The organism is Frankia sp. ACN1ag, assembly GCF_001414035.1.
GTDB lineage: Bacteria > Actinomycetota > Actinomycetes > Frankiales > Frankiaceae > Frankia > Frankia torreyi.
In genome coordinates this window covers 57,672-107,449 of sequence record NZ_LJPA01000029.1, presented here as the reverse complement: position 1 = coordinate 107,449, position 49,778 = coordinate 57,672, and the positions used below count along the sequence as shown (strand labels likewise).

The following is a 49,778-nucleotide window of genomic DNA, read 5'->3' as shown; positions in this document are numbered from 1 at the left end:
CAACCACGTCGCGTACCCCGTCGGCGTCCCACGCGTACTCGTTCAACAACCGCTGCATCTTCTGCGGCCCGGACTCACGGCTGAACTCCGCCAGCGTCCACCCGTTCTTCCGCTCGGTCCGAGACAACAACCCCGCCACATACGCCCGCGCCTGCGCCCGGGGCTGATCAGACCGGAAACAGCCTTCCACCCGGCCGAACAGCTCCTCCAGCCCCGCCTCCCACATCGCTACATCCACCTCGGATACACTCTGAGCCGCGGCCACCGCGGTCTCTCNCTTTGTTCTCANAAAACATGGAGAAACACACGGTGGCCGCTCTTCCGTCCACACCACGCCGCACTCGAAGCAAGAGATCACACACCGACCACTGTCGCTGTAGTACTAGCCCCAGCGCTGGTAGTCGCCATTGTTGCAACCCTGGGTGTAGACGCGCCCATCGGCGTTGCTGTCCAGGCATTCACCGGTGGCGGCGTTTCGGAAGGTCACTCCAGCACTGTCGCTGGACATGGTCCAGAGCTGCGCGGCCCCGCCGTCGCAGCCGGCGGCGTACACCGTGCCCTGGTATCTGGTTCCGTCCGGCGCGGGATTCACCCTGCTGCCCACGCAGTTATTGGTCTGGAAATTCCTCAGCCGCACCCCACCATTCCCGGCCGCGTACACCCAATGCTGGTAATTACCCTGATTGCAGCCCATCGTGTAGACCTGCCCCTGCTCATTGCTGTCGAGGCAGCTATGGGTCGCGACGTCGGCGTAGGTCCTGCCGAGGCCGCCCTGCGCGGGCGCGGCGGCGGCGGCCGCGGGCGGCGCCGCGGCGACGGGACCGGCCGCGCGCGGCGGGGGCAGGGCCGTCGGGTTCGCCGCGGGCCTGGCGGCCGCCTGTGCCGGTGCCGCCGCGGACCCCGGCGCCAGCCCGGACGCCGGCGCCAGCCCGGACGCCGGCGCCAGTCCGGACGCCGGTACCGGTGCGGACCCCGGTGCCAGTCCGGAGGCCGGTGCCAGTCCGGAGGCCGGTACCGGTGTCGACGCGGATGCCGGCATCGATGTCGGTGCCGGTGGCCCGGCGCCGTCGGCGCGAGCGGAGGCACCGGGACTCGGGCTGGCCGCGGCGGCGGGCTGCCCCGCCATCGCCTGCTGGTCCCTGGCCCGTGCCTGGGTCAGGAGCCGCTTGGACGGGTCGGACGACGAGCCGGTGGTCGACACGACGGCCGCAGCCGTGGCCGCGATCAGCACGACGATGCCGAGGGCGACGACGAAGAGGCGACGTCGGTGCCGCCCGCTCGGCCCGGCGGTGGCATCCCCAGGTCGGTCGGGGCCGGAGCCGCTCGCATCGGCGTCGCCCGGCGGGGGCGATGCGGATGCCGACGGCGGCACTGGCACCTGCTCGTCCGGCACACCGTTGCCGACCGACGGGGGCGGCGTGATGTCAGGCGACGAGGTGGCGGGCGACTCGGCGGCAGGCGACTCGGCGGCAGGCGACTCGGTGCCAGGCGACTCGGTGCCAGGCGACTCGGTGCCAGGCGACTCGGTGCCAGGCGGCAGAGTGGCCGGCGGCAGGCTACCCGGCGTCAGCGTGGCCAGCGGCGGGGTGGCCAGTGGCGGGCTCGCGGGCAACCCGTGCAGGTCCGGCAGGAGAGCCTGTAACTGATCGGCCCCGGTCCGCGCCGCCGGGTCCTTGGCGAGCATGGCGGCGAGGACGGACCACAGTTCGTCGCTGAGGTTCGGCGGGCGGCCGGGCAGGAGGTCGACGTGCGCCCGCAGGATCGCCAGCGGCGCTCGCCCGGTGAACGGCGTGACCCCGCACAGCAGCTCGTAGAGCATGAGCCCCGCGGCATAGATGTCCGCGGGCGGACCGGCGACGCCTTCCTCGATCATCTCGGGTGCCATGTAGAGCGGAGTACCGAGCAGGCCCTGCCCGATGGTCAGCCGCGTCGACGCGTCCGTCAGCCTGGCGATCCCGAAGTCCGAGATCTTCGGGCGATACCCGCCGTCATGCCGGTCGAGCAGCACGTTCTCGGGTTTGAGATCACGATGAATGATGCCGAGCGCGTGTGCGGCATCGAGCCCTGTCAGAATGTCGACAATCGTCGCCACGGCTTCCGAGGGTGGGACCGTTCGGCGCCGTATCAGTTCACGACGCAGGTCGGAACCCTCGATGAAGTCCATGACGATGGCCAGGTCCCCGCGCTCGGCGACGAGATCCCGGACCCGCACGACAAAGGGTGAGTCGACCCGGAGGAGCACCGAGCGTTCCCGCATGAACCGGGCGACGATCTGCGGGTCCACCATGAGCTCCGGCAGCAGGAGTTTGAAGGCGAGCGGCGCGCCGCTCTCGTCGCGGCCCCGCCACACCTCGCCCATCGCACCCCGACCGATCACCTTGTCCAGGGTGTAGGAACTTCCCAGCCTTCTCGCCAACGCCCGCCGCCCTCCCTGCGTTCAGCATCCCAGCGGCGCGATTCTCGCAGACATACCGGTCATATGGCGCACGCAGGTCCGATCGGACGTTAACCAGCGGAAATGCCAATTCACTCACAGCCGAGACGGACAGGCGCCGGTCAGGCGCCGACGTAGGCCGCGAGGTGCTCGCCGGTGCGGGTGGAGCGGGCGGCGACGAGGTCGGCGGGGGTGCCCTCGAAGACGATCCGGCCGCCGTCGTGGCCGGCGCCGGGGCCGAGGTCGATGATCCAGTCGGCGTGGGCCATGACCGCCTGGTGGTGCTCGACGACGATGACCGACCGGCCGGCGTCGACGAGCCGATCGAGCAGGCCGAGCAGGTGCTCGACGTCGGCGAGGTGCAGGCCGGCGGTCGGCTCGTCGAGGACGTAGACACCGCCCTTGGCGGCCAGGTGGGTGGCCAGCTTGAGCCGCTGCCGCTCGCCGCCGGACAGCGTGGTGAGCGGCTGGCCGAGGCCGAGGTAGCCGAGCCCGACGTCGGCGAGCCGGCCGAGGGCGGCGTGCGCGGCCGGCGTGCGCGCCTCGCCGGCGCCGAAGAACTCCGCGGCCTCGGTCACCGACATCGCGAGCACCTCGCTGATGTCGCGGCCGCCGAGGTGGTGGTCCAGCACCGAGGCCTCGAACCGCTTCCCTTCGCACTGCTCGCAGGTGGTGGCGACGCCGGCCATCATCGCCAGATCGGTGTAGATGACGCCGGCGCCGTTGCAGGTGGGGCAGGCGCCCTCGGAGTTGGCGCTGAACAGCGCCGGCTTCACTCCGTTGGCCTTCGCGAACGCCTTGCGGATCGGGTCGAGCAGTCCGGTGTACGTCGCCGGGTTGCTCCGGCGCGAGCCGCGGATCGCGGTCTGGTCGATCGACACCAGCGCACCGACGACCGCCCCGACGACCGCCTCGCCGTCGCCGCCCCGCGTGGACCCGGCCCCCCCGCCCGCGCCGGCCGACCCGAACAGGGCCGGCAGCGACCCGTGCACGAGCGAGCTCTTGCCGGAGCCGGCGACGCCGGTGACGACGACCAGCACCCCGAGCGGGATGTCGACATCGACGTCGCGCAGGTTGTTCGCCGTCGCGCCGCGGATCGCGAGCCGCCCGGTGGGCGTGCGCACCGTCTCCTTGAGGGCGGCCCGGTAGTCGAGATGGCGGCCGGTGAGGGTGCCGCTGGCCCGCAGCCCGGCGACGGTTCCCTCGAAGCAGACGGTGCCGCCCGCCGTGCCGGCGCCGGGGCCGAGGTCGACGACGTGATCGGCGATCGCGATCGTCTCCGGCTTGTGCTCCACGACGAGCACCGTGTTGCCCTTGTCCCGCAGCCGCAGCAGCAGGTCGTTCATCCGCGCGATGTCGTGCGGGTGCAGGCCGATGGTGGGCTCGTCGAAGACGTAGGTGACGTCGGTGAGCGAGGAGCCGAGGTGGCGGATCATCGTGACACGCTGCGCCTCGCCACCCGACAGCGTGCCCGACGGCCGGTCGAGCGCGAGGTAGCCAAGCCCGATCTCCACGAACGAGTCGAGGGTGTGGTGCAGCGCCGCGAGCAGCGGCGCCACCGACGGCTCGGCCAGCTCGCGCACCCACCCGGCGAGGTCGCTGATCTGCATCGCGCAGGCGTCGGCGATGCTGATCCCGTTGATCTTCGATGATCGAGCGGCTTCGCTGAGCCGGCTGCCGCCGCAGTCGGGGCAGGTCGTGAAGATCACCGCCCGCTCCACGAACGCGCGGACGTGCGGCTGCAGCGCGTCGACGTCCTTCGCCAGGAACGACTTCTGGATCTTCGGGATCAGGCCCTCGTAGGTCAGGTTGACGTTGTCGACCTTGATCTTGGTCGGCTCCTTGTACAGCAGGTCGTGCAGCTCCCGCTTGGTGAACCGGCGGATCGGCTTGTCCGGGTCGAAGAAGCCGCAGCCGCCGAAGATGCGCCCGTACCAGCCGTCGACGCTGTAGCCGGGGACGATGAGCGCACCCTCGTTGATCGACCTGCTGTCGTCGTACAACTGCGTCAGGTCGAAGTCGGTGACCGCGCCCCGGCCCTCACAGCGCGGACACATGCCACCGGTGCGGGTGAAGGTCTTCTTCACCGCCTTGGCGGCACCGCGTTCGACCGTGATCGCACCGCTCGCCCGGACCGAGGGGACGTTGAAGGAGTACGCGCCCGGCGGGCCGATGTGCGGCCGCCCGAGCCGGCTGAACAGGATGCGCAGCAGCACGCCCGCATCGGTGACGGTGCCGACCGTGGAGCGGGCGTCGCCGCCCATCCGCCGCTGGTCGACGATGATCGCGGTCGTCAGCCCCTCGAGCACGTCGACCTCGGGACGCGCCAGCGTCGGCATGAAACCCTGCACGAAGGCGCTGTACGTCTCGTTGATCATCCGCTGCGACTCCGCGGCGATCGTGCCGAACACCAGCGAACTCTTGCCCGAGCCGGAGACGCCGGTGAACACCGTCAGCCGGCGTTTCGGGATCTCGATGCTGACGTCCTTGAGATTGTTCTCCCGCGCACCCTGCACGCGGATCAGCTCGTGGCGATCGGCAACGTGCAGCGCGGGCGACTCCGCGCCCGTCCACGTGCCCGTGCCCGTCCCCGGGGCCATGCTCATCCGCGTCTCCATCCGTCGGGCAGCGGTGCCGGCCTGGGTGGCATTCGCTGGGTAGGGNTTACCGTCGACGCCGCACATCGAGCAGCCCTAACGTCGCACCATGGGTTTTCCGTTTGGGTTGACTGTTCCACCTGGGCCGAAACCGCCCGGCACCCCGGGCGACTGCGATGCTCTTGCNGCGATATGCGAAGCGTATGCCNAGGCACTCGGCGACAAGGTTCACGCGGCGGGCAGAGTGCATGCCGTCGTGGGGTCGGAGCTGTGGACGGGTCGGTCCGCCAACTACATAAACAACGCCGTCAGCCGGTGGCAGGACGTGGTCCTGCCCGTCCGCGACGCGCTGTGGGACCTCGCCACCCTGCTGAGCCGTGCGGCCGACGAACTCGCGAGCGACCAGGCGGCGTGGCAGCGCCGCTCGGACGCCTACGAGGATGCCGTCCGGGACCAGAACCGCCGGGGACGGGCATGAGCGAGTACCTCCGGCTCGAGCCACGATCGATGCGCGGCGTCGCCGACGACCTGGACACCGCCACCGAGGTCTCGCACCGGATGGGCGCGACGATACCCACCCTGGCCGACGGTTTCGACCTGCCGCCGGCCGTGGCCCGACAGGTGCACGCCGCCCTGGACCGGCTCGGCGCGGCCATGGGACGGGCGGGCACCGCGGTCCAGGGACTCGGACGGGACGTGCGCGCCCGAGCCGTGCTCGCCGAGCTGGCGGACGCCGCCGGCAAGCCGGGAGGACTGCCGAGCGGGCTGGCCGTGAAGCTGCGGCAGGTCGTGGAGAACTTCGAGTGCCCGCTCGACGACCCGGTGCAGAACCTGATCCACGAGTCCGCGGCCGCCGCAATGGGCGGCGCGAAGGCGGGGCTGAAGCCGATGGAGGAGGCCCTCACCGACATCCTCGACGGGCAGATCGCGGACCAGGTCAGGCAGACCGCCAACGAGCAACTGGACCAGTGCCAGCCGCCGGTCGAAATGCCCGAGCTACCTCCCCCGCCTCCCCCGCCACCGCCGCCACCGCCGAAACCCGGATTTTTCGGGAGAGCCGTCGACGCGTTCACAGACGCGGCCGACTCGGTCCTGGACGGGGCCGAGGACCTTGTGCAGGATCTGCCGTCACCGGGCGCCTCGCACACCGACGGCCCCGCCCCCTGGCTCCCGCTGCCACCGAGCTTGCCGCTCCTGCCCCTGCCCTGAGCGCTTCGCGTTTGGGTTGCGGAATTTTTGGGTTGCGGAATGCGGAATATCGCCCCGCCGGCCCTCGGGCGGTTGCCGCGGCAGTGCGTGGCAACCACCGCCCGAGGGCTGGTGGCACGTCACGGCCAGACGTATCCCAGCGTGAAGTTGTTCCCGCTGGTGTACCCCCGGCCGGCGTAGATGTCGTGTTCGGACGAGGGATCGACAGCCCAGACCCAGGAACTGTCCCCAGGGCTGAACATGGCGGCAATCGACGAGGCACCCGCCGGCGGCTGCGCATAGGCGTAGAAGGCGACCCCGTCGTTGACCCAGCCCGGATTGAAGCTGGCAACATTGCTCATCGAGAAGTAGTAGGTAGTCCCGGATCCGCAGACATTGTCACAGCGGTAACGGTAGACGGCGGTGGTCCCGCCGCCCGGCGACGAGGCGGGGAAGACGTTGCCGAGGCTGCGCTGGTTGCTGTAACCCGCCACGCTTGCCTCCGTGCTCAACAGGTAGAACGGATCCCCCGCCCGCTTGTGCAGATACAGCGGCACCGGCGCGGCATCCTCGTAGACGTACTGCACCTGCGTACCGGACGCCACCGCCGTTGCGGCGGCCGGACTCTGGGAATGGACCACGTTCGGCTGGTTGGTGACCTCGTCCGGCGAAGGGGCGGGTACGAGGCCCTTGCTGGTAAGCGCCGCCTGGGCGGCCGCGGGGCTCATCCCCGTCAGGTCGGGAACAGTGATCTGCGCGGTCCCGTAGTACTGCACGGTGATCGGGCCGGTCGGTGCCGCTCCCGTGCCGACCGCCGGCGTCTGGTTGACGACGGTCGCCGGGGCCTGGCCGGCCGGTGCAGGGCCGATGTCGGTCCCGCTGCAGTTGACGAAGCCCACCGCCTTCGCCTGGTTGCAGGCGTCATCGGCGGCCAGGCCGGTGAGCTGGGGCACCGCGATCTGGTTGGGAAACGTGACGGAGACCTGTCCACCGGTGTCGACCCGCGCACCGGCCGCTGGCGTCTGGGCAGTGACAATGTTGAGCCCGGCCGCACTCGCGGCGAGCCCTGAGGGCGCCTGGACGCAGGTCAGCCCCAGATCGCTCACGGTCCCGCACGCCGCGGCCACGGTGCTCCCGGTGAGGCCCGGCACCGTAATCCGATCCCGGTAGTGGACGACGACGATGTACCTCTCCTGAACCGAGGTCCTGGCCGGTGGGTCGGTGTCGACGACGGACCCGGTGGCGCCACCGCCCTTGCCGTCGGCTTCGGGGCGACAGTCAAGACGCTTCGAGCGCAGCTGGGCGCATGCCTCGGTCTGNCTCAGACCGATGACGTTGGGCACCGCGACCCTCGGCACCCCGCCAGGTCCAGGTCCACCCGGCCCGACGCTGCTCGGCGCCACCGGCCCGGTGGGTCCTACGGCGGGCGACTGTGCCGCGGGCGGCCCCCCGCCGAGCGGCCCCGAGGCGAGCGGTCCCGAGGCGAGCGGTCCCGAGGCGAGCGGTCCCGGGGCGAGCGGCTGCGTTGGCCGGTCGGCCAACGGTCCGCTGGTCGACGGGGCGGCGGGCGGCGGGGCGGCAGGCGGCGGGGCAGCGGCCGGCGGGGCAGCGGTCTGCCGGGCAGTTGCCGACGGGGCGACGGATTCCGGGGCACGGGTCGGCGGGGTGCTCGGGCGGAACGGGTTCGGCACGGTCCGCGGCACCGGTGGGGAGTCGGGCGTGGGTGGAGTCGAAGGCAGCGCGGGGCCGGGCAGTGACGGGGCGCCCTGACCAGGCAGGCCCGCCGCGCCCGCGCCGAGTCCAGGGCCGTCTCCCTTGTCGATGTTGAAGCTGCTGCCGTCCGGGTTGATCGCGGTGGCGACCCTCGCGTACTGATCATTGATCCACAGCCAGCCGCCGTCGACCTTGAGCTCGACGTTCCCTGAACCGTTCGCTGGCAGCGGGAGCGGGTCCGCTTTCGTGAGGGACGCCGCGTCGAACCTCAGGACCTGGTGGTTCGTGTCGTCGGGCGCATAGACCCGGCCGTGCACCTCCAGCGGGTCGCCGTACCGGGGGTCCGCGCTCGGCCCCAGGTCGACCGGATCACCGACGGTCTCGCTGTCGACGTCGACCCGTATGAGCTGCCGGGTCGGGACGATGATCAGCCATACCGCCGTCGCGGATTCGCTCGGCGCCGAGACCTGGATCGGTACGCCGGTCGGCAGCGTGGCCGAGACGCGGTGCTTCGTGCTGTCGGGCCGCACGACGACGAGCTGGTTTGCGTCCGCGCGTACGACCACCGGCCGGTCGTGCAGGAGGGTCAGCAGGAGCCGGGTGTCCCCGCCGACGTCGATGGGGCTGCCGACCAGGCTGGTGCCCCGCACCTGGACCAGGCTTCCGTCCGCGAGCAGGATCCACAGCGTTCCCGCCGAGTCCGCCACCTGGCCGACGATCTTCTTCTCCAGCCTGATGGGTCTGCCCGTACCGTGGCCGGGCCCGAGCAGGGCGACCGAGCCGGTGGTGCCGGTCTTCGACACGACATAGGCGTTCAGGCCGCCGGCCACGAGGGACCTCTCGCCGCGATCCGACGCCTGGTCGACGACGGTGGTCGCCGTCATCCGGGACGTGTCGACCTGCGACACCACCCCGGTGTCCTTGTTGATCGCGTAGAGCAGGCGGCCGGCCTGTACGACTTCGAGCCGCTGCCGCCCGGTCGCCAACGAGCCCTCGAGCTGCGCGTCAGGTTGCCGGGCGGCCGCGTTGGCGTGGGCGATGCCGTGGCCGGCCGGCAGATACGCGCTCCCGTTCCCGAGCACCGACTTCGACACCCGGTACCCGGTGCCGGTCGAGACGCCGGCCACGACCAGGAGCAGCACCGCCGACAGGGCGAGGCGGCTACGGACCAGGCTTCCGCGCGACGCCACCAGCCGGCGGACGGTTCGCGGGACCCGGCGGGCCGCGGCGGGGGTGGCGGTGCGCGATCCGGGGCTCACAGATCTCCTCTCGGGGCTGGCGGCGATGATACGGACACAGCACGCTGCGGCAGAACGGGAAGGGGTTCCCTCAGATGGCCGGTCAGGTGGAGCTCGACGGTCACTCGTATCCGCTTGTCCCGGGGGAGCGGTTCACCTTCGGTCGCTCCCACGACTGCACGGCACGGCTGGCGATCGGTGACGCGGCGATCTCCCGCGTTGCCGGGTCTCTCTGCGACGAGGGCGNCACCTGGTGGCTGTCGAACGACAGCGGCCGGCGCCTGTTCGCGGTCGTCGACGAGTTCGGTTTCCGCAGTGTGGTCCCGCCCGGTCGTCGAGTCGCCGTCGAGGCGCCGGTGCGGGTCGTCCTGGACGGCGCTGCCGGCACCTACTCGCTGCAGGTGACCGTTCCCCGCAAGGACCAGGTGGTGGTCGCGGCCGTGGTCGGGACCTCGACATCGGCCGGCGAGGGCGTGGTGGTGAACAGCGCGGACAGGCTGGCGATGGTCGCGCTGTTCGCGGGGTACCTCGAGGACCCGCCCCGGCATGACCCGTACCCGAAGAGCTACGGCGCGGCGGCGGCCCGGCTCGACTGGCCTCGGACCACGCTGGTGAAGCGGATCGAGCACCTCCGGACCCGGCTGACCAACGCCGGCGTACCGAACCTGACGGGGTGGAACGCGCTCACCAACCTCGCCGAATACGCCATCGCCACGCGCCTGGTCACCAAGGAGGATCTGCACCTGCTGCGGCGCTAGAAACCATGGGAAGGGTTCCCGATTCCCATCGGCCGCCGCTCTCCCTAGCCTCGGCATCGCGCCACAGACCGTCTGTGGAACACGAGTCCGGAGGTGTCGGATGGCAGTCATCGGTGCCGAGATCGGCGATCTCAACAGCCTGAATGTGAGCCTCAAGCGGCAGAGCGGCGCGGTCGACACGCTCCTGTCGGAGCTGACCACCCAGGTGCACAACGCCAACTGGAAGGGCGGCGCCGCGGACCGGTTCCGCGCCTCCTGGGAATCGGAGTACCGGCCGGCCCTTCGCAGCCTGTCCGCGGCGCTCACCTCCGCCGCCGAGGAGGTCCGCCGCCGCGCCGAGGCGCTGACCGCCGCCGGCGCCTGAAGGCGATCAGGCGACGTCTCCACGCGCACAGCCGCCCACCACCATGGACCTCGACCTCGACCTCGAACTCGTCGATCGCGGCGGAGACCGGCAGGTCGTCTCCGTCGCGATCGGTCCGGACACCCGGGTCGGCGACGTCCGGTCGGCGCTGCGGACGTTCCGCGGCGCCACCCACGAAGTACCGGCCCGCCGCGTCGATGTCCGCCGCGTCGGTGCCGGCGAGGCGCTGTACGCGGGTACGGCGCCGTTGGATGACACGCTGACGCTCACCGACGCGGGGCTGCTCCCGGGCTCGGTCGTGGCACTCGGCCGGCCCGTTCCCGCTTCGCCGCCGAACCGGCAAGAACAGTCGACTGAGCAAGGACAGCCGACCGGGCAAGGACAGCCGACCGGGCAAGGGCAGTGGCAGCTCGCCGTGGTCGGCGGGCTGCACGCCGGGTCCACCGCGGCGCTGCCGCTCTCGGGCGAGGTGCGGGTGGGGCGCGACCCGGGCAACGACATCGTGCTGTCCGATCCCGAGGTGAGCCGGGACCACGCGATCCTGACGATCGACTCCGACCGGGTCGAACTGTCCGACGCGGGTTCCCGCAACGGGGTGTCCTGGCATGGCTACCGACTCGACGACCGGGTGGCGCTGCGTGCCGGCGACGTGTTCCAGCTCGGTGAGACGGTGCTCGAGCTGCGTCGATCAGCGCGGGTCAGCGACGTCCTCACCGCCGACCCGCTCGGTCCCGGGTACGTGGTCAACCGACCACCACGAATTCCGGACCTTCGACCGGAGCCCACGTTCGGCGTTCCCGCGGCCCCGGTGGAGCCGCGGGCGTTCCGGTTCCCGTTGGTGTCGGTGGCGATGCCGTTGCTGGTTGCCGGAGCACTGTTCGCGCTGCTGCCGGGCGCCCGCTACTACCTCGTCTTCATGGTGCTGTCACCCGTGATGCTGGTGGCGAACGTCTGGAGCGACCGACGCTCCGGGCGTGCCGACCACCATCGTCAGGTACGGGACCACGCCGACCGGCTCGCCGCCCTGCGGGCCGAGCTCGCGACGCTCGCCCAGGCCGAGGAGCTCCGCCTGCGAGCGCAGCTCCCCGACCCGGCGACGCTCCTGACGACCGTCGTCGCGCCGACCGGCCGGCTGTGGGAACGGCGCGTCGACAGCGACGACTTCCTCCGGCTCCGGTGCGGGCTGGCGACCAGCGCCCTCGACGTCCGGATCGCCGACCCGGACGGGGCGGTCGACGTGCCGATGTGCCGGCTCGTGCCGGTCACGATCGATCTACCGACCGCCGGCGTCGTCGGCCTGGCCGGATGCCGGCCCGCGGTGCTGGCCGCGGCGCGGGCGCTGGTCGTCCAGGTGACCGTCCTGCACGATCCGGACGCCGTGGGTCTGGTGCTGCTGACCGGCGAACCGGACACCGCGACGGACTGGGAGTGGACGACGTGGCTGCCGCATCTACGGCCGTCGTCGACAGCCGCCGAGGCGCCCTGGCGATCGGTCGGGGTCGATGCGGACCAGGCCGAGGCGAGGCTCGCCGAGCTGCGCCGGCTCATCGAGGAGCGGCGTGTCGGGCAGGCCGCCGGCCCGCCCGATCCGCGTCCCGCCGGCCGCCGTTACGTCCTGCTGCTGGACGGCGCTCGGCGACTGCGCGCGCTGCGTGGCCTCACCGAAGTCCTCCGCGACGGGCCCGCCGTCGGGGTGTACGCCGTGTGCCTCGACGCGAACGAAGCGAGTCTGCCCGACGAGTGCCGGGCCACCGTGACGGCCGACGGCCCGGCGGGCAGTCGGCTGCGGATCAGGCGGCCCACCACCGCAACCGTGGACGGTGTCGTCGCCGACGGGATGCCGCGGGAGCTGGCCGAGCACGTCGCCCGGGCGCTGCGGCCGCTGCGGCTGCTCGGTGGCATGGGGCCGGGCGCCGAACTGCCCGAGTCGCTGCGGTACGTCGAACTCGCCGGTCTCACCGAGTCCTCACCCGCCGCCACGCTGGCGCGCTGGGCGGCCGGGGCCAGGCCCGGGCAGGAGGCTGGGGGCGGGGCTGGGGGCGGGGAGCAGTCGACCGAGATGCTGCTCGGCGTCGGTGTGGACGGTCCGCTGACGGCCGACCTCCGCCGCGACGGACCGCACGCGCTCGTCGCGGGCACCAGCGGATCGGGCAAGTCCGAACTGCTCCAGACGATGGTCGCCTCGCTCGCCCTGGGCAACTCCCCGGAGGCCCTGACGTTTCTGCTCGTGGACTACAAGGGTGGCAGCGCCTTCGCCACCGCCGCGGCGCTCCCCCACTGCGTCGGCCTCGTGACCGACCTGGACGGTCACCATGCCGGCCGGGTGCTGGAGTCGCTGAGCGCCGAACTCCGTCGCCGCGAACGGCTGCTGGCGGCGGCCGGCGCCAAGGACGTGGACGAGCTGTGGGTGTCGGGGGCCGGGCGGCTGCCGCGGCTGGTCATCGTCGTCGACGAGTTCGCGACCCTCGTCGAGGAGGTACCCNACTTCGTGCCGGGACTGGTCGGCATCGGCATGCGGGGCCGCAGCCTGGGCGTGCACCTGATCCTCGCCACCCAGCGACCGGCCGGCGTGGTCACCCCGGAGCTGCGGGCCAACGTCAACCTCCGGATCTGCCTGCGGGTCACCAGCCAGGCCGACAGCACCGACGTCGTCGACGTGCCGGACGCGGCCCACCTCTCCAGCCGCACACCTGGCCGGGCCTACCTGCGCACCGGCCATCGCGAGCTGACGGCCTTCCAGACCGCGCGCGTCGGCTGGCCCAGGCCGGCTGCCGCACTCGCCGCCGGGCCAGCGCGGGTCGTGCCCCGGCGACTCGCCGACGCCGGCGGTGCACCATCGCAGCCGCAGCGGGCTGATCAGACCGGCCGGACCGACCTCGACGTGATCATCGACGACGTCCGGGCGGCCGCCCGGCAGACCGGGGCGGCCGAACCGCGACGGCCCTGGTTGCCCCCGCTGCCCGAGCTGCTGACCAGAACCGACCTTGCGGCGGTGCCACGTGGCGACTCGCCGGTTGCCGTGGCGCTGGGGCTCGCGGACCGGCCGGCGGACCAGGTTCAGGACCTCTTTGTCGTCGATCTGGAACGGACCGGCGCGCTGGCTGTCGCCGGGACCGTCCGCAGCGGCAGGTCGACCGTGTTGCGCACGCTGGCCGCGGGCCTCGCCGAGACCGGCAGCCCGGCGGACGTGCACCTCTACGCGATCGACTGCGGGAACGGTGCCATGCGGGGCCTGGCCGCCCTGCCGCACACCGGCGCGGTCGTCGATGGCACCGACCTGGCCCGCCTCGACCGACTCTTCGCCTTCCTCGACCGCGAGATCACCCGCCGGCAGCGCCAGCTCGCCGCCGCCGGGCAGGGATCGCTGGCCGAGCAACGCGCCTGTGCACCTCCGGCCGATCAGCTTCCGTACCTGGTGGTCCTGCTGGACCAGCTCGAGGGGTTTCACGCTCGGTACGCCGACACCGACGGCGGTCGCCTCGTCGACGCCGTCGAGCGGCTGCTGCGTCATGGCCCGTCCGCCGGGGTGTTCGTCGTCCTCAGCACGGACCGCTCCGGGTTCAGCTACCGCATCAGCGGCATGGTCGAGTCCCGGCTGGTGCTGCGCCAGGCCGACCACGAGGACTTCGCCGTCTACGGCCTGGACCGCCGGCGCGTGCCCCGGGGGATGCCCGCCGGCCGCGCGGTGTGGGCGGCCACCGGTGAGCAGGTGCAGGTCGTCTGCTCCGACGCCGCCGCCGTCGTCGACCTCGCCGCCGAGGCCCGCCGTCGCTGGGAGAGCACGCCCGAGCACCGACGACCGCGACGACTCGACCCGTTGCCCGAGCGGATCAGACTGCGCGACGTGGCAACTCCGCTGGTGGCACGGGCGGCGTATGCCACGCCGGCCGCGGGTCACGCCGTCTGCACGCCGGTGGTCGGCGGTGACCATCTCGCGCCGATCGACGTCGATCTCAGCGCGCTCGGCGGCAGCTTCGTCGTGGCGGGTCCGGTGGGATCGGGCCGGAGCAGCGCGCTCGTCTCGATCATCGAGACCCTGCGCGGCCGGGTCGACGGTGAGCTGCCCGTCGTCCTGGCCGCTCCCCGACAGTCGCCGCTGCGGGGCCTTGCCGCGCTGCCCGGGGTGGTGGAGGTCTGCCACCGCGCGGACGATCTGGCCCGGCACGTGGACGAGTGCGCAACGTCGGGAAGGCCGGTAGCGGTGGTCGTGGACGACGCCGAGCTGGTCGGCGACGCAGGCGCGGCGGCCCTCCTCGAACGGTTCCTGCGGACCGCACGCGACAGCGGCTCGATCCTCGTCGCCGCCGGCACCACCGAGGACCTGATCGCGAGCCGCTACCGGGGCTGGGTCGCCGGCGCCCTACGGTCCCGCTCCGGGCTGCTGCTGTGCCCCACGTCGCCGGTGGACGGCGAGGTGTTCGACCTCCGGCTGCCACGTTCGGGGTTCGGGNGGTGGCCTCCCGGTCGGGCCCTGCTGGTGGCCCGAGGAAACCCGGAGCTCGTGCAGGTGCTGGACCCGGTCCGGGAGCCGGCGGTCGACTGGCCCGAGGACCGCGCGGGCACACCCGGGTCGGCCAAAGCCGTGGCGGGACAGTGACGCGGTCGCTCTCCGGCGCCACCCTGCGGCGGTCCGGCGCGGCCACGCTACTTTCTGACTCGCAGCATTCCGCTAGTGCATTCGCCACCGTCGGCGCAGCGTGGCGGGACGGCCGCAGCCAGGACGAGTACCCGGTCGTAGTCACGCGCGCCGACCACCGCCGGGCGCAGTCCGAGCCGATGCGTGGACGGGGGCACGTTTCGACCGTGAGACCACAGGAGACGGCGGCCGCATGCCCGGCGCCCGTACTACCCGGATACCGCGTCGAGAGGACCCTCGCCGCCGGTCGGCTGGGCCCGGTGATCGCCGCCACGCGGCTCGCCGACGACCTCGCCGTGGCGGTACACCTCCTCGGCCGCCTCGACCAACCCGTCCTCGGCCGTTTCCTCGACCAGGCCGAGGATCTTCTGGCACTTCCGGCCCACCCCCACCTCTGGCCCGTGCTGGAGGTCGGGCGCGCCGACGACGGCACCTGCTTTCTGGTCAGCGAGCGGGCGACGGGATCGATCGATGACCGGCTGCGTGCCGAGGGACCGTTGCCCGCGGCCGTGGTGCTGCGCGCCGCGGTCGGCGGCGCGGCCGGCCTCGACGCCCTGCATGCCGACGAGCTGCTGCACGGCAACATCACCCCCGCGAACCTGCTGACCGGGCCCGCGGAGGCTGTCGCGCTGGCACCCCCGCTGCTACCCGCGTTGGCCGACGACGGACCCGGGCCGACGGTCGGCTACCGGCCGCCGGAGGTGCTCGGCGGGGCCGACTGGACCATCGCCTCCGACGTGTACGCCCTCGCCGCGACGGTCTTCACGCTCCTGTCGGGCCGGGTCCCGTACGCGGACCGCGCCGGGGACCAGGACCTTGTGCTGCGGATGCTCACCGGCCCGGCTCCCGATCTCGCGGGGTGCGGCGTCCCCGCCGCGGTCCAGGACGTCGTCCGCCGGGGGATGGCGACCGATCCACGGCAGCGACCGGCGACGGCGGGCGAGTTCGCCGCGCTCCTGGCTCGCGCCTACGACCAGCTCGAGACTCGACCGCCGACCGCGCCGCTGCCGGTGGTCCCGACCCCCGCCGGTGGGCGGGCGCTCGGCAGCAACTACCTGCTTGACAGCAGGATCGGTCGGGGTGCCACCGGCCAGGTGTGGCGGGGACGGCGTCGCGACAACGGCAGGCCCGTCGCGGTGAAGGTGCTGCGCTCCGACCTGGCGGACGAGCCGGAGACCGTCGCCAGATTCCTGCGGGAGCGGACCACGCTGACCAGGGTGCGGCACCGCAATGTGGCCCGGGTCCACGATCTGGTCGCCGAGGGTGAGACGTTGGCGATCGTCATGGATCTCGTCGACGGCGAGGACCTGCGGGGGACGATGGCGGCCGGCGGCCTCGCCGAGGCGGAGGCAGTCGCGCTGCTCGCCCAGGTGGCCGACGGGTTGGCGGCCGTCCACGACGCCGGCATCGTGCACCGCGACGTCAAGCCGGAAAACGTGCTCGTCGAACGCCGCGCCGCGCAGCTGGTGGCACGGCTGACCGACTTCGGGATCGCGCGGGCCGCCGGCGACTCCTCGCTCACCAGAGCCACCCGGCTGATGGGGACGACGGCCTACCTGGCGCCGGAACTGGCGGCCGGACGCCCGGCGACCTCCGCCTCCGACGTCTACTCGTTCGGAGTCATGGCCTACGAACTGCTCGCCGGCCGGCGACCCTTCGACGGCGACAACGATGCGGCTCTCCTTCGGGCGCATCTCGAGCTGCCTCCCACGCGGCCCGCCGACCTGTCCGAACCACTGTGGGCGACGGTCGACAGTTGCCTCGCCAAGGCGCCGGAAGCTCGGCCCACGGCCCACGAGCTGGTCGGCGCGCTGTCCGCCGCCGCCCTGGCACCCGCCCAGCCGACGGCACAGGCGGGCCGGACGAACGGCCCCACCGTGGCGCCCGGCGACAGTTCCCGCCCGCGCCGAGGGGAACCGCTGGCGACCGCGGACGCCACCGTTCCCGCCCCGCCCCGGCCGGCCGCGGATGCGGCCGCCGCCCACGGCCGGCGCCGGCGGCCGTGGCGGCTGCCGGCGGCCGTGCTGGCCGTCGCGATCGTGGGTGCCGGCTCCGGGATTGGGCTGGCGCTGCAGGGCCGGACGCCGGCACCAGCGAGAGCTCCAGCGACGGTTCCGTTCCTCCTGCCGATCCCGTTCGTCGCCGACTCGCCCAGCCCGGGAATCGTCGAGGTGTCCTTCGGCGGCAAAGGGGAACCACTCGGAATCAAAGGGTACCTTGTCTACGTCGATGGCAGCGACAATGGTTTCGAAGTAGAACGGGACCAGAAGTCCTGGCGCTCCGGCAATCTCGACGGCAGTGTGCACTGCTTTTCCGTCGCCGCGCTGGTGACGACCACCGGAACACCGCCCCCGGCCGCTGCGAACTCGCCGCAGTGCCTGGTCGCCGACGGCCACTGAACGCCCCGGACCATATTCACATGAGGGAACGATGACCTATACTTCCCAGCCGGAAGCCGCCTACCCGCCACTCGGTTCGCCTGGCGATATCGCCTATCCGGGCGGCAGCGGGGCGACCTTCGCGCACATACACGACGCCATCGTCGCCAGCGTCGAACGAGTTGTGCACGGCAAGTCGGAGGTGGTCCGACTCGCGGTCGCGTGCCTGCTCGCCGGCGGCCATCTGCTGGTCGAAGACGTCCCGGGCGTCGGCAAGACCTCCCTGGCCAAGGCGCTTGCCGCCACCATCGGCGGCACGTCGCAGCGCGTCCAGTTCACCCCCGACCTGCTTCCCTCGGACATCACCGGAATATCGATGTGGCGATCCGACATCGCCCGCTTCGAGTTCCGCCCGGGCGCGGTCTTCGCCAATGTCGTCATCGGCGACGAGATAAATCGGGCCTCCCCGAAGACACAGTCGGCGCTGCTGGAGGTCATGGAGGAACGGCAGGTGACCGTGGACGCCGAGACCCACCAGGTCCCCTTGCCGTTCATGGTCGTCGCAACCCAGAATCCTATCGACATGGAAGGCACCTACCGGCTGCCCGAGGCGCAGTTGGACCGCTTCCTCATGCGCCTTTCGGTGGGCTACCCTGATCTCGCGACGGAAATGGCGATACTCACCGGAGCCGACTCGGCCGGGGCCGCCGCGTATCTCGAGCCGGTCACCTCGCCCCAGGTGGTGAGCCAGCTCGTCGCGGCGGTCCGGCAGGNACACACCTCGCCCTCGATCGTGCAGTACGTGGCGACCCTCGCCGCGAGGACACGGACACGACCCGAGCTGCGGTTGGGAGTCAGCCCCCGAGGCAGTATCGGCTGGCTGCGAGCCGCGCAGGCGCTCGCCTACGGCCAGGGACGCGGGTACGTCGTCCCCGACGACATCAAGACCGTCGCCCGGCCGGTGCTGGCCCATCGGCTCCTGCTCACGGCCGACGCCGACGTCCGCGGCATCTCCGTGACCGACGTCCTGGACGACGTGCTCGCAAGCGTCCCGGCGCCGACCCGAACCCAGGCGAACTAGCTCGTGGCGACGTCAACGGCCACCCGGGCGGCGGACGCGGCACGGGCGACGGCCGCCGTGGTCACGCCCGTCGGATGGGGATTCCTCGGTGCGGTGGTCGGAACGTATGCGTTGGGGGTCGCGGCGGGATACCCGATGCTCGTCGGCCTCGCCGTGACCGCCGCCACGACTGCGCTGCTCGCCGCCGCGACCGTGCTGGTGCGACCCCAGCTCACGGTCAGCCGCACGGTGCTGCCCGACCGGCTGACGGTCGGCGAGTTCGCGCTCGGCCGGCTGGTCGCCCGCAANGACTCCCGGTGGCCGGCGCCGCGCCTGGTGGCCGTCGAGCGGATCGATGGTGAGCCGCTTGAGCTGGGGATCGAGACGGTGGCTCCCGGCTCCCGGCGAACCGTGCAGTATCCCGTGCCCGGAGCGCGACGCGGCACGCTCGTGCTCGGCCCGGTCACGGTCGAGCGCCGGGATCCGCTCGGCCTGTTTCGCCGGTCCCGTCTGGTCGAGGGCCAGTTGACCGTCTGGGTGCGGCCACGGGTACATCCGCTCCAGCACCCGCCGGCGGGTGTCGTCCTCGACGTCGAAGGACAGGTACGGGGCACGGCCACGGCGGGCACGGCGGCGTTCTCGTCGCTGCGGGCGTACACCCTGGGCGACGACCCGCGCCACATCCACTGGAAGCAGAGCGCACGCACCGGCACGTTGATGGTCAAGGAACACATCGACGCCGACGAGCCCACGGTCACGGTGGTACTCGACGCGCGCGCGTCGGTGCTCGACGAGGCACGCTTCGAGGAGGCCGTCGAGGTCGCCGCCTCGTTCACCCTCGGCGGGGTGCTCGGCGCCGCCTCCCGGGGGCGGCCCGCAACGTTGCGGATCATCGGCGAGAACGACACCGGCGCTCCGGTCGCCGCCGACCCGCTGGACCGTCTCGCCGCGGCCCGCCCGGTCCAGGGCGAGACGGCCCCTGTGGTCCTGCGCGCCGTGGACCGGATCGACCCCGGCGGGTGCGTCGTCGTCGTGACCGGCGATGACGACGGGGTCACTGCCCCGTTGCTGTCCCGGCTTGGCCGGCACGCACTGGTCGTCGTGATCTCACTCCGAGCCGACCTCGAGCGGCCCACCGCCCTGCCACGCCCCGGCGCGGTCGTGCTGCGCGCTCCGACTGCCGTCGACGCCGTCGCGGCATGGCGCCGGTTGGGCGCCTCGTGACCGCCGCCTCCGTTCCTGACTCCGCCTCCCGTGCCAGCTCCGCCTCCCGTGCCAGCTCCGCCTCCCGTGCCGGCTCCGCCTCCCGTGCCGGCTCCGTCCGCGTCCCCGCCGAACAGCGGGGCGGTCGCCTGGACGTCGTGCTCTCGACGGCGCTGTCCGCCGCGCTGTCCCTCCTCAGCGGCCTGGTGTTCGCGCCGGTGTTCGGCGGCTACCGGTCGGACGGCGCCATCGGACGGTTCGACCTGGCGATCCTCGGCGGGGTCGTGGTGCCGGTCGGACTCAGCGGGATCTTGTTCGTCCGCACCCGGCTCACCGCCGCGACCCGCACGGCAACAGCGGCTGCCGGCCTGATCGCCTACGTGCTGGTGGTGCTCACGCCGGGCCGCCACGTCCTCGACGGGCCCCGCCGCTTGCTGACCAGCGGCCTGCCGGTGCAGGCGAAAGGACCGGAGCTCGCCGCGGTCGTCCTGGCCGTGGGGGTCGCAGCCCTGCTCAGCGCCGAACTCGTCCAGCGCCGGCGCAACGCCCTGCTGCCCGCCCTTCCCCCGCTGGTCTGTGCGGTGGTCGGCCTGGCGGTCGGCGCCTCCATCGGCCCCCCCGCGGGCTGGCTCGGACCCGGCTTCGCACTGGTCGTGGCGGCGCAGCTTGCCACCCGACAGATCATGGCGGGCGGCTGGCGCGAGGCGTCGACGACGATGTTCGGCCGGACGCCCGGCCGGACGTCCGGCAGGGGAGGTCGGCGCGGGGTGCCGGCCGGTCCACGCCTCGCCGGCACCCGGCCCGGGCCCGGACCCGGCCGGGCCGTGAAGATCCTTCGGGGTCTCGCTCCGCCGGCGGCCGCCCTCACAGCCATAGTCCTGGCGCTGCTGTTCGTGCCGATCGTGCCCGGTGGCTCGGGCGACACCGCTCGCTTCGACGCCCAGTCGCTCGTCGCCCAGCCCGTGACACCGCGCTCCACCATCAACCCACTCGTCGCGTTCCCGGCCCTGGCGCACGGCAAGGACCCTGACCTTGGTCCGGAGCTGGTTGTCCACTCCGCGACGGCGGTGGACAAGCTGCGTGCCGTCACCCTGACGGACTTCGACGGCGTCTACTGGACGGCCTCCGCCGCGTACCGGCGAGCGGACCAGCGGCTGCCGTCGCCACCGGTCACGGTGCCCAGCCGCGAGGAGGAGATCGGCGTCACCGTTGTGAAGCCAGGGTCTCTCACCTGGCTTCCGGCCCTGGGACGCCCCCTGCGGCTGTCCGTCAGCGGCATGGGGGTGGACCCGTCGACGGGTGACATCGTCGTGCCGTCCGACCGACCCGTGCCCGCCAGCTACTCGGTCGTCGGTGCGGTCCCGGTCGTCGACGACGACGACCGCCTGGCCGTCGATGTTCCGGTCCGGATGACGGAGCGGGCCGACTACGACGTTCCCCGGGCTGTCCGGGACGCCGCCGACCGGGCCGCGGCGTCCGCGCGTACTCCGCTCGCGCAGGTGCAGGCGGTCCGTGACCTGTTTCTCCGCAGCGGTCAGTACCGCTACGACGACAGCGTCGATGCCCCGGCGGGACACGGTCTCTACCAGATCAGCCGGCTCCTCGCCGACCGTCGCGGCACCTCCGAACAGTTCGCCAGCGCGTTCGCGGTCATGGTCCGCTCACTCGGCTACGAGGCCAGGGTGGTCTTCGGGTATCTCGCGCCGCGCCCCGACGCCCAGTCCGGCGAGTTCCGCATCACCGGCCGCGACGTCCACGCCTGGGCGGAAGTGCTGTTCAAGGAGTCCGGCTGGGTGTCGTTCGACCCATCCCCCCGCAACGACCGGGCCGACGCGCAGCCACTACCGCGCCCGGACCCCGACCCGGCCGGCGGTCCGCCGTCCGCGGCGGGAGGTGCCGGCGGAGCATCCCAGGCGGGGCAGGTGCCCGGTTCCCTGCCCCACCGGTCCGGCGGTACCGACGACGCCGAAAACACCGAGGCACGCGACGGTGACTGGCCGCCGGTCCTCGTCGCTCTGCCGGTCGTCGTCGGCGCGGCGCTGCTCGTGGTCGGCGCCGTCCCGGTCGCCAAGACGATCCGGGCCCGCCGGAGACGCGGGAACAGCGACGTTTCCGCGCGCATCGAGGGGGCGCGCCAGGAGATGGTCGACCGGCTGGTCGACGCGGGTATTCCCCTAGTGCGCAGCCACACCGGGAAAGATCTTGTCGCCGCGACGGAAAGCCACGCGTCGTCACGTCTCGCGGAACCGGTCGCGGACCTTGTCGCGGTCCATGAAGCCGCGGTGTTCGCCCCAGGGCCGGCCAGGCCACAGCAGTCCGACAAAGCCTGGACCCTGGTGACCAGGGTCAGCCGGCAACTCCGGGCAGAGATCCCGTGGAGCCGTCGGGTTCGTGCGCACCTGGCACTCACCTCGTTTCGACGAAGGTAGCCCCCGTCCCGCCGCGGCGACCAGCGAGTCTTCGCTGGTCGCCGGCTCCGCCGCCGGCGAATGGGACGAAAGTTTCCCGACGGAGCAACCCGCGGGCCACTCGGCGGGATCTGGGTGGCTGTGGAGGGGCGCATGGATGAGGACAGACACCGGGAATTCCGCGAGTTCTTCGCACCGCGGCTGCCGCGGCTGCTGGGACTGNCCTACCTGCTCTGCGGGGATGCCACGGAGGCGGAGGACCTGACCCAGATCGCGCTCGCGCGGGCGTTTGTGGCGTGGCGTCGGGTCCGCGACAGCGACCATCCGGACGCGTACGTACGCCGCATCCTGGTGAACGCGAACAGGCGGCGGTTCAGCCGGCGACGGGTGGCCGAGGATCTCGTGGCGACGGTGCCGGAGGCGGCCGGGCACGGCGGTGGGTTTACCGCGGTGGAGGACCGGGCCGGGCTGGCCGCGGCGTTGGCCACGCTGCCGCCGGGCCAGCGTGCGGTGGTCGTCCTGCGCTACTGCGACGACCTTTCCGAGGATCAGGTGGCCACGGTGCTCGGCCGGTCGGTCGGGACCGTGAAGAGCCAGGCATCCCGGGGACTGGCGAAGCTGCGGTTGCACCCCGCGCTGCATTCCGAGTGGGCCGAGTCGCCGAAGCCGCCCGATCAGGGGCGTCACCACCAGCAGGTGACATCGGCGCAGGACACCGCGGCGTCCGACGCTGCGGCCCATGGCACCGCGGCACATGAAATTGGATCGATGACGGGAGGTTCCGCATGACAACCGACGAGACCACCGCCGCGTGGCTGCGCGCGGCGGCCGGGGATCTGCGTGCACATCCCTCGGAGCACATCTGGACCAGCGTCGAGGCGCGGGTCTCCGGGGAACGCCGACGCCGGGCAGCGAGGCGGACGATCCTGCTGGTCACGGTGTTCGCGGCCGCCGTGACCAGCGCCGCGGTCGCCTTCGGCGGTACGAGGACGGGCAGCGACGATCACGTGTCGCTGCTCCCGGCCGCGCCACCCCCCAGCCACACGATCACCAGCTCCACGAACACGGCCGTTCACCTCTCCCCGGCCGAGAAGGCTGCGATCCCCCTGGAATGCGCGCAGTCAGGTCCCGGCAAAGCGGATCCGGCCCGGTCCCCCACCTTCGGCCTGATCCCGCGAGCGGCGGTCCGCGACAATGTGGGGATCAGTATGAGTGTGCTGCTGGCCATTGACTCAACAACGACCGAGTGCGAGATCCCGCTCGACGCCGCCGGCCGGCCGGACATCTCACTGGCCTATGGGTTTATGAGCATCACGGCGCCCACTCGCTCCGCCCCTGACCCCGTATCCATCGACGTTTCCGGCAGCCACGAATTTGGCGGGCTGGACAGGCCTGATGACCCACGAAGGGTGCACACCGCCGGTGGACTGGTGAGCACCGAGGTCGCACGGATCACGGCGACCACGCCCGACGGGCAGACGATTCAGGTCCCGATCCAGGACGGCTTCTTCATCATGCGATCCGTTCAGGTGGACGGACCTGAACCGACCGACAAGTACGCGGTCCGGCACTGGCTGCAGTCAAGGGCGCCCGTTCTACGATTTTACGACGGCAGCGGCCGGCTACTCAAAACCGCCACCGCAGGATAACCGCCTCGGCCGGGTCCGGAAGCGGATCGATACAGGGCCGCCACCCGCAGGCAACCGAGCTGTCAGGACGGGACCTGCACCGCGAAGACCTGCTCGTGGTCCGCGGGTGTCCACATCCAGCCGGCGCCCGTTCGCGAGCCCAGCATCTCGGTCGCGTTCACCGGGTACGGCTCGTCGGGATTGGTCATCCCCCAACGTTGCGCGATCGTCTGGGCGGTACTGCGGGCGGTGGCAATGGCTTCCTGCTCGTCCGCATACACTCCGATGATTCTCAGCGCCGGGTCCTCTATCATGCCGCACTCGATGCAGCCGACCTTGCAGACGAGCCAGTTGAGCTTGCTGCTCACGGGAATTTCCTTCCGGAGTATCCGCGGACGCCGGTCACGACCGGACTTCTCGACCGCCGGGCCTCGGCGCTGCCGCCCGCGCGCCGATCCTAGCAAGCAATCCGACGACAACCTTCGGGCTCGGCGATGCTTTTCCACTCTGGTGGCGGGGCCTTATGGCTCCCCGCGAGGTTCCCATTTGTGAAGCACCCGGGGCGGGGCGGCTCGTGGCCGCCGGGTCGACGGCCGGCCCGGGTGGATAGTCTTCGTGGCCCGAGCCCGGGATCCGCGCACCAGGCGATGCGGATCGCGCCACCGGCGCGGTGCGGCCCGGGAGGGGGAGGCGGGCAGGGATGGGTGTGCGGGTACCCGTGATCGCGCTTACCGGCTACCTGGGCGCGGGAAAGACGACGGTGCTCAACCACCTGCTCCAGGCGCCTGGGGCGCGCCTCGGGGTGGTGGTCAACGACTTCGGCGCGATCAACGTCGATGCCGCACTGGTCACCGGCCAGGTGGACGAGCCGGCCTCGATCGCGGGTGGCTGCCTGTGTTGCCTGCCGGACACGGACGGCCTGGACCAGGCGCTGGCGAAACTGACCCATCCGCGGTTGCGGCTGGACGCGGTGATCGTGGAGGCCAGCGGCGTGGCCGACCCGCCGCATCTCGCCAGGCTCATCCGGTTCAGCGGCGTGGACCGCGTACGCCCCGGCGGTCTCGTCGACGTGGTCGACGCCGCCGCCTACTTCGACACCGTCGACACGGGCGGCCTACCGCCGGCCCGGTTCGCGTCGGCCTCACTCGTCCTGATCAACAAGACCGACCGGGTTCCGCCGGCGCACCGCGCCGAGACGATGGCGCGGATCGCCGGCCGGATTCGCGCGAGCAACCCCCACGCCCACGTCGTCGAGACCACCCATGGCCGCATCGACCCGGTCCTCGTGTTCGACGCCGCCAGCCCGCACGACCCGGTCGACGAACTCCCGCTCGCGGCCCTGGCCCGGCACGACCACGACGGCGACCACGACGGCGAGCCGCACCCGCGCGTCAACGCGGTGACCGTTCCCGCTACCGGCCCGGTCGATCCCGGCCGGCTGGTCGACCTGCTTGAGGACCTGCCCGCGGACATGTACCGGCTCAAGGGCACCGTGACCGTGGACACCGGGCGGAGCCTGCGCGGCCACGTCGTGAATGTCGTCGGACGCCAGATCCACGTCGCGGCCAGGCCCGGGACCGGAAATCCCAGCGGTCTGGTCGCGATAGGCATGCATCTCGACCGGTCCACCGTCCGCACCCGGCTCGAGGCGGCCCTGGAGCCCTGCACCGGCCGCCCCGCCGCGGACGGGGTGCGCCGTCTTGCCCGCTACCGCCGCCTGAGCTCCTGAGGACCCGCCCGCACTCGGTGCCATCCGGACCTGGCCGACCCGAGAACCGGCGGCCGGCCAGCGGCGGCCGTCAGAGCGGGACCTTCGGCTCCGCCTGCCAGGAGCGCAGCCGGCGCATCAGGGAGGACTTCTTGTGCTGGTGGGCGCCCATCCGACCGAGCAGGTCGGCAAGCAGGGCGACGGCGTCGGCGACGTAGGGCCCCTTGTTGAGCATCACGCACTCCGCCCGTTCGGACATCGCCGCGTCGGTGATCTCGGCACGGGTGGGCTGGCCGGTGCGGGCGAGCTGGTCGAGAACCTGGGTGGCCCAGATCACCGGGACGTGCGCGGCCTCGCACAGCCAGAGGATCTCCTCCTGCAACTCGGCGAGCCGGCGATAGCCGCATTCGATGGCCAGGTCCCCGCGGGCGATCATCACGCCTACCCGCCGGTCGCGCAGCGCGGTGAGCAGGATCTGGGGCAGGTGCTCGAAGCCCTGCAGGGTCTCGATCTTGATGATGATGCCGAGGTCGTCGCGGCCGAGCGCGGCCAGCCGGGACTGCAGGTCCTCCACGTCGTGTGGTCGACGGACGAAGGACAGCGACACGATGTCGGCGTTCGCCGCGACGAAGCCGAGATCGGCCACGTCCTTGTCGGTGAGCGCGGGGATGGGCAGCGTGCTGTCGGGCAGGTTGATGCCCTTCCCGGCACGCAGTCGTCGTCCCTTCGGAGCGACGTCGGTCACCCGCAGGCGCAGGGCGTCCGATTCGGTCGCGATGACGACGGCGCCGATCTTCCCGTCGTCGAACCACACGCGGTGGCCCACGTGCACGTTCTGCAGCGGGAGGGTGCAGCCCACCCGACGCACCCTGCGACCCGACGCCGACCTCGCCGGCCCCGTCGGCTGCGCTGGCCCCGTCGGCTCCGGATCGCGGGCGAGGAGCAGTTCGTCACCCGCGTGCAGGCGGTGCGGCTCGTCGCCGTCGGCGACCGTGGTACGAGGCTTCGGGCCGGCGAGGTCCATCGCGACCAGGCAGGATCGACCGGTCTCGGCCGCGGCCCGGCGGACATTGTCGATCATCTGATTCCAGGCGGGCGGGCCGTCGTGCGCGGTGTTGATCCGCGCACAGTCCATACCGCGTTCGACGAGCTCGCGGACCAGCCCGTAGTCGTCCGCGGCGGCCGCCGGCAGCGTCACCATGATGCGCGCCGTGCGGCCGACCGGTGGCGGACCGAACAGGGCGTCGGTGTTCGCCGTCAGTAGCTGGCGTCCCTGCGCGAAGGTGAGCCAGTCACCGGTTGGCGGGCTGGTCGCCTCGCCGTCCAGCGCGCGCAGGGCGCGCAGCACCGCCTCGATCGTGGCCCGGACGTGACCCTCCGCGCGGCCGAGAGAGGACAGTCCGGCCTCGGAAAGCCGGACCTGCAGCTCGCGGACGTCGTGCTCCCGCAGAGCCACATAGTGCAGCAGGTTCTCCGCGCTACGCACATGCCCCGGGTACACCCGCGACAGATCCACCGCGTGATCTTCCGAATAACGGATCAGATCGTCCCGCAAGGTCGTGAGGGCGACGGTCAGATCGGCCGAACATTCGGATTCGCCCGCACGTTTGCTATCGACATCACAGGTCATCGCAACGCCCCCTCGGGGTGGCCTGACTCCACGAGCAGATTTTGCTTGTGGCCCGATCCTGCACACCCCGGACGGGATGTGCAGGGAGTCGGACGGCGGGCAAGGGCGAGACGTTCGGCACGGTGCCGTCGCCCGCCGTCGCCCGCCGTCGCCCAGCCGTCCGGTCAGCGCAGCCAGCGGCGCACCGGGGAGCGGCGCAGCTGGCTCCACAGGGCGGCGAAGTCCCGCTCGGCGGCACGGAGCCGACTGATCTGGATACCCAGCAGGACGCCGTAGGTCAGTGGATCGCCGTCGCGTTCGTGGGAGACCTGCGCGGCCCATCGACGCANCAGGCCGGTGGCGACGATCGCGTCCTGATGGTCACCGAGAAGGTTCTGCGCCTGTTCGGCGAAGGCCGCGACGGCGAGGGCGTCGGTGCCGTAGAGCGGGACGAGGGCCTCGGCGGCGTAGCGCACCTGCTTGGCCTGCTTGCGGGCCTGGTGGTAGAGAAGGTCGCGGGCCGGGCCGGGCGGGGTGGCCTCGATGGCGGTGACCCGGCGGGCGAGCTTGTGGCCCGCCCGGTGGGCGAGTGGGAGCAGGACGTCACGGGCGGGCCGGGCCGCGGCGCCTTCGTAGGGTGTGGTGACGAATGCGCGCAGATCGGTGACCAGCCGTAGGTAGGACTCTGCCCGCAGGGCCGCCAGCGTCTCCTCGCGGGAGCGGGCGAGGTCGGCGGTCAGCTGCCCGGCGATGTGTTCGGCGACCGGGCCGACCACCAGGTCGGCGGGCAGCGCGGCGAGCTCGGCGGTGAGGTGCTCGAGCATGACCTCGCGATCACGGCTGCCGGACAGGGCCGAGGCCAGGTCACGCAACCGGCCGGCGAGGTCCTCGGCGACGTCGGGGTCGAACAACGGCGCGAAGGTGCGCAGCGTGCTGCGCAGCCGCCGGCAGGCGACCCGCATCCGGTGGACGGAGTCGGGCTCGTCGAGGCGCACCCGTGGATCGGCCTCGACCAGCGCGTCCACCTGGCTGACCAGGTAGGCGCGGATCACCGCGCCCGCCGGGGACCTGCCCCGCAGCCGCGTGCGGCCGCGGTCGGTGGACGTCGGGCGTGGGCTCGTGCCCAGCACCCGGGCCAGTTTCGACGCGTCCCCCGCCGGGGCGGCACCCGCCTCGATCAGCGTCCGGCCGGCCAGGTCCAGGATCTTGGGGTCGGTGTCGCCGATCAGCTCGGTCTCGATCTCCCGCCACGCCTGTAGTTCGGTGGTCGAACCGAAGGTCGCCGAGTGGACCTGATCGTCGGCGATCTCGACGAGGTCCCGGCCGCCGGCATCACGCAACCGCCACACCGTGCGCTCGGTTGTGATCTTCGCGATGGGCCGCAGGTCGCTCGGGCGCACGTGGATCAGGACCAGGTCGGCCAGGTCGCCGGGAGGGACCGCGGAGTCGTTGAGCGGTCGTTGGACCTCGAGTCGTTCGTCGGAGCGCACCGGCAACTTCAGGTGCCAGCCCGCGTCGTGACCGCCGGTGCGGCGGCGCAAGGTGATCTGGTTACGCGCCAGCCGCAGGTCGTCGGAGTCGTAGTAGACAGCGTCCAACGTCACGGTCCGGGGAGCGGTCNCCTCCGCCNCCCCGGCCAGCCGGTCCCAGGCCGGCGCGCTGAAGGCCGGTCCGACCTCGTACTTGTACTCGACCTCGTGAACTGTCTTGGCGCCCATCCTGCCCTCCGGCGAACACCCGATGTGTCATGTCCAGCTGACGTCGAGCGGGGTCAGCGCTCCGAGACCCGGCTGGGCACCCCGGCACCATCCATGTTCGGCCGATGGACAGGCCCCGGACAGCGGCGAATGTCCCCCTTCACCTGGACGTTCGGCTCTGGCCTGACACAGCGGCCCTGGCCGCGGGAAGGCCTCGCCGCGGGAAGGCCTCGCCGCGCGCATGACGCGCCATCCGGCGAAACGCATCGTGGTTGCCGATCACCAGTCGTCAATGCTAGGTTGCTGTGCACCGGACATGGAACTTCAAGTTCCAAGTTCAGAGTTCAGATTTCAGAGTTCAGAGGTTGCGATGTCTCCGGACGGGACGAGGAGCGGGGCCCAGCCCCGGGAGCTGAGCGGCCTGAGCCGCAGAAGTCGCCGCCGGTCGGGGCAGGAGACCGAACGGCGGATGCTGCGTGCGGCCGTGGACATGGTGAACCGCACCGGGCTGACGGTGAGCCTGGACCACATCAGCATGGAAGACGTCATCCGGGACGCGGGTGTCTCGCGCAGCGCCGTCTACCGTCGCTGGCCGTACAAGGACCTGTTCGTCATCGAGGTGGTGCGCGAGCTGGCCCGGCACGCCACCCCCACGATCGAGCACGACGAGGTGGCCCTGCTGCGACGGGTGCTCGCCGAGCGGCCGAACTGGTTCGAAACACCCGAGCTCCGGCGGGATCTCGTCGTCACGCTGTTCCGCGAGCTGGCTCTTCTCGACTTCCAGATCGTCTACGAGTCCGCGGACTGGCGAACGTATGTCGCGCTGCATGCGACGTTTCTGAGCCTGACCGACAGTGAGCTGCGTGACGAGGTCGGAGCGGCGCTCGCCCAGTCCGAGCGGGACCACACCACCCGGGTCGCGCGGTCCTGGGAGCAGCTTGCGGCGCTGTTCGGCTACCGGCTGCGGCCCGGCCTCGCGGCCACCTTCGAGACGCTCGCAAGCCTGCTCGGCGCCAGCATGCGGGGGCTGTTCCTGATGGCGCTGTCCAACCCGGACATCGCCGCGCAGCGGATGACGGCGCGCCCGTTCGGCGCGTCGGAGCCGGGCGAATGGTCGCTTCCGGCCTTCGGCGTCGCCAGTATCGCCTCCGCCTTCCTGGAGCCCGACCCGGCGGTCGACTGGGGCGAGTCACGGATCATCGACGTCCGTCACGCGCTGGAGCGTTGGACGGTTCCCGACTTACCCGCCGACGACCCGGGAGACGAGGACATGCCAGGCGACCCCAAGGTGACGCGAGAGGAGCGCACATCTTGACGGCACCCGCTATCCGCGCCGTCGGACTCGGCAAGCGTTACGGCGAGTTCCACGCGCTGCGAGATCTCGACCTGGAGGTCGCCCGCGGCGAGGTCCTCGGCTACCTGGGCCCCAACGGGGCCGGGAAGACGACGACGATCCGGCTGCTGCTGGGGTTCGCGCGGCCGACCTCCGGGCGGGCCGAGATCTTCGGGTACGACTGCCAGCGCCGGACCGTGGAGGCCCACCGGCACCTGGCGTACGTTCCCGGCGAGGCCAACCTGTGGCCGTCGCTCACCGGAGCCGAGGCGCTGCACCTGCTGGGACGGGTGCAGGGCAGGGTCGACGCCGCCTACCGCGACGAGCTGATCGAGCGCTTCGCCCTCGACCCGTCGAAGAAGGTGCGGGCCTACTCCAAGGGCAACAAGCAGAAGGTGCTCCTGATCGCCGCCCTGATGAGCCGTCCGGACCTGCTCCTGCTCGACGAACCCACCAGCGGGCTGGATCCGCTCATGGAGCAGGAGTTCCGGCGCAGCGTGCGGGAGGCGCGCGACGCCGGGCAGACGGTGTTCCTGTCGTCGCACATCCTCAGCGAGGTCGAGGCACTGTGCGACCGGGTGAGCATCCTGCGCGAGGGACGCCTCATCGAGATGGGAACACTGGGCGAGATGCGCCACCTGTCCAGCCTGACGGTCGAAGCCACGTTCGACGGTGTGCCCCCCGACCTGACCCGCGTGCCCGGCGTGACCCGGGTGGTGGTGGACGGTCATCGCGCCCGGCTGGACCTGAGGGGGCCGATCCAACCCCTCGTCGACGCCCTCACCGGCTCGGGCGTGCGGGAGCTGCTCAGCCGCGAGCCCTCACTGGAGGAGCTGTTCCTCGCCCATTACGGGCCGGACGGCGCCGCGCCGGACCAGTCCCCGGCGGCCGGGAAGGTCCCGGCCCCCGCGAAGGCCCGGACATGACCGAGCTGACCCTCCCCCGACCCGGCGTTCTGCGACCCGCCGGCGGCGGTCCCCGGCTGGTGGTGGCCGGTCAGGTGTCCCGCCGCGCCGCCCGGTCGGGCGCGCTGTGGGGCCTCGTCTTCGCCCTGTTCATCGTCGTGCAGACCGTCACCTACACCTCGGAGTACGACACCCAGGCAGCACGCGATCAGATGGCCCGCGTCTACGGGACGAACGCCGGCATGAACGCGATTTTCGGCCAGGCGGACGCCATCAACACCATCGACGGATGGGTCACCTGGCGCTTCGTCGGCATCGTGGGCCTGCTCGGGTCGGCGTGGGGTGTGCTGACCGCCACCCGTCTCCTGCGCGGTGACGAGGAGTCCGGGCGCTACGAGCTGCTGTTGGCCGGTCAGACGACGCGCCGCCGTGCCGGCGGTCAGGCGATCGCCGGGCTCGGCGTGGGCCTGGCGGCCATGTTCGTGCTGACCGCGCTGGGGACGATCGCCGTCGGTCGGCGCTCCACCGTCGACTTCGGCCTCGGCCAGTGCCTGTACCTCTCGGTCACACTCGTGGCCGGCGCGGCGATGTTCCTCGCCGTCGGAGCNCTCGCCTGCCAGCTCATGGCCACCCGGCGTTCCGCCGCGGCGATGGCGGGCGGGGTGCTGGGCGTCGCGTACGCCCTGCGGATGGTGGCCGACTCGAACCCGAGCGTGCACTGGCTGGTGTGGCTGAGTCCGCTCGGCTGGCTCGAGCAGGTCCGCCCGCTGACCGAGCCGAATCCGACGGCGCTGCTCCCCGCGCTTGTCCTGCTGGTCGGGGCCGCCGCCCTGGCCCTGCACCTGGTCGGCGTCCGTGACGTCGGGACGGCGGCCCTGCCCGACCGGCACTCCGCACGGCCCCGCCTGGCCCTGCTCGGCGGCCCGACTAGGTTCGCCGCGCGCCTGCAACGGCCGGTGGCGCTCGGCTGGCTGCCCGTGATCACCGCGTTCTCCGTGCTCCTCGGCGCGGTCGCCGAGTCCTCGACGGAGGATGCCACCGGTTCGAAGGACGTCGAGCAGGCGATCGGACGGCTCGGCGGACACGGGTCGTCCGCCGCGCTCTACCTTGGCCTCACCTTCCTCGTCGTCGCGCTCCTGGTCGCGCTGGTCGCCGCCGGGCAGAGCACGGCCATCCGGGCCGAGGAGGCCGAGGGGCATCTGGACAATCTTCTGGTCCGTCCCGTGCGCCGGGCATCGTGGCTCGCCGGACGGCTGGGACTGTCCTGCCTTCTGCTCGTCGCCGCCGGCCTGCTCGCGGGGGTCGGAGCCTGGGTGGGGACGGCCGGTCAGGACGACACGGTGCGTCCAGGTGCGCTGGTCACGGCCGGGCTGAACGTCGTCCCGCCCGGGCTGCTCCTGCTGGGTCTGGGCACCCTGGCGTTCGGTGCCTGGCCACGGCGCACCTCGATGGTCGTCTACGCCTACCTGACCTGGTCGGTCCTCGTCGAGTTCGCGGGAGGCACCGTCCACCTCAGTCACTGGCTGTTGGACACGTCCGTCTTCTTCCACATGGCCCCGGCTCCCGCCGGCGGCCCCGACTGGTCGAGCGCGGCGATCATCACCGGCCTCGGGGTGGTGGGCGCGCTACTCGGCGGTCTGCTGTTCTCCCGTCGTGACCTGAAGGACGAGTGAGGCGCGCGGTAACAGCCCCAGGTCCTGGGCGACCGAAGCCACCAGTCGGGTCGCGGCAGAATGCAGGAAGAAGTGGTCGCCGGGGAACATTTCCAGGCGCGATCCCCGACGTGACAGCCCGTGCCATTCATCGAGTTCCGACGGTGGTACCAGCCGGTCCTCGGTCCCACCGAAGATGGTGATGGGGACGTCGAGCGGCGGCCGCTCACGATACCGATAGGTCTCGACGAGCGAGAAGTCCGCCCGCAGCGTCGGCAGCATCAGCTCCATCAGTTCCCGGTTCTCCAGGAGCACCTGCGGCGTTCCGTTGAGCCGGCGCAGTTCACGGATCATCGCCGCGTCCGAGGCCGCATGGATCGGCGGCCGGCCGGACTGCCGCCCGGGCGCGGACTTCGCCGCGACGAACAGGTGCGCCGGTTGCGCCCCTCCCCGCTCGCGCAGCTCCATGGCCAGCTCGAACGCGATGAGTGCCCCCATACTGTGACCGAAGATCGCGAAGGGGCGGTCGAAAGCGGGCGTGAGCCGATCCGCGAGGGCCCTGACCAGGGGTGCGAGCCGCAGGAAGGGCGGCTCCTGCAGGCGCCGTCCCCGGCCGGGCAGTTCCGGCGCGCAGATGTCGAGCGCCTCGGGGGCGATGTCCGACCAGCCACGGTAGACCGCGGCCCCACCCCCCGCGTAGGGCAGGCAGAAAAGCCGGAACTCAGCGTGCGGGTTCGGCGCCCGTCCGGCTGACAGCCAGCTGTTCATCGGGGTTCTCCTCCTGTCTGATCTGACCCTGGTCCAGCCGGATGACCCGGTCGGCGACGTGGAAATAGCGGTCGTCATGGCTGATCACGATCACCATCCTGCCGCCGGCCTTCAGCTCCGCCAGGAGTTCGGTGTAGAAGAACTCCTTGAACATCGGGTCCTGGTCCGCCGCCCATTCGTCGAACAGGCAGCACGGACGGTCCTCGAGGTAGGCCGCGAGCAGGGCCAGCCGTTTCCGCTGCCCCTGGGACAGCGCCGTCGTGGAGAACCGGTCGCCCACGATGGCCACCTTGTGATCGAGCGCAAGGCGCTTCAGATGGTGGCGCGCCTTCTCGGCACGGCCGCCGTCCGGCAGGCCGAGCAGGCTGTCGAACAGGAAGAAGTCCGCGAACACGGCGGAGAAGTGCTGCCGGTAGGCGTCCCGGTTCGCCGCCGTGACCTCGGTGCCGTCCACCCGGATCGCGCCGCGTTCCGGGGGATACAGCCCCGTGAGGACCTTGCCGAGCGTCGACTTCCCGCTGCCGTTCGCGCCGACCACAAAAACGATCTCTCCGCGCCGGAATTCCAGATCAAGCGGGCCGAGCACGAACTCCTCCCCCGCCGGTCCCGGATAGCGGTGGGACACACCGCACAACTGCAGCCGTGACCAGTCCGGCGACGCCCCGGCACCGGACCGGTTCGCCGACTCCTCCCGAACGCCGTCATCCCGGTCGCCCTCCTCCCGATCGCCGTCCTCCCGATCGCCGTCCCGCAGCAAGCCGATCCGCTCCTCGATCGTGCCCAGCGCCACGGACGCGCGGCCGAGCATGGGCAGCCAGGTGAGGCCCCCCTGCAGGCTCGAGACCAGGAACAGCACGACGAGCACGCTGTCGGTCAGCGTCTTCNCCGAGATCGCCGTGTACGCGGGCAGGACGAACAGCAGCACCCCGATGAGCCCGAAGAACACGGCCTGCCCGCTGGCCGCCGCGCCCTCGAAGACCGACAGGCCCACGACACTGTGCCGGCGGTAGGAGTCCGCCGTCGCGTTCAGTTCGGTCCCGGCCAGCACCTCGCGCCGCCTGCGGTTGAGCTTCAGCTCCTTGATCCCCTCGGTGACGCCGCGAAAGTGCTCGAACAGAAGGTCCTGCTGTTCCCGGGCGGCGGCGAGGGCGCGCAGGCCGGAGGAGGAGAACAGCCGATAGACGACGACCCCGACCACGACCGCCACGAGTGTGGCGAGAGCGGCCGTCGGCGAGACGATCACCAGGTACACCAGGCACACGATGGTGAAGGCGACGCTGGAGCACACGATGGGCAGCCCGGGCAGCGCGTCGGCGATCACGACCACGTCGTCCGACAACGCCGAGTACAGCGGCGCGGTGCCGATCTTCTCGACGGTGCGCAGCCGGGCGCCCAGAATGTCGTCGACGAGCCTGCGGCGCAGGCCGGACAGGACGCCCTGGGACAACCGGAACAGCAGGTGCTGCGAGACGAACCGGGTCACGACGGTGACCAGGCAGAGCGCGGTGAACGCCAGGATCAGCGCCGCCGAGGCGTCCGCCGGATGTCCGAGCGCCTGGTTGACGACCGCGATGAACGCGGCGCCGGTCGCGCCGCTGACCACGCTCGCGGCGACGGCCAGCAGGAAGGCGCGTCGCGACGATCGCAGCAGATAGCTGAAGAGGATCATCGGTCAGACCGTCTCACCGGCCGGGGCGCCCGGGCGGTCCCGGTGAGCGGTGAGCACGGTCGCCCGGAGCAGGTCGCGCAGCTCCCCGACCTCGCGTTCCGGGTCATCCACCACCAGCCCGAGCAGCGGCGCCCATCGGTCCATGAGCACCGCCATCGCCACGGGATCGATGTGCTCGGACGAGTACAGCCACATGCCGCGCAGTTCGTCGCCGTCCTCGCGCATGATCAGCGTCAGGTCGACCGCGGAGGGCTCCATGGTGATGATGACCTCGGAGAAGACGTAGTCGTCGCCGATGTTCAGCTCCAGCGGCGAGGCCGCCAGACCGTGCAGGTCCAGGGCCGGCACCTCGGCGTTGAGCAGGTTGAACGCGATCGCGAACGGGCTGCGGGCGGCGTCGGTGACCTCGTCGAGAGACCAGACCGGGACGTCCTGATGCCCATAGCCGCCGAGCGTCTCGTCGCGGACCTGGCGGACCAGGTCCCGGAACGTGGGGGCGCCGGACAGGTCCGTCCGCACCAGCAGATGGTTGACAAAGAAACCCATCATCTGCTCGGTCTCCGGCCGGTCGCGCCCGGCCACCGGGAAGGCCACGACGATGTCGTCGCTGTCGGCATAGGCGGCCAGCAGCAGGTGGAAGGCCGCCATCAGCACCATGAACAGGCTCGCCTCCTCGGCCTGGGCGAGCTCGGCCAGGCCCCTGGCCGCCGCGGCGTCGAGCACGAAGCCCCGGGTGTGGCCGGAGGTCGCGGCGATCCGCTGGTGGTCCGGCACGGTCAGGTCCAGCGGGGCCGGAAGGCCGGCCAGGCGCCGCCGCCAGTAGCCGATGTGGTCGTCGAGCGCGCCGTCGGCCAGCCGCCGCCGCTGCCAGGCGGCGTAGTCCAGGTACTGCACCTCGATCTCGGGCAGCCGGGACGGCCGGCCGAGCGTGTGCGCCTCGTACAGCTCGCACAGCTCGCGGACCAGCACGCCGTAGGCCCAGTTGTCGGTGACCAGATGGTGGATCACGAAGATCAGCACGCTCTCGTCCGCGGTCAGCCGCACCAGAGCGCCGCGTAGCAGCGGCTCGTCCCCGATCCTGAAGGCGCGGCGCTCCTCGGTCCCGATCAGCCGGCGCAGTTCCTCGAAGCGGGCGGTCTCGTCGTGGTCCCGCAGATCGACGACGGTCAGCGGCCACCCGCCGGTGGGCCTGGCCGTCTGGTACCAGCCGGCCGGGCCGTCGACGACCCGGATCCGCAGCGCCTCGTGCCGCAGCACGATGTCGTCCAGGCTGCGACGCAGCGCCCTGTCGTCGAGTTCGCCCCTGAGCGTCACGGCGGTCAGGACGTTGTGGTACGGATCGTCCGCGGCCACCGGGTGGTTCGCGCACAGCCATTCCTGGGCGAAGGAGAGCGGGACGGCACCGCCGCGGTCGGCGAGCGGCGCGATGGCCTCCATGGCGGGCGCGTGGACCTCCCGCGCCTCGGTCCGCGCGGCCAGCCGGGCGACGGTCGGGTTGTCGAACAGGTCTCGGATCGGCAGGTGGATCCCGTGCACCGAGCGAAGCTGGGACACCAGCCGGGTCGCCAGCAGGGAGTTGCCGCCGAGTTCGAAGAAGTCGTCGTGGACGCCGACCCGGGCAAGGCCGAGGATCTCGGCGAACGCCGCGCACAGCAGTTCCTCGGCGGGGGTGGCCGGGTCGCGCGACTCGGTCGTGGCCGTGCCGTAGTCGGGGGCGGGCAGCGCGGACCGGTCCAGTTTCTCGTTGGGGGTCAGCGGCAGCTCGCCGAGGAGCACGACGGCGGCCGGGACCATGTACTGCGGCAGCCGTTCGGCGAGGAAGTCCCGCAGCTCGGCCGGGTCGACGCCGCCCCGCACCGACTCCGCGGGCACCACGTACCCCACCAGCCGCCTGTCCCCGGGACGGTCCTCGCGGACGACCACGGCGGCCTGTCCCACCGCCGGGTGGGCGGCGAGAACCGCCTCGATCTCGCCCGGCTCGATCCGGAAACCCCGGATCTTCACCTGGTCGTCGGTGCGGCCGACGAACTCCAGTACTCCTTCGGAGGTCCAACGGACCAGATCGCCGGTGCGGTACAACCGGGCGCCCGCCTCGCCGTAGGGATCGGCCAGAAAGCGCTCCCTGGTCAGCTCCGGACGCTCCAGATACCCCTGCGCGACGCCTGCTCCCCCGATGAACAGCTCGCCGGGGACGCCGGGAGGAACCGGCTTCAGCCCGCCGTCAAGCACATACACCCGAGTGTTGTCCATGGGCCGGCCGATCGGCACGGTCGAGTGCACCGGTCCGCGGGTGGGGTGGCAGGTGGCGAAGGTCGTGGTCTCGGTCGGGCCGTAGACGTGCACGAACCTCGTATCCGGGCATGTCCGCAGGGCCCGCTCGAACGCGGCGGGCGAGACGGCCTCGCCGCCGGTCCACACCTGGCGCAGCCCGGCGAGGGCGCGGGGGCGCTGCTCGACGACGAGGTTGAACAGCGCGGTGGTCAGGAACGCCGCGGTGACGCCGTGCTCGCGGACCGTCTGCTCCAGCGTCTCCGGGTCGAGCGCACCGGGTGGCGCCACAACCACCCGGCCGCCGGACAGCAGCGGAACCCACAGTTCGTAGGTCGAGGCGTCGAACGCCGACGGCGAGTGCATCAGCACCCGCGTGTGGTCGCCCTGCCGCCATCTCCGGTCCTGGGCGAGCGCGACCACGTTACGATGTGTGACCACCACGCCCTTCGGGGTGCCGGTCGACCCGGACGTGTACATCACATAGACCGGCTGGTCCGGGTCCGGGTCCGGGTCCGGGTCCGAGGCCGGATCCGGATCCGGATGTGGATGTGGATGTGGATGTGGATCCGTGGCGGGCGGTCCGGCCGCGGCGACGGCGCCCTCGTCGACGGACTCGTCCGCGAGACCGTCCACCGTGATGACGTGGACGTCCTCGTCCACCGGAGGTCTGCGGGCCGAACCGTCCACCAGCAGCACCGAGGCCCGCGTCTCCGCCATGATCATCTGTATCCGGGACGGCGGGTACCTGTCGTCCAGCGGCACGTACACGCCGCCGGCCTTGACGACGGCCAGGACGGACACGACCAGGTCGACCGAGCGTCCCTGCAGGATCGCCACCCGGCTTCCGGCGCGCACCCCGAGTTCCGCCAGCCGCCCGGCCAGCCGGCCGGCCACCGCATCGAGTCGCGCGTAGGTCAGCGTGGTGTCGGCGCCGCGGACCGCGACGCCCCGCGGATCGCGTGCCACCTGGGCCTCGAACAGCTCCCGCAGGGTGGCCCGCGGCAACGGCTGGGCGGTGTCGTTCCACCCGGTCAGCAGCCGGTGCCGCTCGTCCCGGCCGAGCAGGTCGATCCCGGTGATCGGCAGGTCGGGGTCGGCGGTCACCGCCCGCAGAAGCCGGCGCAGCCGGTCCAGCAGGGACTCGACGGTGGTGGGGTCGAAGACATCGGTGTTGAACTCGACCGTGCCGTCGATCCCGCCGTCCCGCGGCCGCTCGGCCAGCGTGAACGCCAGGTCCATCCGGGCGGTGCCGGTGGCCGCGGGCATCGGCTGCACCCGCAGCCCCGGCAGGTCGAGCGCGGCGTCCGGGGTGTTCTGCCAGGCGATCATGACCTGGACGAGCGGGTGGTGCGCCAGGGAGCGGGTGGGGTTGACCGCGTCGACGAGGTACTCGAAGGGGACGTCCTGGTTGGCGTAGGCGTCCAGGCCGGTCTCCCGCACCCGGGCGAGCAGGTCGCGGAAGGTCGGGGCGTCGGCGAGGTCCACCCGCAGGACCAGGGTGTTGACGAAGAAGCCGACGAGGTCCTCGGCGGCGGAGTCGGTGCGCCCGGCGATGGCGGCGCCGATCGGGATGTCCTCGCCGGCGCCCATCCGGCCGAGCAGCGCGGCCAGCGCCGCGTTGACGACCATGAACGTGCTGGACCCACCGGACCGGGCGAGGCTCGTCAGGCCGGCGTGCAGATCGGTGTCCCATTCGAAGGCGAGGGTCCGTCCGCGCAGGGAGGCCTGCGGCGGATGCGGGCGGTCGGTGGGCAGGGCGATCCGCTCCGGCAGCCCCTCCAGCGCCTTGCGCCAGTAGCCGAGCTGGTCGGCCCACCGGCTGCCGGGGCCGTCCTGGTCACCGAGCAGGGCGTGCTGCCACAGCGTGTAGTCGGCGTACTGCACCGACAGCGGCGGCTGGGCCACGGCCCGGCCCTCCCGACGGGCGGCGTAGGCGACGGCCAGGTCACGGCCCAGCGGCGCCAGCGACCACGCGTCGGCCGCGATGTGGTGGACGACCAGCACCAGCACGTGCTCGTCGGGACCGAGCGCGAACAGCCGGGCGTGGATGGGCGCCTCGACGGCCAGGTCGAAGGCGTACCGGGCCGCGGCGCCGACCGCCGCCGCCAGGTCGGCCGCCCCGACGGCGGTCACCTCCAGGCGCGGGCGGCTCTGCTCGGGGCGCAGGATGCGCTGGTACGGCACCCCGTCGGTGTCCGGGAAGACGGTACGCAGCGTCTCGTGCCGGGCGACCACGTCCGCCAGCGCGGCACGCATCGCGTCGACGTCCAGCGGGCCGGTCAGTCGCAGCGCGATCGGAATGTTGTAGGTGGCCGAGGGCCCTTCCAGGTGGTGCAGGAACCACAGGCGGCGCTGGGCGAACGACAGCGGCAGGGGGTCCGGCCGGACCGCCGGACGCAGCGCCGGTCGAGCCGTCCCGGCGCGTCGCAGACACGGGGCCAGACGGGCCACGGTCGGATGCTGGAACAGGGTCCGCACCTGTAGTTCGGCCGCGAAGGCGGTGCGGATCTGGGCGATCAGGCGGGTGGCCAGCAGCGAGTGCCCGCCCAGCTCGAAGAAGTCGTTGTCGATCCCGACCTCGGGCAGGCCGAGCACCCCCGCGAACAGCGTGCACAGCCTCGCCTCGGCCTCGTCGCGGGGCGCGACGTAGTGCGCGCCCAGATCGGTGAGGCCGCCGTCGGGCACGGGCAGCGCCCCGCGGTCGATCTTGTTGTTCGGCGTCAGCGGCAGCGCATCGAGGAACACGAAGACGGACGGGATCATGTAGTCGGGCAGCGTCGCGCCCAGCGCGGCACGCAGCCCGGCAATGACGGCGGGCCGGTCCAGGGCGTCCGCCGTCGGCACGAGGTAGGCCACGAGACGCTGGTCCCCGGAAACATCCTGGCGGATCACCACCGCCGCCTGGCCGACCGCGGGCTGCCTGGCCAGCACGGACTCGATCTCGCCGAGCTCGATCCGGAAGCCCCGCAGCTTCACCTGGTGGTCCAGCCGGCCCAGGAACTCCAGCGAGCCGTCGGACAGCCGGCGGACCAGATCGCCGGTGCGGTACAGCCGGTCGCCCAGACCGGTCTCGAAGGGGTGCGCGACGAACTTCTCCGCGGTCAGCTCGGGCCGCCCCAGGTAGCCCCTGGCCAGACCCGCGCCGCCGATGCACAGCTCGCCGGGCACGCCGAGCGGGGCCGGCCGGTCCAGGTCGTCGAGCACGTGCAGCTCGGTGTTGGCGATCGGTTCGCCGAGCCTGACCGGTCCGGCGTCGATCCGCGCGACGGACGACCAGATGGTGGTCTCGGTCGGCCCGTACATGTTCCACAGGGTCACGCCCGTGGCCAGCAGCCGCTCGGCGAGCTCGGCGGGCAGCGCCTCCCCGCCCGTCAGGACCCGCATCCCGCCTCGGCCCGGCCAGCCGGCATCGAGCAGCATCCGCCACGTGGACGGTGTCGCCTGCATCATGGTGGCGCCGGAGGTCGCCAGCACCGCCGCCAGCCGTTCGCCGTCGGCGGCGACCTCACGGCTGGCCAGGACCACCCGGGCGCCCTCGACGAGCGGAAGCAGAATCTCCAGCATCGAGATGTCGAACGACAGGGTGGTGACGGCGAGCAGCACGTCGTCGGGCTCGATGCCCGGCCGCTCCTTCATTGCCCTCAGGAAGTTCGCGAGCGCCCCGTGCGGGATCTGCACACCCTTGGGACGCCCGGTCGAGCCCGACGTGTAGATGACGTAGGCGAGGTCCGCCGCGGCGACGGGCGCGTGCAGGGGGCCGTCCGACTCCGCGTCGAGCCCGGCCTCGTCCAGGCACAACACCTGCGCCTCGGCCGTCCCCAGTTCGTTCGCCTCGGCCAGCACGCGCCGCCGGGTCACCAGCACCGGCAGCCGGGAGTCCGCCACCATGAACGTCAGCCGGTCCGGCGGGAAGGTCAGGTCCAACGGCACATACGCGCCCCCGGCCTTCAGCACCGCGAGCATCGCCACGACCATTTCGGTCGAGCGCTCCAGGCAGATGCCGACCAGCGTGTCCCGACCGACGCCGAGCCGTTCGAGCCGGTGCGCGAGCCGGTTGGCGCGCCGGTCGAGCTCGCCGTAGGTCAGGACGCCGTCGTCGGCGCGCACCGCCTCGGCGTCCGGCGTCAGCGCGGCCTGGCGGGCGAACCGCTCGTGCGTAAGCAGCGGTTGCGGCCAGTCCCGGCGGGTGTCGTTCCATTCCAGCCGGAGCCGTCGCTCCTGCTCGGCGGTCAGCATCGCAACCCGCGCCACCGGCTCGTCGGGGTCGGCGACGAGCCGGGTCACCAGCAGTTCCAGCTGCTCCGACAGGCGCTGGACGGTGGCCGCGTCGAACAGGTCGCTGTTGTACTCGAGCCAGCCGCGAAGCCCATCCGGCCGGTCGAAGACCTCAAGCGTCAGGTCGAAGCGGGAGGTGACGGTCTCGATCTCGACCGGTTCCACCCGCAGCCCGATCCCGTCGAACTCGGGAAGAGGGATGTTCTGGAAGATGAACGAGACCTGGAAGACCGGGGAGCGCGACAGGTCCCGGCGCGGGTGCAGCTCCTCCACCAGCCGCTCGAACGGCAGCTCCTGGTGCGCGAAGCCGTCGAGGCAGGTCCGCCGGACCCGGGCCACCAGTTCCCGGAAGGTCGGCTCGCCCGACAGGTCGGTCCGCAGGGCGAGCATGTTGACGAACAACCCGATCAGCCGCTCGACCTCCGGCCGGACCCGGCCCGCCACCGGCACCCCGACGACGATGTCGTCCGTGCGGCTGTAGCGGTGCAGCAGCACCCCGAAGGCGGCGAGCAGGGTCATGAACGGGGTCGCACCGGCGCCGCGACTCAGCTCGCGTACGGCGTCCATGGTGTGCGCGGAGAGCCGGAACGGACGCGAGGCCCCGTGGACGCCCTGCACGGCCGGACGGGGACGGTCGGTCGGCAGCTCCAGCGCGGCCGGAGCGCCCTGCAGCGCCTGCGTCCAGTAGGCCAGGTCATCGGCGAGCGCACCGCCGTCGAGCCGCTCACGCTGCCACACCGCGTAGTCGGCGTACTGGACGGGCAGGTCGTCGGGCAGCGCGTTCGCGGCCTCGCCGCCGGCCTGGAAGGCCCCGTACAGCGCGACGAGCTCGGCGAAGGCGACGGAGGTCGACCACAGGTCGCCGACGATGTGATGCATGGTGAGCAGCAGGACATGCTCGTCGGAACGCAGCCGCAGGAACTTCACCCGTAGCAGCGGGCCGGTGCGCAGGTCGAAAGGGCGCGCGAACTCCTCGCGGGCGAGCCTGGTGATCTCGACGTCGCCCTGCGGCCCCGCCAGGTGCCCGCACTCGACGACGTCGAACTCGGGCTCGCCGGTCTCGGCGATCACCTGGACCGGTTCCCCGTCGACCTCCTCGAAGGTGGTGCGCAGCGACTCGTGCCGCCGCACGATCTCGGCGCAGGCCCGCCGCCACAGGTCCAGATCGATCGCACCGTGCAGCCGCAGCGCGCCGGGAATGTTGTAGGCCGCGTTGCCGGGTGTCAGCTGATCCAGGAACCACAGGCGCTGCTGGGCGAACGAGGCGGGGAACCGGCGCAGCGGCCGTTGCCGGCGCTTTCGGTCCTTGAGGCGCTCCGCCAGCAGCGCGCGCTTCTCGGCCGGTGACAGGCCGCCCAGGTCGATGGTGCTCATGCGGTGTCGCCCTGCCGTTTCGTCTCCGCGGCGAGAAGCGCGTGCAGTCGCGCTTCCACCTCCTCGTCGGACAGTCCGTCGATGTCGTCCAGACCGTCCAGACCGTCCAGACCGTCCGGGGCGCCCAGGTCGGTCGTCTCGCCGTCTTCGGGCAGATCGCGGCTGCGCGCGCGGATCCCCTCCTGCGCGGCGTCCTTCGCCGGCCCCGCCGCCGCGAGCGCGGCGACCGTGCCGGCGACCGTGGGCGTGTCGAAGAAGGTCCGCAGGTTCAGCTCGGTGCCGAACCGGCTCTGGATCTTCGCGCCGATCTGGACGGCGGCCAGGGAGTGGCCGCCGAGGGCGAAGAAGTCGTCGTGGACGCCGACCCGGTCGATGCCGAGCACCTCCTGCCAGATGCCGGCGACCGCCTCCTCCGGGCCCGTCACCGCAGCCACGTACGGCGTGTCCAGGTCGGGCCGCGGATGCGTCCCGCCGATCGGGACGAGCCGCTCCACCTCGCGGGCCAGCAGCGCGGGCGTGATCGACCGGGCCAGCCGTCGCAGGGACGCGGGGTCGGTGTGGGCGACCACCAACTGCGCGGGCAGGGACGGTGCGGTCAGGATCCGGGCGAACGCGGCCACGGCGTCGGCCTCGCTCATGCCCTCGCCCAGCGCGTGCAGCGCGCCGGGGACGGCGTCCTCGCCCGCCGCGCCGCCGTCCTGCTCGGCCTCGTCCTGCTCGGCCTCGGCCTGCTCCACGGCGCGCTGGATCTGCCCGAGCAGGCCGTCGATGTCGTTGATCCGCTTGATGGTGAACTCGGTGATCCGGACGAGCGACCGGCCCTGCGGGTCGAGAATGTCGAAGTCGCAGGTCAGGGTCTCACCCGAGGCGTCCGCCGCGTCCCTGCGCTCCACCAGGCAGTGGACGGTGCCGGTGAGGCCCGCCGAGACCCGCAGGCTGCGGTAGGTGAAGGGCAGGTAGAAGACGTCCCGCGCGTGGATGCGGGCGGAGGCGCCCGCGACGTCCAGCAGCGCCGGATGNAGGCCGTAGTCGTCGAGGTCGGGCAGGAACTCCTCGTCGAGGGCGAGCGTGACGAGCAGCCGGCCGTCGCCGACCAGGATCCTGCGCAGGCAGCGCCAGCGCGGGCCGAAGGCGAACTCGATCCGACCGCCCTTCTCGACCAGGTCCAGCTTGAACCGGCGCTTGATCTTCTCTTCGGTCTCGATCACCTCGGTGGCACCGAGATCCCGCACGATCGCGTCGAGGTCGCGCACGCGCGCCGCGTCCCGCGCCTGCTCACTGTCCGCGTCGTGGAAGGAGACCAGACCGCTCGCGTGCTCCTGCCAGGCCGGGCCGGTCCCGGTGTCGGCGAGGCTGCGCACGGTGAAACGCAGCCCGCCCTCGTGCGCGGAGACCGTCGTGTAGATCTCCCGGCGCCGCCCGTCCGGCACGATGATCGGCGTCAGGAACAGCACGTCGTGGAGCTCGATGATCCGGCCCCGCGCCTGCTCGGCCACGGCCGCCCGCACAAGCTCCAGATAGGTCGTCCCCGGAACGAGACCGTGCCCCATGATGCGGTGGTCGTCGAGGATCCAGCTGTCGGCCGTGCGCAGGACGGTCAGGTAGGTCCGCGCCTGGTCGGTCCTGCGCACCAGCCGCTGGAGCAGCGGGTGACCGGTCGGTTCCCCGGCCGGCCCGCCGCCGTCACCGCCGAACCGTGCGGCCAGGTCGGCGGCCATCCCGACCCCGCGCCAGGTGTCCCACCCGATGGACGTGAAGGGCGCCCCGGTCGTCTGCCGCTTCCACTCGGCGTACGCGTCCAGGAACGTGTTGGCCGCCGCGTAGTCGCTCTGTCCCGGACCGCCGAGCAGGCCGGTCAGCGACGAGCACAGCAGGACGAAGTCGCACTCGCCGGGGTGCTCCTGACGGCCGAGCACCTGTTCCAGGGCCTGGTCGAGCACCAGCGTGCCCCGGGTCTTGGCCGCCAGCACCGCGTCGGCGTCCTCCCGCGACTTACCCGCGATCATGCTCACGGACGGCCGGCCGGCCGCGTGGACGACCCCGTTCAGGGCGCCGAAGCCCGTGCGCAGGTCCCGCACCGCCCGGACGGTCTGCTCCAGGTCGGTCACATCCGCCTGCAGCACGCGCACGGTGGCGCCCAGCTCCTGCAGGCGGCGCAGCCGGCGGATGCGGACGCTGGTCGGATCCTGCTCGTCATGGGAGTCCAGCCAGGGGACCCACCGCTGCTGTGCGGGGAAGGACGACCGGCCGAGCAGCCCGAGCACGGGGCCGTCGACGGCGCCGGCGATGTGCTCGGCGAGCGCAAGGCCGACCCCGCCCAGACCACCGGTGATCAGGTAGACGCCCCCGTCGCGCAGCCGCGCCGGACCGGAGCCGAGCCGGGCCGGGTCGAAGCCGCGGACCCACCAGTGCCGGCCGCGCAACGCCAGCTCGCCGACCGCCTCGTCGACCGCCTCGTCATCGTCGTCGGCGGCGGCGACCCTGCCGAGGAGCGTGCGCACCGCCAGCACCGCCTCCTGGCGCGGCGCCCGCGGGTCCACGCCCGTCACGTCCAGAGTGCGGCACGTCACGCCCGCGACCTCCTGCGGGATCACCGTGCAGAGCCCGAGCAGCGTCGCGTTCTCCGGCTGCAGGGCCTCCTCGCCGGTCACGCTGTGAACGCCGCGGCAGAGCACGTCGATCGCGATGGGGACCGCCGGGCGGGCGTCGTCGATCCCCTGCGCCAGCGCGAGCAGGCCGTCGAAGCCGAGGGCGCGCGCCGCGGCGAACCGGGCCGGGTCGGGCCGGGCGGCGTCCGGTCCGTCCAGGGGGTCGTGTCCGAGGCTCCACAGGTGCACGATGTGGACGGACTTCGGCTCGCGTTCCGCCGGGACCTCGGTCAGCGCCCGCAACAGCGCCCCGTGGTGGTCCCGGCGGGACGGGTCGAGCGACCACGACCCGCCGTCGCGTCGCGGTTCGGCGCCGGTGCCCGCACTCACCCGGACGACCGTCCGGCCCTCGGCCTCCAGCCGCTCGGCGAGTTCCCGCCCCAGCGCGAGATCGGCGCCCAGCACCAGCCACACCGCGGCATCGTCCTGACCGGCGGGCTCCGTCGGCGCGGGCAGTCGCCGCCAGCCGACGCCGGAGAACCCGGCACCGGAGAACCCGGCACCGGAGGACTCCACACCGGAGGATCGGCCGCCGGGCGCACGGGCCTGTCGCGTACCGGCTTCGATCCAGTAGCGCTGCCGCTGGAAGGCGTAGCCGGGCAGCGGCACGCGCCTGCGGTCCTCGCCCGCATAGTGGGCGGCCCAGTCGACCGGCACCCCCGTGCTCCACAGGGCGCCGAGGCCGTTGCGCAGGTGGTCGCGGTCGTCGCGCCGCTGCTTGGGATGCCGCAGCGAGCCGAGCACCGTCCGGCCGTCGTAGGCCCGGTGCCGGCGGACGAAGTCGCCGAGCGACTGCCCCGGCCCCACCTCCAGCATCACCATGGCGGGATCGGCGAGAAGCACGTCCAGGGCGTCGCCGAACCGCACCGCCTCGCGCAGGTGGGCGCCCCAGTACTCCGGGCTGGTCGCCTCCCGGTCGGTGATCCAGGTTCCGGTCACGTTCGAGCAGAAGGGGATCTGCGGGGCGCGCAGGCGGACCCGGCGGACCAGGTCCACGAACGGCGCGACCGCGTCGTCCATGCTCGGCGAGTGGAACGCGTGCGAGGTGCGCAGCCTGCGGCAGGCCACACCGTCGGCGGTCAGCTCCCGATGGAGGTCGTCCACCGCCCCGGCGGGGCCGGACGCCACGCACAGCCCGGTCGAGTTGACCGCCGCCACGCACAGGTCGTCCCCGAGCCTGGCGGTGAGCTCGCGCTCGGGCAGGAACACCGCGAGCATGGCGCCGGCGGGCATCGCCTGGACCAGGCGGCCGCGCTCGGCGACCAGGCGGACGGCGTCCTCCAGCGAGAACACCCCCGCCAGGCAGGCCGCCGTGTACTCGCCGACGCTGTGCCCGACCATCGCCGCGGGCCGCACGCCCCAGGCGGTCCACAGCCGGGCCAGCGCGTACTCGACCGCGAACATGACCGGCTGGGTGATCGCGGTCTGCTCCAGCCGGCGCGCCGCAGCCTCCCGCGCGTCCGGCTCGTCGTCGGGGACGAACAGCAGGTCACGCAGGTCCGCTCCGAGGTGGCCGGTGAACAGCCGCGCGGTCCGGTCGAGCTCCGCCGCGAACAGCGGCTCGTGGCGGTACAGGTCGCGGGCCATGTCGACGTACTGCGCGCCCTGTCCGGGGAAGAGGAAGGCGACCGGGACCTCGGTTCCGTCGGCCGTGGCGGAGTCGGACCCGCCCGTGCGGTGCAGCCGGCGCAGTGAGGCGACGGCGTCGTCCACGTCCCGGCAGACCACGGCCTGGCGGCGTTCGAAGGCCCTGCGGTTCGCCAGGGTGAAGGCGACATCGCCGAGGTCGGCGTCCGGGTGCGCCGCGAGGTGGTCGGCCAGCCGCCCGGCGTTGGCCGCCAGTGCCGCCGGGGTTCTTCCGGAGATCGGCAGCAGGCGGACCGCCCGCGCCTGGCCAGGGTCGTGAGCCTCGGTCGCGGCGGCCGCACGGCCGGGGGCCTCCTCCAGCACGACGTGCACGTTGGTACCGCCGATGCCGAAGGCGCTGACCCCGGCCCGGCGCGGCGACGTCGCCCGCCGCGGCCACGGCCGCAGGCGCGTGTTGACGAAGAACGGGCTCTTGTCGAGCTCGAGCCCGGGGCTCGGGGCGGTGCAGCCGAGCGTCGCCGGGATGGCCTCGTTGCGCAGCGCGAGAGTGGCCTTGATCAGGGCGGTGACGCCGGCGGCGGCGTCGAGGTGACCGACGTTGCTCTTGACCGATCCGATCGCGCAGAAGCCGGTGTCCTGCGTGTGCTCGCGAAAGGCCCGGGTCAGCGCGGCGATCTCGATGGGGTCGCCGAGCGCCGTGCCGGTGCCGTGGGTCTCGACGTACTCGATGGTGGCGGGATCGACGTCGGCCACGGCCAGCGCCTCCGCGATGACCTCGGTCTGGCCGTCGACGCTGGGGGCGGTGTAGCCGGCCTTGAGCGACCCGTCGTTGTTGACCGCCGTGCCGCGAATGACCGCCCGCACGTCGTCGCCGTTCTCGACGGCCTCGCTGAGCCTGCGCAGCACGACGATGCCCACGCCGTTGCCCGGCACGGTGCCGCCCGCNCCCTCGTCGAACGCGCGGCAGTGCCCGTCCGGCGAGAGGATCCCGCCCGGCTCGTACACGTACCCGCCGCGCAGCGGGACACCGACCGACACGCCGCCGGCGAGGGCGAGGTCGCATTCGCCGTTGAGCAGGCTCTGGCAGGCGAGGTGCACCGCCGTCAGCGAGGTGGAGCAGGCCGTCTGGACGGTGATGCCGGGGCCGCGCAGGTCGAGCTTGTAGGACGTCCGGGTGGCGAGGAAGTCCTTGTCGCTGGCGAGCAGGGTCTGGTAGGCGGCGCTGGACTCCACCGCCCGCGGGTCGGCCATCACGTTGAACAGCAGATAGGAGTTGAGGCTGGCGCCGGCGAACACGCCGATCCGCCCACCGAAGGCGCGGGGGTCGCCGACCGCCGATTCCACCGCCTGCCACGCGCATTCGAGGAACACCCGGTGCTGCGGGTCCAGCAGCTGCGCCTCCCGGGGGGAGAAACCGAAGAAGCCCGCGTCGAACAGGTCCGCGTCCTCCAGCACTCCCTTGGCCCTGACGTAGTTGGGCAGTTCCAGCAGGGCGGGATCGACGCCCGAGGCGAGCAGCTCCTCGTCGGACAGGACGGCGATGCTCTCCCGACCCTGCGTGAGGTTGGTCCAGAAGGCGTCGACGTCGGGGGCCGCGGGGAAGCGCCCGGCCATCCCGACGATCGCGACCTGTTCCAGGTCCTGGGCTGCGTCTGACACGTGGTCACCTGCCGTTTCGTGGGCGCGCCCGGCGAGCGGCCGATTGCTGGCGTTGGATCTGGGAGCGGCGACGGCTCTCCGCGTGGTCGCGTGCGGCGTCCGTCGCGCCGTCCCGCGGGGCGGCCGGCCGCCGGAGGTGGTCGGCCAGGGAACCGACCGTCGGGTGCTGGAAGAGCTCGACCATCGACAGCTCCCGACCGACGGCGGCGGTGAGCCTGGTCCTGAGCTCGGCCATCAGCAGCGAGTGACCACCCAGGTCGAAGAAGTTGTCGTTCATCCCGACCCGTTCGACGCCGAGCAGCTCCCGCCACAGCGCGGCGATCGCACGCGGCAGGTCCTCGCGGGGGGCCACAAAGGGGGTCCGCACCCGTGATCGGTCGAGTTCGGGCTCGGGCAGTGCCGCCCGGTCGACCTTGCCGTTGGGGGTCAGCGGCAGCGCGGGCAGGACGACGAACGCCGAGGGCACCATGTACTCGGGCAACCGCCGCTGCAGATGATCGATCAGCTCTCCCGTCCCCTGCGGGCCGAGGTCCGCGGGCTCCCCCGCGGCGGTCAGGTACGCGACCAGACGGGTGTCGCCCGGCCCGTGCTCGCGGGCGACCACGATCGCCTCGCGTACCCGCTCGTGCCCGGCCAGGGCGAACTCGATCTCGCCGAGCTCGATCCGCAGGCCGCGCAGCTTGATCTGATGGTCCAGTCGCCCGAGGTATTCCAGGGCGCCGTCCTCGCGGTGGCGGGCAAGGTCGCCGGTCCGGTAGAGACGCGCGCCCGGGGCCGCGTCGAAGGGGTCCTCGACGAACCGCTCGGCGGTGAGCTCGGGCCTGCCGAGGTAGCCGCGGGCCAGGTTCCGTCCGGCGATGTGCAGCTCGCCCGGCACCCCCACGGGGACCGGCCGCAGCCGCCGGTCGAGCACGTGGATCCGGGTGTTGGCGATCGGGAACCCGATCGGGACCGGACGCGGGTCGTCGTCGCGTTCGCAGGCCCAGGCGGTGACGTCCACGGCGGCCTCGGTCGGGCC

Annotated in this window: 22 protein-coding genes and 12 pseudogenes (1 of these 34 only partly in view); 17 read left to right on the top strand and 17 right to left on the bottom strand. The window is 72.3% G+C overall.

The features are described from left to right. The 3 genes and pseudogenes from UK82_RS23125 to UK82_RS23115 all read right to left on the bottom strand — a co-directional run. A pseudogene (locus UK82_RS23125) lies at positions 1–226 on the bottom strand (IS701 family transposase); the annotation flags it as partial. 156 nt (positions 227–382) lie between these two features. Beyond that, positions 383–2,416, bottom strand: a complete 2,034-nt coding sequence (locus UK82_RS23120) for a serine/threonine protein kinase (RefSeq protein WP_044885295.1) — start codon at positions 2,414–2,416, stop codon at positions 383–385. A 140-nt stretch (positions 2,417–2,556) separates the two neighbouring features. Next, entirely contained in the window at positions 2,557–5,040 is a 2,484-nt protein-coding gene (locus tag UK82_RS23115; protein ID WP_044885294.1) for an excinuclease ABC subunit UvrA, read from the bottom strand. Between the two features lie 465 nt (positions 5,041–5,505). Here UK82_RS23115 and UK82_RS23105 point away from each other — a divergent pair, with 465 nt between their 5' ends. Next, entirely contained in the window at positions 5,506–6,240 is a 735-nt protein-coding gene (locus tag UK82_RS23105; RefSeq protein ID WP_044885292.1) for a hypothetical protein, read from the top strand. A gap of 119 nt (positions 6,241–6,359) precedes the next feature. Here the strand turns inward: UK82_RS23105 and UK82_RS43180 are convergent. Both UK82_RS43180 and UK82_RS43175 read right to left on the bottom strand, forming a co-directional pair. Continuing rightward, a pseudogene (locus UK82_RS43180) lies at positions 6,360–7,538 on the bottom strand (PASTA domain-containing protein); the annotation flags it as partial. 1 nt (position 7,539) lies between these two features. Beyond that, positions 7,540–8,816: pseudogene (locus UK82_RS43175) on the bottom strand (hypothetical protein); the annotation flags it as partial. Between the two features lie 1,212 nt (positions 8,817–10,028). Here UK82_RS43175 and UK82_RS23090 point away from each other — a divergent pair. The 11 genes and pseudogenes from UK82_RS23090 to UK82_RS23055 all read left to right on the top strand — a co-directional run bounded on the left by UK82_RS23090 (position 10,029) and on the right by UK82_RS23055 (position 23,626). After that, complete coding sequence (locus UK82_RS23090) at positions 10,029–10,292, top strand: WXG100 family type VII secretion target (protein ID WP_044885289.1); 264 nt, start codon at positions 10,029–10,031, stop codon at positions 10,290–10,292. A gap of 43 nt (positions 10,293–10,335) precedes the next feature. After that, positions 10,336–12,774 (top strand): annotated as a pseudogene (locus UK82_RS43170) (FtsK/SpoIIIE domain-containing protein); the annotation flags it as partial. Position 12,775: 1 nt separating this feature from the next. Beyond that, positions 12,776–14,742: pseudogene (locus UK82_RS43165) on the top strand (FtsK/SpoIIIE domain-containing protein); the annotation flags it as partial. Between the two features lie 353 nt (positions 14,743–15,095). After that, a complete protein-coding gene (locus UK82_RS23080) occupies positions 15,096–17,327 on the top strand; it encodes a serine/threonine-protein kinase (RefSeq protein ID WP_161849157.1) in 2,232 nt (743 codons plus the stop codon). Positions 17,328–17,358: 31 nt separating this feature from the next. Further along, a pseudogene (locus UK82_RS39710) lies at positions 17,359–18,079 on the top strand (AAA family ATPase); the annotation flags it as partial. A 20-nt stretch (positions 18,080–18,099) separates the two neighbouring features. Next, on the top strand, positions 18,100–18,387 hold the full coding sequence (locus tag UK82_RS39705) for a hypothetical protein (RefSeq protein ID WP_313949829.1): 288 nt from the start codon (positions 18,100–18,102) through the stop codon (positions 18,385–18,387). A gap of 288 nt (positions 18,388–18,675) precedes the next feature. Continuing rightward, positions 18,676–19,590 (top strand): DUF58 domain-containing protein (locus UK82_RS23070; RefSeq protein ID WP_236706333.1); only part of this gene is annotated, 915 nt, incomplete at its 5' end. After that, positions 19,587–21,998, top strand: a complete 2,412-nt coding sequence (locus tag UK82_RS23065) for a transglutaminase domain-containing protein (RefSeq protein ID WP_152989989.1) — start codon at positions 19,587–19,589, stop codon at positions 21,996–21,998. The genes UK82_RS23070 and UK82_RS23065, both read left to right, overlap by 4 nt. Positions 21,999–22,058: 60 nt before the next feature. After that, positions 22,059–22,199, top strand: a pseudogene (locus UK82_RS42085) (hypothetical protein); the annotation flags it as partial. A 1-nt stretch (position 22,200) separates the two neighbouring features. Next, positions 22,201–22,766, top strand: a 566-nt coding sequence (locus UK82_RS23060; RefSeq protein WP_236706332.1) for a SigE family RNA polymerase sigma factor, incomplete at its 5' end; no start/stop codon positions are given. Beyond that, a complete protein-coding gene (locus tag UK82_RS23055) occupies positions 22,763–23,626 on the top strand; it encodes a hypothetical protein (RefSeq protein WP_052681087.1) in 864 nt (287 codons plus the stop codon). The genes UK82_RS23060 and UK82_RS23055, both read left to right, overlap by 4 nt. A 62-nt stretch (positions 23,627–23,688) precedes the next feature. Here UK82_RS23055 and UK82_RS23050 read toward each other — a convergent pair whose 3' ends face one another. Continuing rightward, positions 23,689–23,973 carry a hypothetical protein gene (locus UK82_RS23050; protein WP_044885287.1) on the bottom strand — a complete coding sequence of 95 codons (285 nt, stop codon included), beginning with the start codon at positions 23,971–23,973 and terminating at the stop codon, positions 23,689–23,691. Between the two features lie 332 nt (positions 23,974–24,305). On the opposite strand from UK82_RS23050, the gene UK82_RS23045 reads away from it, so the two are divergent. Beyond that, positions 24,306–25,334, top strand: a complete 1,029-nt coding sequence (locus UK82_RS23045; protein WP_055409234.1) for a GTP-binding protein — start codon at positions 24,306–24,308, stop codon at positions 25,332–25,334. A 70-nt stretch (positions 25,335–25,404) separates the two neighbouring features. Here UK82_RS23045 and UK82_RS23040 read toward each other — a convergent pair whose 3' ends face one another. The 3 genes from UK82_RS23040 to UK82_RS41665 form a co-directional block, all read right to left on the bottom strand. Next, complete coding sequence (locus tag UK82_RS23040; RefSeq protein ID WP_055409231.1) at positions 25,405–26,829, bottom strand: pyruvate kinase; 1,425 nt, start codon at positions 26,827–26,829, stop codon at positions 25,405–25,407. 443 nt (positions 26,830–27,272) lie between these two features. After that, positions 27,273–28,542, bottom strand: a 1,270-nt coding sequence (locus UK82_RS23035; protein WP_236706331.1) for a CYTH and CHAD domain-containing protein, incomplete at both ends; no start/stop codon positions are given. A 10-nt stretch (positions 28,543–28,552) separates the two neighbouring features. Beyond that, positions 28,553–28,640: hypothetical protein (locus UK82_RS41665; RefSeq protein WP_255354340.1), on the bottom strand; the 88-nt coding region annotated here is incomplete at its 3' end. A 448-nt stretch (positions 28,641–29,088) separates the two neighbouring features. Here UK82_RS41665 and UK82_RS39700 point away from each other — a divergent pair. The 4 genes and pseudogenes from UK82_RS39700 to UK82_RS39695 form a co-directional block, all read left to right on the top strand. Then, entirely contained in the window at positions 29,089–29,934 is an 846-nt protein-coding gene (locus tag UK82_RS39700; RefSeq protein ID WP_063897546.1) for a TetR/AcrR family transcriptional regulator, read from the top strand. After that, positions 29,931–30,878 carry an ABC transporter ATP-binding protein gene (locus UK82_RS23025; RefSeq protein ID WP_236706330.1) on the top strand — a complete coding sequence of 316 codons (948 nt, stop codon included), beginning with the start codon at positions 29,931–29,933 and terminating at the stop codon, positions 30,876–30,878. Before UK82_RS39700 ends, UK82_RS23025 begins: the two co-directional genes overlap by 4 nt. Then, positions 30,875–31,464: pseudogene (locus tag UK82_RS43160) on the top strand (hypothetical protein); the annotation flags it as partial. The gene UK82_RS23025 and the pseudogene UK82_RS43160, both read left to right, overlap by 4 nt. Position 31,465: 1 nt before the next feature. Next, the coding region (locus tag UK82_RS39695) for a hypothetical protein (protein ID WP_236706329.1) at positions 31,466–32,530 on the top strand (1,065 nt) is incomplete at its 5' end. On the opposite strand, the gene UK82_RS23015 is transcribed toward UK82_RS39695, so the two are convergent. The 8 genes and pseudogenes from UK82_RS23015 to UK82_RS43130 all read right to left on the bottom strand — a co-directional run. After that, on the bottom strand, positions 32,483–33,277 hold the full coding sequence (locus UK82_RS23015; RefSeq protein WP_044885282.1) for a thioesterase II family protein: 795 nt from the start codon (positions 33,275–33,277) through the stop codon (positions 32,483–32,485). The two genes, UK82_RS39695 and UK82_RS23015, sit on opposite strands and share 48 nt — an antisense overlap. Further along, positions 33,231–34,161: pseudogene (locus UK82_RS43155) on the bottom strand (cyclic peptide export ABC transporter); the annotation flags it as partial. The gene UK82_RS23015 and the pseudogene UK82_RS43155, both read right to left, overlap by 47 nt. A gap of 1 nt (position 34,162) precedes the next feature. Then, positions 34,163–34,946: ABC transporter transmembrane domain-containing protein (locus tag UK82_RS43150; RefSeq protein ID WP_396230619.1), on the bottom strand; the 784-nt coding region annotated here is incomplete at its 3' end. A gap of 3 nt (positions 34,947–34,949) precedes the next feature. Beyond that, the gene (locus UK82_RS23005) at positions 34,950–42,866 is read right to left on the bottom strand and encodes an amino acid adenylation domain-containing protein (protein ID WP_055409225.1); all 7,917 of its coding nucleotides are present in this window, start codon (positions 42,864–42,866) and stop codon (positions 34,950–34,952) included. Further along, a pseudogene (locus tag UK82_RS43145) lies at positions 42,863–43,885 on the bottom strand (phosphopantetheine-binding protein); the annotation flags it as partial. The gene UK82_RS23005 and the pseudogene UK82_RS43145, both read right to left, overlap by 4 nt. Before the next feature lies 1 nt (position 43,886). Continuing rightward, a pseudogene (locus UK82_RS43140) lies at positions 43,887–48,046 on the bottom strand (type I polyketide synthase); the annotation flags it as partial. Between the two features lies 1 nt (position 48,047). Further along, positions 48,048–48,760 (bottom strand): beta-ketoacyl synthase N-terminal-like domain-containing protein (locus UK82_RS43135; RefSeq protein WP_396230618.1); only part of this gene is annotated, 713 nt, incomplete at its 3' end. Between the two features lie 4 nt (positions 48,761–48,764). Beyond that, positions 48,765–49,778: pseudogene (locus UK82_RS43130) on the bottom strand (amino acid adenylation domain-containing protein) (its annotated part continues 653 nt past the right edge of the window); the annotation flags it as partial.

Coding starts and splice junctions, on each gene's coding strand:
- UK82_RS23115 (WP_044885294.1), bottom strand. CDS start 5,040: ATGAGCATGGCCCCGGGGACGGGCACGGGCACGTGGACGGGCGCGGAG.
- UK82_RS23105 (WP_044885292.1), top strand. CDS start 5,506: ATGAGCGAGTACCTCCGGCTCGAGCCACGATCGATGCGCGGCGTCGCC.
- UK82_RS23090 (WP_044885289.1), top strand. CDS start 10,029: ATGGCAGTCATCGGTGCCGAGATCGGCGATCTCAACAGCCTGAATGTG.
- UK82_RS23055 (WP_052681087.1), top strand. CDS start 22,763: ATGACAACCGACGAGACCACCGCCGCGTGGCTGCGCGCGGCGGCCGGG.
- UK82_RS23045 (WP_055409234.1), top strand. CDS start 24,306: ATGGGTGTGCGGGTACCCGTGATCGCGCTTACCGGCTACCTGGGCGCG.
- UK82_RS39700 (WP_063897546.1), top strand. CDS start 29,089: ATGCTGCGTGCGGCCGTGGACATGGTGAACCGCACCGGGCTGACGGTG.
- UK82_RS23015 (WP_044885282.1), bottom strand. CDS start 33,277: ATGAACAGCTGGCTGTCAGCCGGACGGGCGCCGAACCCGCACGCTGAG.
- UK82_RS23005 (WP_055409225.1), bottom strand. CDS start 42,866: ATGAGCACCATCGACCTGGGCGGCCTGTCACCGGCCGAGAAGCGCGCG.